This window comes from Zoogloea sp. LCSB751, assembly GCF_002028455.1.
Lineage (GTDB): Bacteria > Pseudomonadota > Gammaproteobacteria > Burkholderiales > Rhodocyclaceae > Zoogloea.
Genome location: NZ_MWUM01000030.1, coordinates 1 through 54,626 on the forward strand (window position 1 = coordinate 1; position 54,626 = coordinate 54,626).

At 62.0% G+C, this 54,626-nt stretch carries 57 protein-coding genes and 1 tRNA gene (1 of these 58 running past the window's edge); 19 read left to right on the forward strand and 39 right to left on the reverse strand.

Translation table 11 applies throughout. The features are described from left to right. The coding region (locus tag B4920_RS22475) for an NAD(P)(+) transhydrogenase (Re/Si-specific) subunit beta (RefSeq protein WP_139379511.1) at nucleotides 1–246 on the forward strand (246 nt) is incomplete at its 5' end. Between the two features lie 138 nt (nucleotides 247–384). Here the strand turns inward: B4920_RS22475 and B4920_RS22480 are convergent. The 5 genes from B4920_RS22480 to moaC all read right to left on the reverse strand — a co-directional run bounded on the left by B4920_RS22480 (nucleotide 385) and on the right by moaC (nucleotide 3,858). Next, complete coding sequence (locus tag B4920_RS22480; RefSeq protein ID WP_079436921.1) at nucleotides 385–837, reverse strand: histidine phosphatase family protein; 453 nt, start codon at nucleotides 835–837, stop codon at nucleotides 385–387. 71 nt (nucleotides 838–908) lie between these two features. Further along, nucleotides 909–2,414, reverse strand: a complete 1,506-nt coding sequence (locus B4920_RS22485; protein WP_079436922.1) for a CYTH and CHAD domain-containing protein — start codon at nucleotides 2,412–2,414, stop codon at nucleotides 909–911. Nucleotides 2,415–2,579: 165 nt separating this feature from the next. Continuing rightward, a complete protein-coding gene (gene soxZ / locus B4920_RS22490; protein WP_079436923.1) occupies nucleotides 2,580–2,897 on the reverse strand; it encodes a thiosulfate oxidation carrier complex protein SoxZ in 318 nt (105 codons plus the stop codon). A 13-nt stretch (nucleotides 2,898–2,910) separates the two neighbouring features. Beyond that, nucleotides 2,911–3,375: a thiosulfate oxidation carrier protein SoxY gene (soxY, locus tag B4920_RS22495; RefSeq protein ID WP_079436924.1), complete on the reverse strand. Its 465-nt coding sequence runs from the start codon at nucleotides 3,373–3,375 to the stop codon at nucleotides 2,911–2,913. Nucleotides 3,376–3,378: 3 nt separating this feature from the next. Then, a complete protein-coding gene (moaC, locus tag B4920_RS22500) occupies nucleotides 3,379–3,858 on the reverse strand; it encodes a cyclic pyranopterin monophosphate synthase MoaC (RefSeq protein ID WP_079436925.1) in 480 nt (159 codons plus the stop codon). A gap of 41 nt (nucleotides 3,859–3,899) precedes the next feature. Between moaC and B4920_RS22505 the strand changes: the two genes are divergently transcribed. After that, a complete protein-coding gene (locus B4920_RS22505; RefSeq protein ID WP_088179531.1) occupies nucleotides 3,900–5,339 on the forward strand; it encodes a M48 family metallopeptidase in 1,440 nt (479 codons plus the stop codon). Nucleotides 5,340–5,352: 13 nt separating this feature from the next. Here the strand turns inward: B4920_RS22505 and B4920_RS22510 are convergent, their stop codons facing one another. The 7 genes from B4920_RS22510 to B4920_RS22540 are packed head-to-tail and all read right to left on the reverse strand — an operon-like array spanning nucleotide 5,353 to nucleotide 9,771. Then, nucleotides 5,353–5,985: a hypothetical protein gene (locus tag B4920_RS22510; protein WP_079436927.1), complete on the reverse strand. Its 633-nt coding sequence runs from the start codon at nucleotides 5,983–5,985 to the stop codon at nucleotides 5,353–5,355. Further along, nucleotides 5,978–6,538, reverse strand: coding sequence for an ATP/GTP-binding protein (locus B4920_RS22515; protein ID WP_079436928.1), 561 nt, complete (start codon nucleotides 6,536–6,538; stop codon nucleotides 5,978–5,980). Before B4920_RS22515 ends, B4920_RS22510 begins: the two co-directional genes overlap by 8 nt. Next, nucleotides 6,528–7,661, reverse strand: coding sequence for a hypothetical protein (locus B4920_RS22520; protein ID WP_079436929.1), 1,134 nt, complete (start codon nucleotides 7,659–7,661; stop codon nucleotides 6,528–6,530). The genes B4920_RS22515 and B4920_RS22520 overlap by 11 nt, the downstream gene beginning before the upstream one ends. A gap of 32 nt (nucleotides 7,662–7,693) precedes the next feature. Then, entirely contained in the window at nucleotides 7,694–8,185 is a 492-nt protein-coding gene (locus tag B4920_RS22525) for a hypothetical protein (protein WP_079436930.1), read from the reverse strand. Further along, nucleotides 8,182–8,928: a phosphate/phosphite/phosphonate ABC transporter substrate-binding protein gene (locus tag B4920_RS22530; RefSeq protein ID WP_079436931.1), complete on the reverse strand. Its 747-nt coding sequence runs from the start codon at nucleotides 8,926–8,928 to the stop codon at nucleotides 8,182–8,184. Before B4920_RS22530 ends, B4920_RS22525 begins: the two co-directional genes overlap by 4 nt. Beyond that, complete coding sequence (locus B4920_RS22535) at nucleotides 8,925–9,404, reverse strand: PAS domain-containing protein (protein WP_079436932.1); 480 nt, start codon at nucleotides 9,402–9,404, stop codon at nucleotides 8,925–8,927. Before B4920_RS22535 ends, B4920_RS22530 begins: the two co-directional genes overlap by 4 nt. Before the next feature lie 13 nt (nucleotides 9,405–9,417). Further along, a complete protein-coding gene (locus B4920_RS22540; RefSeq protein WP_216819993.1) occupies nucleotides 9,418–9,771 on the reverse strand; it encodes a roadblock/LC7 domain-containing protein in 354 nt (117 codons plus the stop codon). A gap of 248 nt (nucleotides 9,772–10,019) precedes the next feature. On the opposite strand from B4920_RS22540, the gene B4920_RS22545 reads away from it, so the two are divergent. Further along, nucleotides 10,020–10,250: a sulfurtransferase TusA family protein gene (locus B4920_RS22545; RefSeq protein WP_079436934.1), complete on the forward strand. Its 231-nt coding sequence runs from the start codon at nucleotides 10,020–10,022 to the stop codon at nucleotides 10,248–10,250. Between the two features lie 76 nt (nucleotides 10,251–10,326). Here the strand turns inward: B4920_RS22545 and B4920_RS22550 are convergent, their stop codons facing one another. From B4920_RS22550 to B4920_RS22565, 4 genes are all read right to left on the reverse strand, one after another. Beyond that, nucleotides 10,327–13,173 carry a valine--tRNA ligase gene (locus tag B4920_RS22550; RefSeq protein WP_079436935.1) on the reverse strand — a complete coding sequence of 949 codons (2,847 nt, stop codon included), beginning with the start codon at nucleotides 13,171–13,173 and terminating at the stop codon, nucleotides 10,327–10,329. Nucleotides 13,174–13,262: 89 nt separating this feature from the next. Further along, nucleotides 13,263–13,706: a hypothetical protein gene (locus B4920_RS22555; protein WP_079436936.1), complete on the reverse strand. Its 444-nt coding sequence runs from the start codon at nucleotides 13,704–13,706 to the stop codon at nucleotides 13,263–13,265. Then, a complete protein-coding gene (locus tag B4920_RS22560) occupies nucleotides 13,703–14,137 on the reverse strand; it encodes a DNA polymerase III subunit chi (RefSeq protein ID WP_079436937.1) in 435 nt (144 codons plus the stop codon). Before B4920_RS22560 ends, B4920_RS22555 begins: the two co-directional genes overlap by 4 nt. Before the next feature lie 19 nt (nucleotides 14,138–14,156). Continuing rightward, nucleotides 14,157–15,644: a leucyl aminopeptidase gene (locus B4920_RS22565; protein ID WP_079436938.1), complete on the reverse strand. Its 1,488-nt coding sequence runs from the start codon at nucleotides 15,642–15,644 to the stop codon at nucleotides 14,157–14,159. Nucleotides 15,645–15,750: 106 nt separating this feature from the next. Between B4920_RS22565 and lptF the strand changes: the two genes are divergently transcribed. After that, nucleotides 15,751–16,827, forward strand: coding sequence for an LPS export ABC transporter permease LptF (gene lptF, locus B4920_RS22570; protein WP_079436939.1), 1,077 nt, complete (start codon nucleotides 15,751–15,753; stop codon nucleotides 16,825–16,827). Beyond that, nucleotides 16,827–17,903, forward strand: coding sequence for an LPS export ABC transporter permease LptG (gene lptG, locus B4920_RS22575; protein WP_079436940.1), 1,077 nt, complete (start codon nucleotides 16,827–16,829; stop codon nucleotides 17,901–17,903). Before lptF ends, lptG begins: the two co-directional genes overlap by 1 nt. Before the next feature lie 12 nt (nucleotides 17,904–17,915). Here lptG and B4920_RS22580 read toward each other — a convergent pair whose 3' ends face one another. The 4 genes from B4920_RS22580 to B4920_RS22595 are packed head-to-tail and all read right to left on the reverse strand — an operon-like array spanning nucleotide 17,916 to nucleotide 20,021. Beyond that, on the reverse strand, nucleotides 17,916–18,392 hold the full coding sequence (locus B4920_RS22580) for an RDD family protein (protein ID WP_079436941.1): 477 nt from the start codon (nucleotides 18,390–18,392) through the stop codon (nucleotides 17,916–17,918). An 8-nt stretch (nucleotides 18,393–18,400) separates the two neighbouring features. Next, nucleotides 18,401–19,030 carry a DUF3106 domain-containing protein gene (locus B4920_RS22585; RefSeq protein ID WP_161493374.1) on the reverse strand — a complete coding sequence of 210 codons (630 nt, stop codon included), beginning with the start codon at nucleotides 19,028–19,030 and terminating at the stop codon, nucleotides 18,401–18,403. Then, the gene (locus tag B4920_RS22590) at nucleotides 19,027–19,401 is read right to left on the reverse strand and encodes a DUF3619 family protein (protein WP_079436943.1); all 375 of its coding nucleotides are present in this window, start codon (nucleotides 19,399–19,401) and stop codon (nucleotides 19,027–19,029) included. Before B4920_RS22590 ends, B4920_RS22585 begins: the two co-directional genes overlap by 4 nt. Then, nucleotides 19,398–20,021, reverse strand: coding sequence for an RNA polymerase sigma factor (locus tag B4920_RS22595; RefSeq protein WP_254051024.1), 624 nt, complete (start codon nucleotides 20,019–20,021; stop codon nucleotides 19,398–19,400). The genes B4920_RS22590 and B4920_RS22595 overlap by 4 nt, the downstream gene beginning before the upstream one ends. 8 nt (nucleotides 20,022–20,029) lie before the next feature. Between B4920_RS22595 and B4920_RS22600 the strand changes: the two genes are divergently transcribed. From B4920_RS22600 to B4920_RS22620, 5 genes are all read left to right on the forward strand, one after another. Next, entirely contained in the window at nucleotides 20,030–21,847 is a 1,818-nt protein-coding gene (locus B4920_RS22600; protein ID WP_079436944.1) for an acetolactate synthase 3 catalytic subunit, read from the forward strand. Between the two features lie 110 nt (nucleotides 21,848–21,957). Next, nucleotides 21,958–22,449 (forward strand): acetolactate synthase small subunit, encoded by a 492-nt coding sequence (gene ilvN, locus B4920_RS22605; RefSeq protein WP_079436945.1) that lies wholly within the window; start codon nucleotides 21,958–21,960, stop codon nucleotides 22,447–22,449. 72 nt (nucleotides 22,450–22,521) lie between these two features. Then, nucleotides 22,522–23,538 carry a ketol-acid reductoisomerase gene (ilvC, locus tag B4920_RS22610; protein ID WP_079436946.1) on the forward strand — a complete coding sequence of 339 codons (1,017 nt, stop codon included), beginning with the start codon at nucleotides 22,522–22,524 and terminating at the stop codon, nucleotides 23,536–23,538. Nucleotides 23,539–23,648: 110 nt separating this feature from the next. Further along, entirely contained in the window at nucleotides 23,649–24,437 is a 789-nt protein-coding gene (gene pssA, locus B4920_RS22615; RefSeq protein ID WP_079436947.1) for a CDP-diacylglycerol--serine O-phosphatidyltransferase, read from the forward strand. A gap of 121 nt (nucleotides 24,438–24,558) precedes the next feature. Next, nucleotides 24,559–26,091 (forward strand): 2-isopropylmalate synthase, encoded by a 1,533-nt coding sequence (locus tag B4920_RS22620; protein WP_079436948.1) that lies wholly within the window; start codon nucleotides 24,559–24,561, stop codon nucleotides 26,089–26,091. 17 nt (nucleotides 26,092–26,108) lie between these two features. Here the strand turns inward: B4920_RS22620 and B4920_RS22625 are convergent, their stop codons facing one another. Continuing rightward, complete coding sequence (locus tag B4920_RS22625) at nucleotides 26,109–26,480, reverse strand: DUF2069 domain-containing protein (RefSeq protein WP_079436949.1); 372 nt, start codon at nucleotides 26,478–26,480, stop codon at nucleotides 26,109–26,111. Beyond that, nucleotides 26,477–27,073: an NAD(P)H:quinone oxidoreductase gene (wrbA, locus tag B4920_RS22630; RefSeq protein WP_079436950.1), complete on the reverse strand. Its 597-nt coding sequence runs from the start codon at nucleotides 27,071–27,073 to the stop codon at nucleotides 26,477–26,479. Before wrbA ends, B4920_RS22625 begins: the two co-directional genes overlap by 4 nt. A 37-nt stretch (nucleotides 27,074–27,110) precedes the next feature. Here wrbA and B4920_RS22635 point away from each other — a divergent pair, with 37 nt between their 5' ends. Next, nucleotides 27,111–28,346, forward strand: a complete 1,236-nt coding sequence (locus tag B4920_RS22635) for a YihY family inner membrane protein (protein WP_079436951.1) — start codon at nucleotides 27,111–27,113, stop codon at nucleotides 28,344–28,346. A gap of 6 nt (nucleotides 28,347–28,352) precedes the next feature. On the opposite strand, the gene B4920_RS22640 is transcribed toward B4920_RS22635, so the two are convergent. Next, nucleotides 28,353–29,957, reverse strand: a complete 1,605-nt coding sequence (locus B4920_RS22640; protein ID WP_139379599.1) for a hypothetical protein — start codon at nucleotides 29,955–29,957, stop codon at nucleotides 28,353–28,355. Nucleotides 29,958–30,030: 73 nt separating this feature from the next. Between B4920_RS22640 and rpsP the strand changes: the two genes are divergently transcribed. From rpsP to rplS, 4 genes are all read left to right on the forward strand, one after another. Further along, on the forward strand, nucleotides 30,031–30,282 hold the full coding sequence (gene rpsP / locus B4920_RS22645) for a 30S ribosomal protein S16 (RefSeq protein WP_079436953.1): 252 nt from the start codon (nucleotides 30,031–30,033) through the stop codon (nucleotides 30,280–30,282). Between the two features lie 40 nt (nucleotides 30,283–30,322). Next, complete coding sequence (rimM, locus tag B4920_RS22650; RefSeq protein WP_079436954.1) at nucleotides 30,323–30,829, forward strand: ribosome maturation factor RimM; 507 nt, start codon at nucleotides 30,323–30,325, stop codon at nucleotides 30,827–30,829. Next, complete coding sequence (trmD, locus tag B4920_RS22655; RefSeq protein WP_256376100.1) at nucleotides 30,826–31,608, forward strand: tRNA (guanosine(37)-N1)-methyltransferase TrmD; 783 nt, start codon at nucleotides 30,826–30,828, stop codon at nucleotides 31,606–31,608. The genes rimM and trmD overlap by 4 nt, the downstream gene beginning before the upstream one ends. Before the next feature lie 87 nt (nucleotides 31,609–31,695). Then, nucleotides 31,696–32,094 carry a 50S ribosomal protein L19 gene (rplS, locus tag B4920_RS22660; protein WP_079436956.1) on the forward strand — a complete coding sequence of 133 codons (399 nt, stop codon included), beginning with the start codon at nucleotides 31,696–31,698 and terminating at the stop codon, nucleotides 32,092–32,094. Between the two features lie 91 nt (nucleotides 32,095–32,185). Here rplS and folE2 read toward each other — a convergent pair whose 3' ends face one another. From folE2 to B4920_RS22680, 4 genes are all read right to left on the reverse strand, one after another. After that, nucleotides 32,186–32,995, reverse strand: a complete 810-nt coding sequence (gene folE2 / locus B4920_RS22665) for a GTP cyclohydrolase FolE2 (RefSeq protein ID WP_079436957.1) — start codon at nucleotides 32,993–32,995, stop codon at nucleotides 32,186–32,188. Between the two features lie 83 nt (nucleotides 32,996–33,078). Next, nucleotides 33,079–34,968 carry a 1-deoxy-D-xylulose-5-phosphate synthase gene (gene dxs, locus B4920_RS22670; RefSeq protein ID WP_079436958.1) on the reverse strand — a complete coding sequence of 630 codons (1,890 nt, stop codon included), beginning with the start codon at nucleotides 34,966–34,968 and terminating at the stop codon, nucleotides 33,079–33,081. 51 nt (nucleotides 34,969–35,019) lie between these two features. Then, a complete protein-coding gene (locus tag B4920_RS22675) occupies nucleotides 35,020–35,916 on the reverse strand; it encodes a polyprenyl synthetase family protein (RefSeq protein WP_079436959.1) in 897 nt (298 codons plus the stop codon). Next, nucleotides 35,913–36,146, reverse strand: a complete 234-nt coding sequence (locus B4920_RS22680; RefSeq protein ID WP_079436960.1) for an exodeoxyribonuclease VII small subunit — start codon at nucleotides 36,144–36,146, stop codon at nucleotides 35,913–35,915. Before B4920_RS22680 ends, B4920_RS22675 begins: the two co-directional genes overlap by 4 nt. Nucleotides 36,147–36,272: 126 nt before the next feature. Between B4920_RS22680 and B4920_RS22685 the strand changes: the two genes are divergently transcribed. Next, complete coding sequence (locus B4920_RS22685; protein ID WP_079436961.1) at nucleotides 36,273–37,376, forward strand: aromatic ring-hydroxylating dioxygenase subunit alpha; 1,104 nt, start codon at nucleotides 36,273–36,275, stop codon at nucleotides 37,374–37,376. Between the two features lie 170 nt (nucleotides 37,377–37,546). Here B4920_RS22685 and ispH read toward each other — a convergent pair whose 3' ends face one another. From ispH to queA, 7 genes are all read right to left on the reverse strand, one after another. Continuing rightward, complete coding sequence (ispH, locus tag B4920_RS22690; protein WP_079436962.1) at nucleotides 37,547–38,482, reverse strand: 4-hydroxy-3-methylbut-2-enyl diphosphate reductase; 936 nt, start codon at nucleotides 38,480–38,482, stop codon at nucleotides 37,547–37,549. Nucleotides 38,483–38,502: 20 nt separating this feature from the next. Next, nucleotides 38,503–38,934, reverse strand: coding sequence for a peptidylprolyl isomerase (locus B4920_RS22695; RefSeq protein WP_079436963.1), 432 nt, complete (start codon nucleotides 38,932–38,934; stop codon nucleotides 38,503–38,505). Then, nucleotides 38,931–39,425 carry a signal peptidase II gene (lspA, locus tag B4920_RS22700; protein ID WP_254051026.1) on the reverse strand — a complete coding sequence of 165 codons (495 nt, stop codon included), beginning with the start codon at nucleotides 39,423–39,425 and terminating at the stop codon, nucleotides 38,931–38,933. Before lspA ends, B4920_RS22695 begins: the two co-directional genes overlap by 4 nt. 31 nt (nucleotides 39,426–39,456) lie before the next feature. Beyond that, a complete protein-coding gene (ileS, locus tag B4920_RS22705; RefSeq protein WP_079436965.1) occupies nucleotides 39,457–42,261 on the reverse strand; it encodes an isoleucine--tRNA ligase in 2,805 nt (934 codons plus the stop codon). Between the two features lie 15 nt (nucleotides 42,262–42,276). Beyond that, the gene (locus B4920_RS22710; protein WP_079436966.1) at nucleotides 42,277–43,209 is read right to left on the reverse strand and encodes a bifunctional riboflavin kinase/FAD synthetase; all 933 of its coding nucleotides are present in this window, start codon (nucleotides 43,207–43,209) and stop codon (nucleotides 42,277–42,279) included. 75 nt (nucleotides 43,210–43,284) lie between these two features. After that, nucleotides 43,285–44,397, reverse strand: coding sequence for a tRNA guanosine(34) transglycosylase Tgt (tgt, locus tag B4920_RS22715; RefSeq protein ID WP_079436967.1), 1,113 nt, complete (start codon nucleotides 44,395–44,397; stop codon nucleotides 43,285–43,287). Next, nucleotides 44,394–45,422, reverse strand: a complete 1,029-nt coding sequence (gene queA, locus B4920_RS22720) for a tRNA preQ1(34) S-adenosylmethionine ribosyltransferase-isomerase QueA (protein WP_079436968.1) — start codon at nucleotides 45,420–45,422, stop codon at nucleotides 44,394–44,396. The genes tgt and queA overlap by 4 nt, the downstream gene beginning before the upstream one ends. Nucleotides 45,423–45,468: 46 nt before the next feature. On the opposite strand from queA, the gene B4920_RS22725 reads away from it, so the two are divergent. Continuing rightward, a tRNA-Leu gene (locus B4920_RS22725) sits at nucleotides 45,469–45,553 on the forward strand. Nucleotides 45,554–45,707: 154 nt separating this feature from the next. Continuing rightward, complete coding sequence (locus B4920_RS22730; RefSeq protein WP_079436969.1) at nucleotides 45,708–46,736, forward strand: site-specific integrase; 1,029 nt, start codon at nucleotides 45,708–45,710, stop codon at nucleotides 46,734–46,736. Nucleotides 46,737–47,293: 557 nt separating this feature from the next. Here B4920_RS22730 and B4920_RS22735 read toward each other — a convergent pair. After that, nucleotides 47,294–47,572: an H-NS family nucleoid-associated regulatory protein gene (locus B4920_RS22735; RefSeq protein ID WP_079436970.1), complete on the reverse strand. Its 279-nt coding sequence runs from the start codon at nucleotides 47,570–47,572 to the stop codon at nucleotides 47,294–47,296. 1,244 nt (nucleotides 47,573–48,816) lie between these two features. Between B4920_RS22735 and trfA the strand changes: the two genes are divergently transcribed. After that, entirely contained in the window at nucleotides 48,817–49,743 is a 927-nt protein-coding gene (gene trfA / locus B4920_RS28990; protein ID WP_161493375.1) for a plasmid replication initiator TrfA, read from the forward strand. Between the two features lie 169 nt (nucleotides 49,744–49,912). Here trfA and B4920_RS22750 read toward each other — a convergent pair whose 3' ends face one another. The 4 genes from B4920_RS22750 to B4920_RS22765 all read right to left on the reverse strand — a co-directional run. Next, the gene (locus tag B4920_RS22750; protein ID WP_079436973.1) at nucleotides 49,913–53,026 is read right to left on the reverse strand and encodes a type I restriction endonuclease subunit R; all 3,114 of its coding nucleotides are present in this window, start codon (nucleotides 53,024–53,026) and stop codon (nucleotides 49,913–49,915) included. Then, entirely contained in the window at nucleotides 53,026–53,643 is a 618-nt protein-coding gene (locus tag B4920_RS28995; RefSeq protein ID WP_079436974.1) for a hypothetical protein, read from the reverse strand. The genes B4920_RS22750 and B4920_RS28995 overlap by 1 nt, the downstream gene beginning before the upstream one ends. Continuing rightward, entirely contained in the window at nucleotides 53,634–54,473 is an 840-nt protein-coding gene (locus B4920_RS22760) for a hypothetical protein (RefSeq protein ID WP_079436975.1), read from the reverse strand. Before B4920_RS22760 ends, B4920_RS28995 begins: the two co-directional genes overlap by 10 nt. A gap of 127 nt (nucleotides 54,474–54,600) precedes the next feature. Further along, nucleotides 54,601–54,626: the final stretch of a hypothetical protein gene (locus B4920_RS22765; RefSeq protein ID WP_088179532.1), read on the reverse strand. It continues 424 nt past the right edge of the window; only the last 26 of its 450 coding nucleotides appear in the window; its start codon lies off the right edge, out of view; it ends in the stop codon at nucleotides 54,601–54,603.

The following is a 54,626-nucleotide window of genomic DNA, read 5'->3' on the forward strand; positions in this document are numbered from 1 at the left end:
GTGATCGGCGCCAACGACGTGGTCAATCCGTCGGCTCGCACCGACAAGTCCAGCCCGATCTTCGGCATGCCGATCCTCAACGCGGATCTCGCCCAGAACGTCATCGTCGTCAAGCGTGGCAAGGGCACCGGTTACTCGGGCATCGAGAACGCGCTGTTCTACAAGGACAACACCCGTCTGCTGTACGGCTCGGCCCAGCAGGCCATCGGTGAGGTCATCCAGCACGTCAAGGCGCTGTCGGTGTAGGGCGGCGCTGCACTTCCACGGGCGAATTCATTCGCCCATCCGGGCTTGCGCAACTCGGGGCGCACAGACCAGAGCCGTGCATCAAAAAAGGGCCACCGGATTTTCCGGTGGCCCTTTCAATTGCGTCTGGCCCGTCTTCTAAACCAGATCGGCTGGCATCACGGTGCGTAGCACGGTCTGGGTTTCACCTTCGCGGACGCGGTTGGTGAACCACCACAGGGCGCCTTTCTTGATCGTCCAGTCCGCTTCATGGCCGGACAGCAGCAGGGAGGCCAGGCGTCCGAGTTCCGGTTGGTGGCCGACGACCAGTACCGAGCCGCCGCCATCGGGCCAGCCGCAGGCGGCGAGAATGCCGGAAATGTCGTTTCCCGGTGCCAGGGCGGGGACGATCTCGAAGTCCTTGGTGAAGGCGCTAGCCGTCTGGCGGGTGCGCGTGGTCGGGCTGACCAGCACGCGCAGTTTCTTGGGGCGCCGGCTTTCCAGCCATTCGGCCACCTTGTGGGCCTGGCGCAGGCCACGCTCGGTCAGTTCGCGGGTGCTGTCCGGCAGGCCGTCCACGGCTTCTGCGTGGCGCCACAGCAGCAAATCCATTTTTGTTGTCTCCTCACTCCTCGAAAGAGGGCGGGAGTCTGCCGCCGGCAGGTTACCGGAAGATGAAATCATCATCGTCTCCACGGGGCCTTGCCCCACAGGATGGGCTCGAGGGCGGGCAGTACGCTCTTGCGCAGGCGGGCGATCCGCGGTGCGTGCCAGCCGGCGACGAAGGCGGCGCCGCTGCGCAGCTCCGGATCCTTGCCGGCCCAGCTCTTCAGGCGGCTGCGGGCAACCGCTTCATCGTTGAGATAACCGAGGGTTTCCTGGACCTCGGCGATCTCGTTGGCGTAACGCACGGTGGCCTTTTCCGGCAGCAGGGGCAGCAGGAACTCGATGGCGTAGCGCAGGCGCTTGAGGGACACCCGCAGCTCGTGGAGTTTTTCCGGGTGTAGTTCCGAGGCGGCGACGTAGCGCTTGCGGGCCCGTTTGCGCAGCTGGCTCAGTTGCAGGCGGGCGAAAGTGGTGAGATTGGCGGATTTGACCAGGGCGTCGCTTTCCAGCGCATAAAGGTCGGCCGCGAGTGCCAGCATCTGACGACCGTGGCTGGCTGCCAGTAGTTGTTCGCGGGCTGCGGTCTTCTCCCTGTCGCGGCGGTCCACGGCCATGGCGATGAGGCGCTGTGTCGCCTCGTCGGCGAGCCCGGATTCGGCCACCGGGCTGAGCACTTCGGCGAGCATCACGTCGAGGTCGCGGGCCGCGCCGAGCCCATCGGCTGCATCCTTGAGCCCGTCGGACCAGCGCTGCACGAAGTCGCCCGGCAGGGCCGGGCCAAACAGACGCAGGGCCGAGCGCAGGCGGCGCAGAGCCACCCGCAGCTGGTGGATGAACTCCGGGTCGTCGCTTTCCCGGGCGCCGGATTCGTTGGCCTGCCATAGGGCCAGACAGTCGAAGGCGATGATCCGGAAGGCGTCCACCGGAGACTGTTCGGCACTCAGCCGCGAAGGCTTGGCCTTGGCGGGGCGCAGTGCGTGATTGGAGTACAGGCGATAGCCGCGCTCGGCCTTGCTGACGTTCTCCGGCGTGAGGGGCAGGGTTTCGGCCAATTGCAGCGCGAGGGCATACAGTTCGCGCGGATCGCCTTCCACCAGTTCCAGTTCGAGCTCACACAGGGGCTTGCTGCGTTCGGCCGCCTCGATGTTGCCGCTGTCGATCATCGCCAGCACCTTGACGCCTTCGCGCGGTGTGAGAATGCAGGTCTCGCGCTTGAAGTGGGTGGTGAACACGGGGATCAGGCGCGGGTGGAGGGCCTCGAGGCGGGCACGGACGTCGTCACGATCGACGGCGGAAAAGTCGAAGCTGCCATTGGCATAAGGCTGTTCCCATTCCGGCCGGCTGGACAGGCCGCCGAGGGATTCAGCGGCACATTTCACCGTCTGCAGCCAGTGGTTGCCGGCCTTGCGGGTGCGGACCGCCATGCGGCGTTCGCGCAGCTCCAGTTCGGGGGTGTCGAAATAGGTGTTTTCGAGGGTGACGCTGCGGCCGTCGCGAGGGGCATCGGCGATCAGTGGATGGCGACGCAAGGCCGCCAGGGATTTTTGAGGGAAGGTGAGCTTGAGTTCGATTTCGTTGCTCATGGCGGGCCGTTGGCAAAAAGGAGCGTGCTGCGGGAAAGCACTTCAAGAGAGCGCTGAGCCGGTCTGAAATGCGCCGACTGGGATCCGGGGCATTCTAGCCCTGCGTCGTTGGCCTGTCTTGTGCGGGCAGATGACAGTGGGTGGTCCCACCGTCGGCTGGCGGCGTCAGCTGGCGTCGAACACGGCCTCGGCGCTACCGCGTTGTCCGCGGTTGTCGAGCCACGCGACCCCGACCTTGTCGCCGGCCCTGACATCCTGAAGCTGGAAGGCGAACAGGGGGTTGGCCGACACGGCGCTACCCAGCCCGCCTTCGAGCACCGGCCGGCCGTTGAGGCTCAGTGTGATGGCAGTGATGTAGTGGGCTGCAATGGTCTGTCCTGCCGGGTCGTGGCGCAGGCCTGATTCCATCGGATGGGGAATCAGCAGGCGGACTTCGCCGTCGTTGCCTTTCAGCGTCGCGCGGATCTTGATCGAATCTGCCATGGGGTGTCCTCGCTCATGCTCCGCAGCCGCCAACGGTGACCTTCACATCCCGGAAGACGGTGTAGAACCGGCCGCCGGCAGAGGCGACCAGGCGCAGGCGGGAGCTCTCGGCCATCTTGATACGGGTCTGGAGGCGCGGCATGACTTCCGGGCCAAAATTGAACTGGGCGACCAGCGGGAACGGGTTCTTGTCCACCAGCACGGCCAGCCGCGTGGTGCCTGGAATGGCACTGATGACTTCGATCGGGACGGCTGCGCCGTTTTCGGCAATTTCCGGCGCCTTGATCGTCAGCGCGGCATTCTGCTCCGCGCCACCCGCGCCGATGAGACGCAGGGCTTCGAGGGCTGCCCGGGCCTCGAAGGCGGCCCGTCCGCCTTCTGCAGCGAGTGCTCCACGGGGCTGTAACAGGCCTGTGCCGATGAGTGGCGCCAGCACCGTAGCGGAGCCGAAGGCCTGCAGAAATGCGCGCCGACGCATGGTTCAGTCTCCGGCCTTCCAGTGCCCCGACTTGCCGCCTTCCTTCTCCAGCAGGCGGATGCCCTCCATGGTCATACCCTTGTCCACGGCTTTGCACATGTCGTAAATGGTGAGCAGGCCGACTTGTACCGCGGTGAGGGCCTCCATTTCCACTCCGGTGCGGCCGACCGTTTCGGTAGTGACGGTGCAGCGGATGGTGTCCTGGCCTTCTGTCACGAAGTCGGCGGTGACGCGGGTCAGCGGAATGGGGTGGCACAGGGGAATCAGCTCGGCGGTGCGCTTGGCGCCCTGGATGGCCGCAATGCGTGCGATGCCGATTACGTCGCCCTTCTTGTTGTCGCCCGCGAGAACCCTGGTCAGCGTGGCGGGCTGCATCACGATTCGCCCTTCCGCACGGGCAACCCGGCGGGTTTCGGATTTGGCAGAGACATCCACCATATGGGCCTGGCCGTGGGCGTCGAAATGGGTGAAAGCGTCGCTCATGGGGCGGGGAACTGGTTGAGGTGGGCAGGTATCATAGCACCGTGAAAAATCGACTGATCGCTGCCCTCCTGTGCGTGGCCATGATGCCGCGCGGCTTTGCCCAGAACCTGCCGGAACTCGGCGACAGTTCCGCGAGTGACCTTTCACCCGTGGCGGAACAGCGTATCGGCGCGCAGATCATGCGCGAGATCCGCTGGCGGGATCCTGGCTACCTGCAGGACGCCGAGATCGAGGACTATCTTAACAATCTCGGTGACCGGCTGGTGGCCGCGGGGGCCGGGGCCGGCTTGCCTTTCGAGTTCTTCGGCGTGAATGACCCTTCGCTCAATGCGTTCGCCATGCCTGGCGGCAAGATCGGCGTGCATACCGGGCTGGTGGTGGCGGCGCAGAGCGAGTCCGAACTGGCTGGCGTGCTGTCCCACGAAATCGCCCACGTCACCCAGCACCATATCGCGCGCATGGTGGGCAAACAGAGCCAGACGGGCATCCTGATGCTGGCTTCCCTGCTGGTGGCGGTGCTGGCGGCCAAGTCCAGTTCCCAGGTCAGCCAGGCAGCGATCATGGCGGGCCAGGCGGCAGGGCTCAGCAGCCAGCTCTCGTATTCGCGGGATTTCGAAAGCGAGGCCGACCGGCTCGGCGTGCAGAACCTGGCGGCGGCTGGATTCGATGTACGGGGCATGCCGAGTTTCTTTGAACGCCTGCAGAAGAACAGCCGGCTTTACGAGAACAGTGCGCCGGCTTATCTGCGCACCCATCCCCTGACCTCCGACCGGATCACCGAGATGGAGGGGCGGGTGATGCAGATGCCGTATCGTCAGGTGCCGGATTCCCTCGATTTTCAACTGGTCCGGGCCAAACTGAAGATCGGTGGACAGGTACGCCGCGAGCACATCGAGGAACTGGAGCGGGCGGGGCGGGCGGCGTCCCTGTCAGTGCCGACCCAATATGAGCTGACGCGGGCCTACCTGGCGGCCAAGCGCCTGCAGGAAGCCGACAAGGCGATGGCCGAACTGCGCAAACGTCGCGCGGTGTCGCCGATGATCGATGGGCTGGAGGCCGATCTGCGCCTTGCTCATGGTGATCCGGCCGGGGCCGCGAGGATTTTCCGCGAGGCGCGCGCGCGTTTTCCCCAGTCGCTGCGCCTGCTCTATGGAGAGCTGGGCGCGCTGGTCGATAGCGGACGGAATGCGGAGGCTCTTGATCTGGCCAAGGCCGAGGTACAGACCCGCCCGAGCAATGCGACGTTGTGGGAGTTGCGTGCCCGCGCCGAGTCGGCGCTGGGCCGGCGTTTGGCCCAGCATCGTTCCCTCGGCGAAGTCTATGCGATCCAGGGCAACTATGCGGCGTCAGCCGAGCAGCTCACGATGGCCCAGGCGGCGACCGATGGTGATTTCTTTGAGCATTCGGCAGTGGACTCCCGCCTGCGCGAGGTGCGTGCGCTGCTGGCGGAGCAAATGAAAGAGCGACGCGAGCAACGCTGACGGGAGGCCGGCTTCAGATCTGACCGTAGCGCGTATACAGCGCCCACACCAGCTCGGCAAAGGCGCGCTGGTTGAAGCGCGGCCGTCCGCTGACTGCCAGTACCAGCCGCGTGCGGCCCACGTGCATCGGCCAGAAGCTGAGGCCGCTGACTCCTGCCGCATCCACGTTGCCCCAGCCGTCGAGCAGGTGGGCCCCCAACTGTGCCAGTGGTGCCGCTTGTCGTTCGGCGACCGAGAGGATGTCGGCACCGACGGCTGCCAGTGCGTCGCCGACGTCGGCCGTGTAGCCGGTGACCGCCATGCAGAAGCCTTGGTGGTCGGCCAGCAGGGCCTGGCCACTGTCGCTGAGGACGGCAAGATATTGGGGCAGGGTGGTCCCGAGTGCGCCGCCCGGCGCACTGCGCGGTGCAGGCCAAGCCTCCAGACTGGCGTCGTCCTGCAGTGACAGGAGGGCTTCCAGCGCTTTTTCCGGCGATGCTTCCCCGCTCCATGCGATGGCAGCTTCTGCGCTCAGCAGAGGGCTCTGGCTCTCCTGCAGGATCTTCCGCAGGATGCGCCGCCGGGCGTTGTCATCCGCTCGGGCAACGGCCTGCCAGGCGCCGTAGGGTGTGACGGCGAGATGGGAGTCAGGGATGATTTCAAGCATCGCTCAATCCGGGATTGAGCGTGAAGAGGAGCGCCTTCACCAGCATCGCCACGTCTTCCCGGCTGCGGGCGTCGACGCGGAAGACGGCCGGTACGGGGGCGTGACCGAGTTCGGCGAGTCGGCTCCGGTAGGCGTCCAGGCCGGGCGCTGGCGCCCGGTCCATGTGGGTGACGCCGATGGTGACGGCGGTGCCGGCGATGAAGTTCGAGAAAGCCGACAGGTAGTTCTCGAGGTCTGTCAGCGGTTCGGGCTGGGCATTGTTGATCAGCAGGATCAGGCCGATTCCGCCGTTGCTGAGGATCTCCCACATGAAGTTGAAGCGCTCCTGGCCCGGTGTCCCATACAGCATCACCTTCTCGCCGTCGGGCAGGTTGAGCACGCCGTAGTCCATGGCGACGGTGGTGGTCTTCTTGATGCCGGCAATGTCGTCGGTGGCCAGGGCCTCCGTGCTGACCGGCAGGATGTCGCTCAGGGCGTTGATGGCGGTGCTTTTGCCGGCGCCGACGGTGCCGGAGAAGATGATCTTGTTGTGGCGGACGCGTTCAGACAGCATCGAGAAGTTTCCTCAGAATGCGGGACAGGATGGATGGGCGTTGGGGAGGGAGGGACGGCGGCACGTCGCTGACCGGCACGATCATGGCCGGTAGAACCGCTGCAGGTTCCGCCTGGAACAGTCCGGCGAAATGGGCCGACGCATACACCGAGAACACGTAGCGCTGGGGAATGCCGAGCCGCCGGGCGATTTCAACCGGGCTGGCCCATTCGCGGGTCCATAGGGACACGATCCGCAGCGCGTGCGGCGCAGCCCAGGCCCGTGTGAAGTTGGGCCAGGCGCGAAGACGCGCCGGGCGGTAGGGGTCGATGCCGGCCGGCAGACGACCGCGCGCAGCCCAGGCCGCGGTGTTCCACAGAAAATCCTCCGCTGCATGAATGGAGTCGCCGCTGCCCGACGTGCTGAAGGTGAGCGCATTGACGACACGGGCCGTGGCATCGGGGAGCTGGGCCATAGAAAAGGGTCGCAACTGTGTGTCGCGGAAACCGGTGACGCAGATTGGCTGTGGCAGGGGATGGACGCCGATCAGGCGCGGCAGGCCTGAAACCACGTGGGGACGGCCCGTTTTCAGGGCTTCGTCCAGGGCTCGGGCCAGATGCCCAACCAGGTAGTGGGTGGGCTCGAAGAAGAGCTTGCCGGGGAGCGGTGGGCCGGGGACGAGGGGGATGTCCTCCTGGGTGCCACAGAGGTCCGGTTCCTCGTCCCCAGTCCGCGGGCGAAGTTCGCTGAGCTCGGGGATCACCACGTTCGCCGAGGCGACTGCCAGGGGCGCGCGGCTGAGTACGGCCGCCTGGCTCAGCGCGCCGGGCAGCACATCCAGGTTGAGCGGTTTGCCGAGGGTCAGGTGATGGGGAAAACGGGTTTGCAGGCCCTCGGGGCGGAAGGCATAGCCGACGACGCCGATCTGTGGCCGGCCGGCGAGTCGGCTCAGGGCTTCGTCGATACCCGGCCGATCATGATCGACGAGGGCGACATGCGCTTCATCGAGGGATGAGGTGAGGCGAATGCTCTGCTTCCAGTGCCGCTCGATGGACAGCCCGATCAGGCGGGTGTCCATGCTGCCGATATGCAGCAGGAAAACGGCGGTCGGGGCCGGAACTGGGACGGTCGAAGGGCGGCTCATGGCATTGATGCAGGGCAGGGATCCAGGAGAACTCAGGGTGCGTGGGATGTGCCGGGAGGTGTGAGGCGGTATGTTGCCGGGCGGAGGAAGGTACGGTTCCCTTCCACCGGTCTTGCCAGCACGACGCCGCGCAGGGCGAGTTGGGGATCGTGGCGATCGACGCCGCGGTGCAGGCGGGCGTGCAGGTAAATATCCAGGTTGTGTTGCTCCAGGGCCGTGTGATGCTGGCGGAGCATGCGAGTCCGCAGATCGAGCCCGCAGGCACCCAGGGCGATCCACAGATCCACGACCGCCGCGGCAGTCTGTGGGGAATTGTCCAGCGCGTGCCAGACGGAAATCCTCTGCATGTGGGCGTGCAGATTGCCCGGGTGGCGTCCGATCTCGGCGGCCAGCAGCGTGGCGGTCGCCGGTGAGCGCCAGACCGCCGCGATGTCCAGCGTGCGGACGGGCAGCCCGAAGTCCGCCGGCGGGCTTGGGGTGCGGATCCGTCCGGGGTCGTGGGGGGCGGTGATGAAGGTGCTCACTGGGTCAGGGTGGAAATGATGTCGATCATGAATTCGACGTCCTCCTGTTCCACGGCTTGCCAGCGGGTGGCGCCGAGGGCCGACAGGAGGTCTTGCCCTTTCTCCGTCTCGTGCATGGACAGCAGGATGCGCACGAAGTCGTCGGCCCGGGCGTGCAGGTCGCGGCCGAGCAGGAACACATGGTGGATGACCTGGATGTCGCTGGTCACCAGGACCTTCAGCTCCCGCCGGACGAGAGAGGACAGGCCCCGATAGGCGCCTACCGGCAGGAAGCCCACGTCAGCCTGGCCGCGCAGGACGTCCTTGGCGACCTGGATGTAGGTGCCCCTCTGCTGTTCGACGGTGTTGTCTGCGCCCAGATTGGCGGGTTCGAGCAGGATGCGGCCGATCGTGTTGACGCAGGGGTCGTTGGCGCAGGCGATGCGGGTGCCCGGCGGGAGGTCGTCGATGGCTAGGGCCGGGTGTCCCTGTGCGCTGACGATGACCATTTCGTCAGGGGCGCCGTCAGGCCGTGCAATGGCACGAAAGCCCTTCTCCCGGACCAGCAGGGAGGCGTCGAAGGGATTGGCATGGATCAGGTCCACCTGCCCGGCTTCGATTGCTGCCCGCTGTGCATCGAAACCGTCATGCAGTTCCAGATGAATCGGAATCGACAGGGAGCGCTGCAGCCAGGTGTTGAAGATATACCAGTCGGAGATGCGCTCGGCCGGAAAGCTGGGGCTGACGGTGAAATTGAAGCTCATGACCGGATCCACTCCTTGTAGGAGGCTTCTGCCTGGGCCACTCTTTCGCGGGACGGTTCCCGCCTGACCGAGGTGTAGCCGACGATGCGTCCGTCCCGAATATTGGGGACCACGGTGGCGAACACCCAGTAATGGCCGCCGTCCTTACGGAGATTCTTGACGTAACCATGCCACTGGCGCCCGGCCTGGACGGTCTCCCACAGATCGCGGAATGCCACAGAGGGCATGTCGGGGTGGCGTAGCAGGCAGTGGGGCTGGCCGATCAACTCGCCGCGTTCGTAACCCGACATGTCCACGAAGGACTGGTTGCATTGGGTGATGATGCCGCGGGTGTCCGTGCGTGACACGATCAGCCTGCCTTTGGGGTAAGGCGTTTCGATGTGGGTCACGAAGACCCGGCGGCGGTTGCCGTCGGCGTAGTCCAGGCGATGCTCGATGGCGCCGCCTGCGTTGGGGGGAGGAGGCATGTCGAGCATCGCGGGCTCCTTGTCAGCCGAGGATGCCGCCGATCGCGTCGGCCGCGCGGCGTACATCGAGGAATACCAGCCCCAGTTTGGCGCTGGGCTTGGCCATGACGGTCAGCACCGCGTCGGTGCCGGCCTGGACCATCAGTACGTACCCTTTTGCACCCTTGATCAGTACCTGTTCGAGGTTGCCGCGGGCGAGCTCTCTTGCGGTGCGATCTCCCAGGGACAGCATGGCTGCGCTCATGGCGCCGACCCGGTCCTCATCCACCGTGTTGGGCAGCAAGGCCGCCATCATCAGCCCGTCGGAGGAAATGATGGCCGAGGCCTCGATATCCGCTGAGCTTCCGTTCAGATCATTGAGTACGGTTTGAAGCATGTCGGATCGCATGTTGCATCACTTTCGAAGTCGATTGTCCTGTAGAACCCTGGCGGAACGTCAGATACCAGGTGGGTGTTCCCCATTTATTTCTGCGGCATTTTGTTTTGTTTGAATGTCATTATTCCATATGTTCTGAGGGTATTTAAGGGTGTCGTCACGGCAAGCTGTCGATATCGGGCTGGGAGGCGCGTGCCCTCGCGTTAAAATGCGGGCTTGATTGCCTCAGCAAGCGATGGAGCTAGACGATGGATTTCGATAAGGAAGTGGATGCCCGCGGGCTCAATTGCCCGTTGCCGATCCTGCGCGCCAAGAAGGGATTGGCCGAATTGCAGGCCGGGCAGGTGATGCGCGTGCTGGCGACCGACCCGGGGTCGGTCAAGGACTTCGCGGCCTTTGCCCGCCAGACGGGCAATGAACTGGTCGGGCAGCAGGAGTTGCCCGATGGAGCCTTTGAGTTCTTCCTTCGCCGCAAGTAGGAAGGAAAGGACAAAAAATGGCCACGCATCGCGTGGCCATTTTTTTGGCGGTGGCGCCGCGTGGGCGCCCGGACGGTCAGTGACCGGCCAGCTTGGCCAGCTGGGGCTTCAGCTTGTCGACGGTGGCGGTGAAGTTGGCCAGGCGTTCCTTCTCCTGGGCCACGACCGCAGCCGGGGCGCGGGCCACGAAGCTCTCGTTGGACAGCTTGGCGTTGGCCTTGGTGATCTCGCCTTCGAGGCGGGCGATCTCCTTGGACACGCGCTCACGCTCGGCGGCGATGTCGATTTCCACCTTGAGCATCAGGCGCTGTTCGCCCACCACTGCCACAGGGGCAAGCTCCTCGCTGCCGATCTCGTCCACCACCTGCACTTCCGACAGCTTGGCAAGGCCGGCGATGTAGGGGGCGAACTTGCTCAGACGCTCGGCATTGCCGGTGGCCACCAGCGGCAGGCGCTGTGCCGGGGAGATGTTCATCTCGCCACGCAGGTTGCGGCAGGCATAGATCAGGCCCTTGAGTTCGGCAACGTCGGCTTCGCTCTTCTCGTCGAGCTTGCCCAGGTCGGCCTCGGGGTAGCGGGCCAGGCACAGGCTGTCGCTGTCCTTGCGGCCGGCCAGCGGGGCAACGGTCTGCCACAGCTCTTCGGTGACGAAGGGGATCAGCGGGTGGGCTAGGCGCAGCACAGTCTCCAGAACGCGGATCAGTGTGCGGCGGGTGCCGCGCTGGGTGGCCTCGTCGCCGGTCTGGATCTGCACCTTGGCAAGTTCGAGGTACCAGTCGCAGTACTCGTCCCAGATGAACTCGTAGACAGCTTTGGAGACAAGGTCGAAGCGGTACTCACCGAAGTGGTTGGCGACTTCTTGCTCCAGGCGCTGCAGGCGGCTGACGATCCAGCGGTCCACGAACGAGAACGCCAGCGGGGCGCTGCCACCGCAGCTGGGGCCGTCCTGCTTGTGCTCGAGGCCGAGGTCGTGGCCCTGGACGTTCATCAGCACGAAGCGGGTGGCGTTCCACAGCTTGTTGCAGAAGTTGCGGTAGCCCTCGCAACGGCTCATGTCGAACTTGATGTCGCGGCCAGGGCTGGCGAGGCTGGCGAACGTAAAGCGCAGTGCGTCGGTGCCGAAGGCCGGAATGCCTTCCGGGAATTCCTTGCGAGTCTTCTTCTCTATGCTGGCGGCCTGCTTGGGGTTCATCAGGCCGGTGGTACGCTTGGCGACCAGCGCATCGATGCCGATGCCGTCGATCAGGTCGATCGGGTCGAGCACGTTGCCCTTCGACTTGGACATCTTCTGGCCTTCGCCATCGCGGATCAGGCCGTGCACGTACACGTGCTTGAACGGGATCTTGCCGGTGATGTGCTTGGTCATCATGACCATGCGTGCCACCCAGAAGAAGATGATGTCGAAGCCGGTGACGAGCACCGTGGACGGCAGGTAGAGGTCCAGCGCGTCGTTGGACTTGGCGGGCCACTCGGACGTCCAGTCGAGGGTCGAGAACGGCCACAGGGCGGACGAGTACCAGGTGTCGAGCACGTCCGGATCGCGGGTCAGCGGGCCGGGGTAGCCGGCCTTGTCGGCAAGCTGGCGGGCTTCTTCCTCGCTGTGGGCGACGAAGCATTCGCCGTCGATGCCGTACCACGCGGGAATCTGGTGGCCCCACCACAGCTGGCGGGAAATACACCAGTCCTGAATGTTGTTGAGCCACTGGTTGTAGGTGTTGACCCAGTTGCCGGGGACGAACTCGATCTCGCCGGAGCTGACGACTTCCAGCGCCTTCTCGGTGATCGACTTGCCGTCTTCGCCCGGCTTGGACATGGCGACGAACCACTGGTCGGTGAGCATCGGCTCGATGACCACGCCGGTACGGTCGCCGCGGGGAACCTGCAGCTTGTGGGGCTTGGTGTCCACCAGCACGCCGGCGGCGTCCAGGTCGGCCACGATGGCCTTGCGCGCGTCGAAGCGGTCGAGGCCCTGGTACTTGGCCGGGGCGTGCTCGTTGATCTTGGCGTCCAGCGTCAGGATGCTGATCTGGGCGAGCTTGTGGCGCTGGCCGACGGCATAGTCGTTGAAGTCGTGGGCCGGGGTGACCTTGACCACGCCGGTGCCGAACTCGCGGTCCACGTAGTCGTCGGCGATGATCGGGATGTCGCGCTCGCACAGGGGCAGGCGGACGGTCTTGCCGATCAGGTGGGCGTAGCGCTCGTCTTCAGGGTGCACCATGACGGCCACGTCGCCGAGCATGGTCTCGGGACGGGTGGTGGCGACGGTCAGGCCGGTGAGTTCGCCGATCTGGCCTTCGCTGAACGGGTAGTGGATGTGCCACATGAAGCCGTCTTCCTCTTCCTGGACCACTTCCAGGTCGGAGACGGCAGTGTGCAGCTTGGGATCCCAGTTGACCAGGCGCTTGCCGCGGTAGATCAGGCCTTCGTTGTAGAGGCGCACGAAGGTTTCGGTGACGACCTTGTTGAGGCCGGCATCCATCGTGAAGCGCTCACGGCTCCAGTCCGGGCTGGTGCCCAGGCGGCGCATCTGCTTGGTGATGGTGCCGCCGGAGTATTCCTTCCACTCCCAGACCTTCTCGAGGAACTTCTCGCGGCCGAGGTCGTGGCGGGAGATGCCCTGGGCATCGAGCTGGCGTTCGACGACGATCTGCGTGGCGATGCCGGCGTGGTCGGTGCCCGGCTGCCACAGGGTGTTCCAGCCGCGCATGCGGTGGTAGCGCGTCAGCGCATCCATGATCGTCTGGTTGAAGCCGTGACCCATGTGCAGGGTGCCGGTGACGTTGGGCGGCGGCAGCAGGATGCAGAAGGATTGTTCGGCAGGCTTGCTGCGATCGAGGCCGGCGGCGAAGTAGCCGCTGGCTTCCCAGTGTTCATACCAGCGGCGTTCAATCTCCGCCGGCTCGAAACTCTTGGCCAGTTCCATGGGGTCTGTCTTTTAAGGCAAAACGCGAATTATAGCGGATGCGCCGGGCTCGACCGCCGGCGACCGCAGATGTGCATGACGGCTCGGCCTTACTCGGCGTCGTCGAGGGTGTCGGCGATCTCGGCCGACAGGATGGGGAGGAGGGTTGCGCGAAGATGCGCGGCGGCGGCTTCGCGCAGCCGTTCGGCAAGATCGTCCAGCTCGCGGGAAACCAGTTGGGGCAGTTCGTTGTTGACCCATTCCTCGATGTGGCGGCTGATTGCCGTATCGAGGGCGACGAGGCGTTCGGCCAGATGATCCGTCGATTGCACCACCGGGGCTGACAGCACGGCGATCGACTCAGGGGTGAGTTCGTCGTTGATGGGTTCGAGAATGATCGGAGTCGAGGAATCGCCGATGTAGGGCTCGATGCGCTCTTCCACCACGTCGGTGAGAACGGGCAGGTCGTCGCCCTCATCCAGTTCGTCGAGCGGCGCAGTGACGTCTTCCTCGTCCAGGGAAATTTCCAAGTCTGGTTTGCGGGTCTGGTTCATTCGCCGCTCCGTTGGGCGAGGTCGTGGGCACTGAGGGTGTAGCCGCGATCCTTGTAGCTGCGGTAACGGCGGCGGGCGGCCTGTCGCTCTGGCTCGCTGGGGCCGACGATTTCAAGCACCAACTGGAAGCGGTCGAGTGCGGCGGGCAACTCGTCACCCAGGTTGACCAGCACTTCATCGTGCGGCAGCACGTCCAGTGTGTTGCCGATGACGACCGGCGTTTCCGCGGCGAGCGGCGAACCAGCCGCTACATGGGGCACGAAGGCGAGGGGCTGGAAGCCCCACAGCATCTGGTCGAAATGGCGTGCGGTACCGTTGTCCGGCGCGAAGACCGAGATCTTGTGCCCCCGTGCGCTGGCCTTGGCGGTCAGCACGCAGGCCACCCGCAGCCGGTCGGGGGCGTTGTGGTAAAAGCGGATCTCGTTGGTCACGCCGGGCTCTCGGGATGAATCAGCGATTGCCTGCACGGCCGATCAGGAACTCGGTGAGCAGCGGTACCGGGCGGCCGGTGGCGCCCTTGTCCGCGCCGGACTTCCAGGCGGTGCCGGCAATGTCCAGGTGCGCCCACTTGTAGGCCTTGGTGAAGCGCGACAGGAAGCAGGCCGCCGTGATGGTGCCGGCGCCCTTGCTGCCGATGTTGGGGATGTCGGCGAAGTTGCTCTTCAGCATGTCCTGGTATTCATCCCACAGGGGCAGCTGCCAGGCCTTGTCGCCGGCGGCCTGGCCGGAGGCCAGCAGTTCGGCGGCAAGTTCGTCGTCGTTGGCGAGCAGGCCGGACGTGGCATTGCCTAATGCGATGATGCAGGCACCGGTCAGCGTGGCGATGTCCACTACCGCGGCCGGCTCGTAGCGCTCGGCGTAGGTGAGGGCGTCACACAGGATCAGGCGGCCTTCTGCGTCGGTGTTGAGGATCTCGATCGTCTGGCCGGACATGGAGGTGACGATGTCGCCAGGCTTGATGGCCGAGCCGCCGGGCATGTTCTCGGTAGTGGGGACCAGGCCGACCACGTTGATCGGCAGCTCCATGCGGGCGATGGCCTTGAAGGTGCCGAGCACGCTGGCGGCACCGCACATGTCGTACTTCATCTCGTCCATGCCCTCGCCGGGCTTGAGGGAGATGCCGCCGGTGTCGAAGGTGATGCCCTTGCCGACCAGCACGACCGGCTTGTCCTTGGCTTTGCCGCCCTTGTAGTTGAGGATGATGAACTTGGGTGGCTCGTGGGAGCCGCGGGCCACCGACAGCAGGGAGCCCATGCCGAGCTTTTCCATGTCGGCGCGCTCGAGCACTTCGACCTTGATCTTGTGATCCTTGGCAAGCTTCCGGGCGGTTGTCGCCAGGTAGCCGGGCGTGCAGACGTTGCCCGGCAGGTTGCCGAGGTTCTTGGCGAGCGCGATGCCTTCGGCAACCGCTTCGCCGCGCAGCAGGGCCGTCTGAAGTTCCTCGCCGGTCTTGCCATGGACGATGAAGGCGAGTTTCCTGACGCCTTTTTTCGACTCTTCCTTTTTGGACTTCAGGGTGTCGCTGCGGTAGGTGCTGTCCTTGAGAATCTGCGCAGCCTGACTGAGGCGCCACGCGAGATCGCGTGGAGCATCGATGTCGGCCAGGAGGAAGGCTGCATCCTCGGCGGCGATCCCGCCCAGCTGTTTGGCTGTCGCGGCAACGGCGTCGCGGTAGGTCTTGTCGGAAAGCTCGGACGCTTTGCCCAGGCTGACCAGCAGGACGCGAGGAGTGGCAAGCCCAGGCAGGCTGTGGAGCAGGAGGGTGGCGCCCGCCTTGTCGTCCAGATCGCCATGGGCGAGAACGGCTGCCAGGGCTCCGTCGCTGGCTTTGTCGAGGGCCTGGGCTGCAGCGCTGAGTTCGCCGCCCGCGTACACGCCCACCACCACGCAGCCGTTCTTGAGTTTTTCCGGCGATCCGGCCTTTATGGTAAATTCCACCCGCTTCTCCTTGGAAATACGCGTCAATCGGACATCGCGCCACATTATGGCCGCCACCCCGACTCACGTCAAAACGGCCTGCTGTCGCCGCTAATACTATTCCCGCATGATTTTTCTTCGAGCTGCCCAGCGCGAATTTACGCAGAACGCCGTGGCGGTCTTCGTGGCGCTGTTTGCGATCCTGATTTCCACGGTTCTGATCCGTTTGTTGGGTCAGGCTGCGGGTGGCCGTGTGCCTGCCGATGCGGTGCTGGCCCTGATCGGTTTCGGAGCCATCGCCCAGATGCCGGTGGTGCTGTCTCTCACTGTGTTCATTGCCATCCTGATGTCACTGTCCCGCTGTTACCGGGATTCAGAGATGGTGGTCTGGTTTTCCAGCGGCCTGCCACTGACGGCGTGGGTGCGGCCGGTGCTGCGCTTTACCTTGCCGGTGGTTGTGCTGATCGCCTGTCTGTCCCTTTTCGTCGCGCCCTGGGCGCAGAAGAAAAGCGTGGAGTACAAGGAGCAATTGAACAACCGGGACGACGTCTCCCGTGTGGCGCCCGGCTTGTTCCGTGAGTCTTCGGGCGGCGAACGGGTGTTCTTCGTCGAGGCCCTGTCAGGCGAGGAGGGCCGGGTTCGCAACGTCTTTGCCAGCAGCATGCAGCACGGGCGGCTGGGGGTGATGGTGGCCGCACAAGGGCACGTCGAAAACGACGCAGCGGGCAACCGCTTTGTTGTGCTCGAGCATGGTCGCCGATACGAGGGCACGCCAGGAACGCCGAGCTACCGGGTGATGGAGTTCGAGAAGTACTCCATCCGGATGGAGTCGAAGGAGGCCAGTACGGCGGAAAGGCAGCCGAAGACGCTGGCACTGCCAGCCTTGCTGAAGAACCCCGATGCCCGCAACCAGGGCGAACTGCTGGCACGAATCAGCGCTCCTCTGCTGGCGACGATGCTGGCCTTGCTGGCCATTCCGCTGTCTTTCGTGAGTCCTCGGGCCGGGCGTGCCAACAACCTGGTGCTCGCGATTCTTGTCTATCTGATCTATAGCAACGCCCTGAGCGTCTGCCAGGCCTGGGTCGGCCAGGGACGGCTGCGTTTCGACGTGGGGTTGTGGGCGCCGCACCTGGTCATGCTGTGCGCGCTGGGTGCCTTGTTCTATCGACGTCTCAGCGTTTTTGCACGCTGGCGGAAGCGCTGATGATTCCCGTCTATATCCGTTATCTGAGCCGCGAGATCTATGCGGCGGTTGCGCTGGTGTTGCTGGCCTTTCTGGGGCTGTTTGCCTTTTTCGATCTGGTGAATGAACTGGACGACATCGGCAAGGGCGGTTACATGCTTCATCACGCGGCCATTTATGTCGCGATGATTATGCCGGGGCGGGTCTATGAACTGATGCCGATCGCAGTGTTGATCGGGACCCTGTATGCGTTGACCACCCTGGCGCGTCATTCCGAGATTACGGTGCTGCGTGCGTCGGGCTTGTCGACCCGCCGCCTGTTGTCGGGCTTGCTGGCGATCGGTAGCGTTTTTGTGGTGCTGACCTTTGTCTTCGGTGAGTACCTGGCGCCGCCAGCTGAGCGGGCGGCTCAGCAGTGGCGACTGGCGGCGACGCGTTCGATGGTGTCCCAGGAATTGCGGACCGGCCTGTGGGTGCGCGATGGCCGGCGTTTCGTCAATGTCAGCAGCGTGCTGCCGGATACCAGCCTGCAAGGCGTCCGCATCTATGAGTTCGACGAACGCGCAGCGCTGGTGTCGATCAGCGAAGCGGAGTCGGGTGCTTATGACGGCAGCGACGGCTGGCGTCTGCGCAAGGTTGCCCAGACGCGCTTTTCCGATGGAGGAACGTCCACGGTTTCACTTCCGGAGATGGTCTGGAATTCCGAGCTGACACCGGAGGTGTTGTCGGTGCTGATGGTTGTTCCGGAGCGCATGTCGGTGTCGACGCTGTATTCCTACATTCATCACCTGCGGGACAACAACCAGAAGACCACCCGCTATGAAATCGCCCTGTGGAAAAAACTGGCCTACCCGTTTGCTGCATTCGTCATGATGGGGTTGGCACTGCCCTTCGGCTACATGCAGACGCGGATGGGTGGCGTGAGTTTGAAAGTCTTTTCCGGGATCATGCTGGGGGTGGGCTTCCACCTGTTGAATGGCCTGTTTTCCAATCTCGGTGTGATCAACGGGTGGGTGCCTGCAGTGGCAGCGCTGACGCCCAGCGTCAGCTTCTTTCTGGCGGCGGCGTTCATGATGTGGTGGGTCGAGCGCCGTTAGTCCTGTTGCTGCTCAGTTTTTGAGCTTGTCGAGCAGCAGCACGATGCGGGTGCCGGCCAGGCGGTCGTGCAGGAACTGGCGTTCCTTGTCGAGCAGGGCCCACACAATTCCAATTCCGAACAGCAGTACGGAAGGCCAGGCCAGCATGTAGCGGATGCAGCCCTGGCGCACGGATATCCGTGCTCCTTCGGTGTTCACAATCCGCAGTTTCCAGGTCTGCATGGCAAGCGTTTGCCCGCCGGTTCGCCAGTACCACAGGAAATAGGCCCCCAGGACCAAGAAAACATATCCCCACAGGAAGCCGCCCGGTGGTGTGTAGTTCAAAGTGGCCCCCAGGATCAGCAACGGAACCATGAAGGCGAGGGCGAGGACGCCGAGCAGCAGTAGGATCTCGTAGAGCATGCTCGCCAGACGACGGCGCAGACCGGCGAGTTCGACGGCCTGCCGGACCGGCGTGGAGTTGCCGGCGGCAGGGAGTTTTTGGGGCATGGGTGCGCTTAGGGCTTGGTGGATGAGGTGGGAGGCGTTGTCGCCTCTACTGTGGCTGCAACAGCAGGGGGGGCGGATGCTTGCGATGCCGGGCCGCTGGCCTGTGTCGCCGGGCTGGCGGGCTGCTCGGGGACGGGAGGTGGCGTAACCTTGATCTTCGGGAAGGTCGGCCGTGGCGGTGGCGGTGCCGTCAGGGGTTTGATCGGAGGCGCGCCAGTCTTTGGAATGGCGGGTTTGGCCGGCTGTTTGGCGGCGGCTTCGGTGAAGCGCTTCTTCTCGTCGCTGGGCAGCTCCTGGTAGGCATTCCATTTTTCCCTGAGCGTTTCACGCTTTTCAGGAGAAATGCGCTGGAGGTTCCGGTACTGATCCCGGGCGATGGTGCGCTGCTCTGGCGTGAGGGAGATCCAGGTCTGCATGCGGTGCTGCAGGCGTTCCTGTTCTTCCGGCGTATATCCGGGGAAGCGGTCGGCGATTCCAACCCACTTCCGGCGGCGCTCGTCGGGCAGGTCGCGCCACTCCTTGGCCAGTGGGGTCAGGGTGCGTTGCTGCGCCGGCGTCAGATCATTCCACGCCGGTGCACTGATGGGCGGAGCTGGCAGGGCACAGGCCGACCAGCCCAGCATGAGCAAGAGGCTCACTCGGGAGAGTCGTTTTGCACCCATGCGTCGAATCCGCGGTCCAGGTAAGCGTCGATCGGAAGGTCGTCGGCGAGCAGGGCGCTGTCCACTTCCTCCAGGTCGGCGGTATGTTGCAATTGCCCAAGCAGGACGCTGCCCAGTGCAGCCAGGATGACTGCGATCATGGCGATGGTGGTCTTGCCTCGCGGCACTACGCGTTCGGTGAACATCTGGCCGACTCCGGCCAGGCTCAGGCCACGGATGGCGACCTTCTGGCGGCTCAACGCCTTCTGACGCGCCTCGTGCAGGCGCGCGGAAGCTGTCGGCGGGAGGTTCCACGCCGATGCGTTCAGGTGTTGCCGGACCCGGCGGTGAAATTCCTGATCGTTCATAGTGTGATGCCCTTTGCTGCAAGTGCTGCAGCCAAAGTGTGCGTCGCCCGGGAGCAGTGCGTCTTCACGCTTCCTTCGGAGCAACCCATTGCTGCAGCCGTTTCGGCTATGTCCATTTCCTCCCAGTAACGCATGAGGAAGGCTTCGCGTTGACGGGTTGGGAGTTTTTCGATTTCTTTTTCTATGACCGATAGCGTCTGATGTTGTTCAAGCTGGGCTTGAGGTGATTCGCTCTTGTGTTCGCTGTCCGCCGATTCGAGCATTTCAAGTGGGTCGTAGTCCTCGTCCTCCGAGTTGGAGGAGAAGGCTGACAGCAGCGTGGTCCACATGCTGCGCACTTTCTGCCGGCGATAATGGTCGCGGATCACGTTCTGCAGGATGCGCTGGAAAAGCATTGGCAGTTCTTCCAGCGGCTTGTCGCCGTACTTTTCGGCTAGCTTGAGCATGGCGTCCTGCACGATGTCGAGGGCCGACTCTTCATTGCGGACCGCGAACAAGGCCTGTTTGAATGCCCTTTTTTCGACGCTGGCGAGGAAGTCCGATAGTTCAAGACGGGAAGGCAGGGGGAGATCCTCAACTGGAGCGTGGCGCCCCTCTTTGTTGTGGGCGGGGGGCGCCAACTAAAACGATGCACCCGCGGCCTGGATCGGAATGCCGCCAGCGGCGCCTTGACCAATCGCCTGGGCGGCGGTATGGTTCAACGTTTCACATTGCCGAAACAGCTTCGGGTGCAGCGATGGTAATTACCGGTGCGGAAATTGTAATCAGGAGTCTCCAGGAAGAAAAGGTCGATTATCTTTTCGGCTATCCGGGTGGCGCGGTACTTTACATCTACGACGAACTGTTCAAGCAGGACAAGGTTCGCCATGTGCTCGTGCGTCACGAGCAGGCGGCCATTCACGCAGCGGATGGCTATGCGCGCTCGACCGAGAAGGTTGGCGTCGCGCTGGTGACTTCCGGTCCGGGTGCCACCAATGCAGTGACCGGCATCGCCACGGCCTATTGCGATTCGATTCCTATGGTCATCATCTCCGGTCAGGTGCCGTCATCGGCCATCGGTCAGGATGCTTTCCAGGAAGTGGACACCGTCGGCATCACCCGTCCTTGCGTGAAGCACAACTTCCTCGTGCGTGACGTGCGCGACATCGCGCCGACGATCAAGAAGGCTTTCTATCTCGCCAAGAGTGGCCGTCCCGGACCCGTGCTGGTTGATATCCCGAAGGACATCACTGCCCAGAAGTGCGAGTTCGAGTACCCGCAGGCGGTGGCTATGCGCTCCTACAGCCCTGTCGTCAAGGGGCATCACGGCCAGATCAAGAAAGCGCTGCAGCTTCTGCTCGAAGCCAAGCGCCCGATGGTTTACGCCGGCGGTGGCGTCGTGCTCGGCGATGCGGCGGACAAGCTGACCGCGCTGGTGCGCAAGCTTGGCTTCCCCTGTACCAACACTCTCATGGGTCTCGGTGGCTATCCGGCCAGCGACCGTCAGTTCGTCGGTATGCTGGGCATGCACGGCAATTACGAGGCCAACATGGGGATGCACTATTGCGACGTGCTGCTCGCGGTCGGTGCCCGCTTCGACGACCGTGTTATCGGTAGTCCAGCCCACTTCGCGTCCGAGCCGCGCAAGATCATCCATATCGACATCGACCCGTCTTCCATTTCGAAGCGGGTGAAGGTGGATGTGCCCATCGTCGGTGATGTGGCTGAAGTGCTCGGCGAACTGCTGGCGCTGCTCGATGGCACCACCGAGCGTTCCGATCAGGGGGCTCTCGGCGACTGGTGGAAGCAGATTGAGGAATGGCGTCGCCGTGATTGCCTGAAGTTCAATCAGGGGGTTGATGTCATCAAGCCGCAGTATGTGGTGCAGAAGCTGTGGGAGGTGACGGGTGGTGATGCCTTCGTTACCTCCGATGTGGGGCAGCACCAGATGTGGGCGGCCCAGTATTACAAGTTCGACAAGCCGCGTCGCTGGGTGAATTCCGGCGGTCTTGGCACCATGGGCTTCGGCCTGCCCGCAGCGATGGGCGTTCAGCTGGCCCATCCGGGCTCTCCGGTTGCCTGTATTACCGGCGAGGGGTCGGTGCAGATGAACATTCAGGAGCTGTCTACCTGCAAGCAGTTCCGACTCCCGATCAAGGTGATCCTGCTCAACAACGGTTATCTCGGCATGGTGCGCCAGTGGCAGGAGCTGTTCCACGGCAATCGTTACTCCGAGTCCTACATGGATGCCTTGCCGGACTTCACGAAGCTGGCCGAGGCGTACGGCCACGTGGCGCTGCGCGTGCAGAAGCCCGGTGACGTGGAGGATGCCCTGCGCGAGGCGTTCAAGCGCAAGAACGATCTGGTCTTCCTCGACTTCCAGGTCGATCCGACCGAGAACGTGTATCCCATGGTTCAGGGGGGCAAGGGTCTGACCGACATGATCCTGTCCGCCGAGGATCTCTGATTCGCCGGGAGCGTGCCGTGGGAAACCACAGGCGGCCCGCTCCCGAATCGTTACCAACGCTCGACGCCCACTGGTTGCGCGGGTTGATGGTCAGCAAGCAAAGCACGCATATGAGACACGTCATCTCCCTTCTCATCGAGAACGAATCCGGCGCGCTGTCGCGCGTCTCGGGGCTTTTTTCCGCCCGTGGCTACAATATCGAATCCCTGACCGTGGCGCCCACCGAGGACGCCTCGTTGTCGCGCATGACGATCGTGACGTCCGGGTCGGACGACATCGTCGAGCAGATCACCAAGCAGCTCAATAAGCTGGTGGAGGTGGTAAAGGTGGTGGATCTGTCCGAGTCCGCCCATATCGAACGCGAGCTGATGCTCGTGAAGGTGCGGGCAACCGGCAAGGATCGCGAGGAAATGAAGCGCATGGCGGAGATCTTCCGCGGGCGCATCATCGACGTAACCGATACCAGCTATGTGATCGAGCTCACGGGTACTCAAGCCAAGCTCGATTCCTTTGTCGGCGCCATCGACGCCGGCCTGATTCTCGAAACCGTGCGCTCCGGCATCTGCGGCGTTGGCCGCGGTGATCGGGTATTGAAAGTGTGATGCGGGGGTGGCGCGGGCTGCACGGCCGGCGTTCTCCCGCGATTTGCTCCTCTTGTGTCAGAAAGGCATGAAATGAAGGTTTATTACGATAAGGATGCGGATCTCTCCCTGATCAAGGGCAAGCAGGTCACGATCGTTGGTTACGGTTCCCAGGGCCATGCCCACGCCCAGAATCTGCGCGACTCCGGCGTCAATGTGACGGTCGGCCTGCGCAAGAGCGGCGCTTCCTGGGCCAAGGCTGAAGGTGCTGGTCTGAAGGTTGCCGAAGTGGCCGAGGCCGTTCGTGCTGCCGACGTGGTCATGATCCTGCTGCCGGACGAGAACATCCCCGACGTCTACAAGAACGACATCGAACCGAACATCAAGCAAGGCGGCGTGCTGGCTTTCGCCCATGGCTTCAACGTGCATTACAACCAGGTCGTGCCCCGTGCCGATCTGGATGTGATCATGGTTGCCCCGAAGGGCCCCGGCCACACCGTCCGTTCCGAGTACCTGAAGGGCGGCGGCGTGCCGTCCCTGATCGCCGTGTACCAGGACAAGTCCGGCAAGGCCCGCGACATCGCCCTGTCCTACGCTGCTGCCAACGGCGGTACCAAGGGTGGCGTGATCGAAACCAACTTCCGTGAAGAAACCGAAACCGACCTGTTCGGCGAACAGGCTGTGCTCTGTGGCGGCGCGGTCGAGCTGGTCAAGATGGGTTTCGAGACCCTGGTCGAAGCCGGCTACGCTCCGGAAATGGCCTACTTCGAGTGCCTGCACGAGCTTAAGCTGATCGTCGACCTGATGTACGAAGGCGGCATCGCCAACATGAACTACTCCATCTCCAACAACGCGGAGTATGGCGAGTACGTGACCGGCCCCGAGGTCATCAACGAAGAGTCCCGCTACGCCATGCGCGAAGCCCTCAAGCGCATCCAGACCGGTGAATACGCCAAGATGTTCATCCTGGAAGGCAAGACCAACTACCCGTCCATGACCGCCCGTCGTCGTCTGAACGCCGTGCATCCGATCGAAACCGTCGGTGCCCAGCTGCGTGACATGATGCCGTGGATCAAGGCCAACAAGCTGGTCGATCAGTCCAAGAACTAAGCGGGCTGGCAGGTAGGAAGAACGGGGGACGCAAGTCCCCCGAGTCGTTTTCGGACCTGCTGCATTGACCTGCGTTACAATCGTGTCCGACTCAACATATCGTCCCCTCCATGGCCGATCTGCAATCTCGTAAGCCCCTGCTCAACCCCGAACGGCGTCGCAGGGGGATCTACATTCTCCCCAATCTTTTCACGACCGCAGCACTCTTCGCTGGCTTCTATGCCATCGTGCAGGCGATGAACGGTCTGTTCGAGCAGGCGGCGGTGGCCATCTTCATTGCCATGGTGCTCGACGGGCTGGATGGTCGCGTGGCGCGGCTGACCCGCACCCAGAGCGCTTTCGGTGCCGAGTACGATTCGCTGTCCGACATGGTGTCCTTTGGTGCAGCACCGGCGCTGATCATGTACGAATGGGCGTTGAAGGGCATGGGCAAGCTCGGCTGGATGGCGGCCTTCATCTATTGTGCCGGTGCGGCTTTGCGGCTGGCGCGCTTCAACACCAACATCGACGTCATCGACAAGCGCTACTTCCAGGGGCTGCCCAGCCCGGCTGCGGCTGCGTTGGTGAGCGGCCTGGTGTGGGTGATGATGGATAACGGCATCGCTGGGCCGGACGTGCGCTGGTATGCCTGTGCGCTGACGATCTTTGCCGGCATCTCGATGGTCAGCAACGTGTTGTTCTACAGCGGCAAGGAAATCAATCTGCGCCGCAGCGTGCCGTTTATCGTGATTATCGCCTTCGTGCTGGGCTTCCTGCTGGTCTCTAGCTATCCGCCGGGGGTCCTGTTCGGGCTGTTCCTGTGTTACGCGGTTTCCGGTTATGTGACGAGCGCCTGGGCCTGGCTCAAGGGCACGCGGCGCAAGGCCGTGAAGGATCCCGCCGAGCCGGCGGATTCCTGATTCGCTGCGGTGGCAAGGTCTTCGGCAATGGGCCGTTCCATTTGCGCGGGCTTGGTTCGTCCAGACGGAACGGCCGACGCGTTGATCGATCAAAACATCAATAATTCGGCAGGAGCCAATCATGAGTGACCAGTTGATCATTTTCGACACCACCTTGCGTGACGGGGAGCAGAGTCCCGGTGCCTCGATGACGCGGGACGAGAAGCTGCGCATCGCGCGGCAACTCGAGCGGATGAAGGTCAACGTGATCGAGGCTGGCTTCGCGGCGGCGTCCAATGGCGATTTCGAGGCTGTCCGCGCGGTGGCGGAGGCCATCAAGGACTCGACGATCTGTTCGCTGGCCCGTGCCAACGAGAACGACATCCGCCGTGCCGGCGAGGCGATTCGTCCGGCGGCTTCCGGGCGTATCCACACCTTTATTGCGACCAGCCCGATCCACATGGAGAAGAAGCTGCGCATGAGCCCCGATCAGGTGGTCGAGCAGGCGGTGCGGGCGATCGGCTGGGCGCGGGAATACACCAGCGATATCGAGTTTTCGGCGGAGGATGCCGGTCGCTCCGAGATCGATTTCCTGTGCCGGATCTTCGAGGCCGTCATCAAGGCGGGTGCAACGACGATCAACGTCCCTGACACTGTCGGCTATAACGTGCCGGAGCAGTTCGCGGCGACGCTCCGGAGTCTGATCGAACGGGTGCCGAATTCCGACAAGGTGGTGTGGTCGGTGCATTGTCATAACGATCTTGGTCTGGCAGTGGCCAATTCGCTGGCCGCGGTGCGTGCCGGTGCGCGTCAGGTCGAGTGTACGGTCAACGGTCTGGGCGAGCGGGCAGGCAATGCGTCGCTGGAAGAGATCGTGATGGCGGTGAGAACGCGCAAGGACGTGTTCCAGTGCGATACGCGCATCGATACGACGCAGATCGTGCCCGCCTCCAAGCTTGTGTCCAGCATCACCGGTTTTCCGGTGCAGCCCAACAAGGCGATCGTCGGTGCGAACGCCTTTGCTCATGAGTCCGGCATTCATCAGGATGGCGTGCTCAAGCATCGCGAAACCTACGAAATCATGCGCGCCGAGGATGTTGGCTGGGTGGCCAATAAGCTGGTGATGGGCAAGCACTCCGGGCGCAATGCGTTCCGTTCGCGGCTCGTTGAGCTGGGGGTCGAGATCAAATCCGAGGAGCAGCTGAATCACGCCTTTGCGCGCTTCAAGGAGCTGGCCGACAAGAAGCACGAGATCTTTGATGAGGATCTGCAGGCGTTGATGAGCGATGAAAGCTCGGAGCCGCAGGAGCATTTCCGGCTCGTCGCTTCGTCCTTCCACTCGGAAACCGGTGAGACGCCCAGTGCACGCCTGACCCTGTCTATCGGTGGCAAGGAGGCCAAGGTCGAGTCCAGCGGTTCGGGGCCGGTGGATGCCGCTTTCAAGGCTATCGAAGCCGTGGCTGACAGCGGCGCCCAGCTACTGCTGTATTCGGTGAATGCGATTACCACTGGGACCGATGCCCAGGGCGAGGTGACTGTCCGTCTCTCCAAGGAGGATCGGGTGGTCAATGGGCAGGGAGCGGACACCGACATCATCGTCGCGTCGGCCAAGGCTTATCTCAATGCGCTCAACAAACTGCACGCCAAGCTTGAGCGTCTGAATCCCCAGGTCTGACCCCTCTACCCGGCGCTTCAGGGCTTGCCGCTGGCAGCCCTGGCCAGCCGCGACGGTGCGGTATTGCGGGCGTACAGCACGACCGCGATGAAGAAGATCACGCTCAGCACGGCTTCGGCCAGAGCGAGCGCGCTGCCAGGAGGTGCATCGTTGGTGCGGACCACGCCTTCGGTCAGATAGAGCAGAATCATCATCGAGCTCCACTGATAGGTGTAGCGCTTGCCGCGCAGAATGCCGAACAAGGCCACCATCAGCGGCAGGACTTTCAGTGTCATCCACGAGCCGCCGGGGCGTAGCGGCGCCAGGATGGCCTCCCAGGCCAGGCACAGGGCGATCAGGAGCAGCAGTGTGATGCTGGCGATGAGGGACAGGGTCTTGGGGGCGGTCATGGGGTCGAGAGCTTTCTGGCGGTTTCCGCGAGTCGTCGGCCAAGGGCGGTGGCGAGACGTTTTTCCTCGTCGGTGATCAGGGTGTTGTCATCCTTGCCAGCCCAGTGGGTGGCTCCGTAAGGGGAGCCGCCACTGCGCGTGCGGGTCAGGTCAGGTTCGGAGAAGGGCAGGCCGACAATCAGCATCCCGTGGTGCAGCAGCGGTGTCATCATCGAAAGCAGGGTGCTTTCCTGGCCGCCATGCTGGCTTGCCGACGACGTGAACACGCAGGCTGGCTTTCCGGCGAGGGCGCCGGACAGCCAGGGGCCGGCGGTGCCGTCAAGGAAGTACTTGACCGGCGCAGCCATGTTGCCGAAACGAGTCGGGCTGCCAAGGGCCAGGCCGACGCATTCTTCGAGGTCGTGGATGTCGGCATAAGGGGCTCCGCGGTCGGGTATGCCGTCTTCAACCGCTTCGCAGACGGCCGAAACCCGTGGAACGGTGCGCAGGCGGGCGGCCATGCCGGGAACGGATTCGATGCCGCGGGCGATCAACTCGGCGAGCGCCCGGACCGAGCCCCGATGGCTGTAGTAGAGGACGAGAATTTCTTGCATGGTAAAGCCGTGCAAAACGGAAGCGCATTATACGTAAATGAACCCGACCCCTGATTTTCCTCGATTGCATCGTCGGCTGCCGGTGGCGCATCTGGCATCGGCCGTAGTGCGGCGCTTCCAGGATGGACGTTGCGCACAGGTGGCCGGTAGTCTGGCTTTCACCACACTATTGTCTCTGGTACCGATGGTGACCCTGGTGGCGGTGGTGTTTAGCCGGCTACCCCAGTCGGCTCGTTTCGGCGATGCTCTGCGGGGTTTTCTGCTCGATAATCTGTTGCCCGACAGAGCTGGCAAGGTGATTGCGACCTATGCGCTGCAGTTCAGCGAGAAGGCTGCCAATCTGACCGTCGTTGGCGCCCTCGTGCTGATCGCCACGACCCTCATGCTGATGAAGACCATCGATCAGGTCATCAATCAGATCTGGATGATCAACAGCCGCCGTCCGTGGGCCACGCGTCTGGCGGCCTATTGGGCTGCGCTTTCCCTCGGCCCGCTGCTGCTGGCGGGGTGCGTGTTTGCCGCCAGTGCAATGCTGAGCATGTCTCTCGACATCATGAGTGAGCCGGCGTGGCTTGAAGGCCTCGGGCTGCGTCTCATTGCGGTCACCGTCCTGACCGGGGTTTTTGGCACTCTCTACCTCGTGGTGCCTCACTGCAGTGTGCGGGTTGGCGATGCGATGTTTGCCGGCTTGTGTGCGGCGACCGGCTTTCTGGTCATGCAGCGCCTGTTTGGCTTGTACCTGGTGCATTTCCCGAGCTACACGCTGGTCTATGGCACGTTTGCGGCCGTGCCCATCTTTCTGTTGTGGTTGTATTTGTCCTGGATCGTGATTCTTCTCGGTGCTGCGCTGGCTGCAGTGCTGCCTGAACGCAAGCTGGTGCACGCCATTTTGCCGGCGTTTCCTGGGCGAGAGCTCTTTGTGGCCATGCTGGCGCTCAGGGAACTGGTCGGTGCTCAGCGCGAGGGTTGCTCAAGGACGATGGCGGTGCTTGCCGAGCGGGGGGCGGTTGGGCATGACGATATGAGAAGGACGCTGGAGGCTCTTGAGTCGGCCGGTATCGCTGCACGCCTGGATGGAGGAGGGTGGTTGCTGGTCAAGGCTGCTGATGCGGTGCCCATGTCGGAGATCGGTGCCCTTTTCGGCTGGGGGCGGTTGCCGGACTCCTGGCGAACCCGGACTGATGGCACTGCCGATGTGTGTGAGTTGTGGGACGAAATGCTGGCTGCCTTTGCGCGTGAGACCGCGCAACCGATTGCGTCCTTGCACTCCTAGCGGGTGTTACAGGGGGTAGGGGTCGATTTCGTACTGGAAGAGTTCGACCGCAGCTGTCTGCATGTCCAGGCTGAGCAAGCGCCCCTGGGCAACGTAGAGACGATTGGTGTCGGAGACCAGCATGAAACGTCGTGCCGAATAAGTTCCGGCAGGCGCGAGAATGGCCTGCTGACGCCCCAGAGCTGCGATTGGAGGCAAGACCAGCGCCGGGCGCATCGGACGTGTCTGGTTTCCGCTCCGGAAGCCAACCGTCACGGGCTTGGCAGTGTTGGCGATGACTTGCAGGCCCAGTTCGACCTGTTCGGGCGTCTCCGTGCGTATCCAGCGCACGACGCACAGGGTCCACGGATCGTCGTCGTTGCGGCGCAGCGCCAGCGCCATGCCGGCGACGAGATCGGAGGCCGTTCCGGTGACTTGCATGATCGCGTATCCGGTAGGGCTTTCGTTGACCACCATCCATTCCGAAGTGTAGGGCTCCTGCCGTGCGGCGCCGTTCTCTCGGAGCATCTTCCAGATCGCGTCGAGGCCCGTGCATACGCGAACCGCATATTGGTTGCGGCGCCGGGAGTGCTCCCGTCGCGGTGGCGTGGCCCAGTATTCCCTGACGCGGCGCAGCAGGGTGGCTGCCTCGCTGGCTGGCAGCCCAGCGGGAAGTCCATTCAGGGGCTGCTCTTCGGTGTCGAGTGTTTCGATCCACGCTGTCGCCTTGCGGGCGAGTTCTTCCGCGGAGAAATAGATCAGGCCTTCGACAGGGGGGGGCGCGCGCCGGTTGTCCGAAATCGGCGGTGTGTCCTGGTCCGGGTCGATCCAGAACCACCCGAGGTCATGGTCCCCTGGTGGGGTGTAGCTGATGTTCGTATCGCCTGCCGCTACGTTCAGCAATTCGGCCAGCCAGCAGGTCTCCGGGCCGGTGAGGCCTTCGGGCTGGGCGGCGGAGAACGCAAGAAGGTACTTGTAGGCGGTATCTGCAGCGCCGGTGTTGTTGCTGTTGTCTGCGGCCTGGCTTCCCAGAAACAGGGTGTGTGCGCGCAGCCAGAAGCCATAGGGGGCACTGTTGCCTGCAAGGTGGGCAACAGTGAATTGCTCACCGAGAATCTCCAGCCCTTTCGCGCTGATGGCCTGGGGCGACAGGCGGCTGTTCTTGGCGATCCGGTGGCGTATTTCGTTCAGGTTGTCTTCGTAGCCCGTAGCGAGCTTTCCGAAGGCGGAAACCAAGCGGGTTGCGGACCGATGGAGGCTGGCATCGAGTGGCAGGGCTGTCGAGGCCAGTTTCTCCCGGAACATCCGACTGATCTGTACGCCCCGTGCCTGCAGTGAATCCAGGCAGCGCTGCAGCTGACCCCGGCCGACCTCGGGGCGCGTTAGATCCTCGATGTGACGTACGAAAGCTGCCAGCTCCAGCTCCGCATCCGAAGAAAGCTCGGTGGCGAGCCAGTCAAGGACGGGAGCGGTGCGGTCGGAAAGGGAGGAGTCGGCGGCGCTCATTGCCTGCTGTGTGTTTTGGCCAAGCGCATATTGTAAATAACTTCCCTGCAAACAGGTGCGGATATAGCCCGTTGCCGGCTTGGGGGCGATTCGGCGGATGCTCTCGACGGCTTGGAATCTAGCCATCTGTTTTCTTGCGGATTTCCCCGGCGTGATTTAATATCTAACGTTTTTCCATTCCATCGGATCAAGAACAGTCATGGTTGTTATTCGTCTCGCCCGCAGCGGCTCCAAGAAGCGCCCTTTTTACAACATCGTTGCCGCCGATTCCCGTAATCGTCGCGATGGCCGTTTTATCGAGCGCATCGGTTACTACAATCCGGTTGCCTCCGGCAGTGCCGTCGGCCTCGTCGTGAATACCGAGCGTCTGGCTCACTGGCAAGGCAACGGCGCTCAGCTGTCTGAGACCGTCGCCCGCCTGGTCAAGCAGGCAGCCAAGGCTGCTGCTTGAGTTGGCTGAGAAGCAGCCTGGTCTTCCGTCAGCCGTGCAGATGATCGTACTGGGGCGTATTGTCGCCCCGTTTGGTGTGGGAGGCTGGGTAAAGGTTCATCCTTTCGGGGATGATCCTTTGTCGTGGAAAAATATGCCGCAATGGTGGATCGGTCCCGATCCCGATGGCGACGACTGGACTCCCTATACGCTCAAGGGCTGCAAGGCCCACGGCAAGGCAGGAGCTCTGGTGGCCGCATTTGGAGAAGTTCCAGATCGCAATTCGGCTGAGGCCATCGAAGGTTTGTACATCGCCGCACCAAGGGATGCCTTGCCGAAGCCTGGTGAGGATGAATACTACTGGGCCGACCTGGTTGGTCTGGAGGTATTTAATGCGTCGGATGTGCACCTGGGAACAGTGAAGGGTCTGCTGTCTACGGGTGTCCATGATGTGCTCCAGGTACAGGATGGCGATGTCGAGCGGCTTATTCCCTTTGTCGCTAGTTATGTGACAGAGGTGGATGCTGTCGGTCGCCGCATTCGTGTGGATTGGGAGGCGGACTGGTGACGGTGGTCGGTGGCCGCAAGGCCTACGACGTCGTAAGTCTGTTTCCCCAGATGTTCTCCGCGCTGTCGGAGTTCGGCATTACGGGGCGTGCGCGCGAGCGTGGGCTGTACGAACTGAATTGTTGGAATCCGCGGGATTTTGCGGAGGATCGCTATCGAACCGTGGATGACCGTCCTTACGGGGGCGGGCCGGGAATGGTGATGTTGCCGGGGCCGTTGGAGAAATCCATCAAGGCTGCCCAGGCGCGTCAGGTGGAAAGCGCTGGCGTGGCGGGGAGAGTGATTTATCTGTCACCGCAGGGGCGTCCGCTGGAGCATGGACGCGTGCTGGAGCTTGTGTCGGAACCCGCGCTGGTGCTGCTTTGCGGCCGCTACGAAGGGGTCGATCAACGTTTGATCGAGCGCTGCGTGGATGAAGAAATATCGTTGGGTGATTTCGTCCTCTCGGGGGGGGAGTTGCCGGCGATGGTATTGCTCGATGCCATGATCCGGCAGTTGCCGGGCGCCCTGAATGACGAGGATTCGGCAGTAGAAGATTCTTTCGTCGACGGTCTGCTTGATTGCCCGCATTACACGCGGCCGGTCGAGTACGAGGGGGTGACTGTGCCGGGCGTGTTGATGTCCGGCAACCATGCCGAGATTCGGCGCTGGCGTCTGCAGCAATCCCTTGGGCGGACTGAGCTGCGAAGACCGGATCTGCTGGTCAACCGGAAGTTGAGCAAGGAAGAAATTCGTTTGCTGGAGGCATTCCGGCAAACTGAAGCGAAATCGGAAAGCTGATTTCCGGTTTCAATAACAAAGCCGTGTATCAGGTGGCGACCTGCTCTGCACGAAAGGCCACTGGCCCATATTTTTCAGGAGTTACGCATGAACCTCATTCAGCAGCTCGAGCAAGAAGAAATCACTCGCCTGACCCAAGGCAAGACGATCCCGCAATTCGCTCCTGGCGATACCGTTGTCGTGCAGGTCAAGGTCAAGGAAGGTAATCGCGAGCGTCTTCAGGCTTACGAAGGTGTCGTGATCGCCAAGCGCAATCGCGGTCTGAACTCTGCCTTCATCGTTCGCAAGATCTCTTCCGGCGAAGGTGTGGAGCGTACGTTCCAGACTTATTCCCCGCTGGTTGCCAGCATCGAAGTGAAGCGTCGCGGTGATGTGCGTCGTGCCAAGCTGTACTATCTGCGCAGCCGCTCCGGCAAGTCTGCGCGTATCAAGGAAAAGCTGGACTACAAGTCCTTTGCTGCCAAGGCTGCTGCCGCCAAGGCCTGATTTTCCGCGGTACAAAAAAACGGAACCTTCGGGTTCCGTTTTTTTTGCCCGTGCATTTGTATATGGCGCGGGTTGGGAGTGGATTGCTGGCTCAGGCGTGCTTGTTCCGTTCGATCAGTGCGTAGGCCGAGTGATTGTGGATCGACTCGAAGTTCTCGGATTCCACGACGTATGCGTCGATGCGGCTTTCCTGGTTGAGGGCTCCGGCAACGTCGCGCACCATGTCTTCGACGAACTTGGGGTTGTCGTAAGCGCGTTCGGTAACAAACTTCTCATCAGGACGCTTGAGTAGCCCGTAGAGCTCGCAGGATGCCTGTTCCTCGACCAGCTGGACGAGCTCCTCGATCCAAAGGTGATCGTTGGTCGTGGCCGTGACCGTGACGTGGGAGCGCTGGTTGTGGGCGCCGTATGCGGAGATCTTCTTGGAGCAGGGGCACAGGCTGGTCACTGGAACGACGACCTTCATCGTAAACTCGTAGTCTCCCCCTTCCCGGATTTCCCCGATGAATGTGACCTCATAGTCCATCAGGCTCTGCACGCCAGAAACCGGGGCGGCCTTGTTGATGAAGTAAGGGAAAGTCATTTCTACGTGGCCGGTTTCGGCCTCGAGCTTTCTGACCATCTCCCGAAGCATCGGCTCGAAGGATTCGACAGAGATTTCCCGCTCGTGACTGTTAAGGATTTCCACGAAGCGGGACATGTGCGTCCCCTTGAAATTGTGGGGCAGGCCCACGTACATATTGAATACTGCAATCGTGTGCTGGATGCCACCGCTCTTTTTGTCCTGAACCTTGATGGGGTGGCGGATTGCCTTGATGCCGACCTTGTTGATGGCCAGCTGGCGGGAGTCGGCGGAGTTCTGTACGTCGGGGATGGGGGTTGGGGCTTCGCAGGTGGTCATGGCTGTTCTCGATAAATCTCGTTGGGGAATAGGGATCTGGCGCCCCTCAATGGATTCGATCCTATCATTCCCGACAAAAGCGCTCAACTATTCGTCCGGTAGCTTGCTTCTATGTGCTTGAGGATGCCCGCGGCGTCGAGTTCGACCTCAGCCATCAACTGTTGCTGGTCGCCATGGTCGATGAAACGGTCGGGCAGACCCAGTTGCAGCACCCTGATGGCTTTGCCGGCCTCCTGCAGTATGCGGACAACTTCCGATCCAGCGCCGCCGATGATGGCGTTCTCCTCGAGCGTGACGAGAATCTCGTGGCTGTCAGCCAGCTCGAGAACGAGCTCCCGGTCGATCGGCTTTGCAAAGCGCATGTTGGCTACGGTGGCATCGAGCGTGTCTGCGACCTCCAGTGCTGGGCCAAGCAGGCTGCCGAAGGCGAGGAGGGCGTAACGGGTTCCGCTGCGGCGGACCTCGCCCTTGCCGATCGGTAGGGGGTGCATGCGCTTTTCCGGCTGGATTCCCAGGCCGCTGCCACGCGGGTAGCGGACGGCAGTCGGGCCGTCGTGCTGGTAAGCCGTGTAGAGCATCTGGCGGCATTCGTTTTCGTCTGCCGGACAGAAGATCGTCAGATTGGGAATGCAGGCCAGATAGGAGATGTCGAAAGCACCGTGATGGGTGGCGCCGTCGGCGCCAACCAGGCCGGCCCGGTCGATGGCCAGCATGACCGGCAGGTTCTGCAGGGCGATGTCATGAATCAGCTGATCGTAGGCGCGTTGCAGGAAGGTGGAATAGATGGCCACCACCGGCTTGAAGCCCTCACAGGCCAGGCCGGCACCGAAGGTCAGGGCGTGCTGTTCGGCGATCCCGACGTCGTAATAGCGATCCGGGTATTCGTGGGCGAAACGGACCATGCCCGACCCTTCGCGCATGGCAGGGGTGATCGCCACGAGGCGCTTGTCGACCGCAGCCATGTCACACAGCCAGTCGCCAAACACCTGAGTGTAGGTGAGCTTGCCGCCGCCCTTTCCGGTCGTGATGCCCGCTGCATGGTCGAATTTGGAGACGCCGTGATAGAGGATGGGATCAGCTTCCGCGAGCTTGTAGCCCTGTCCCTTGCGGGTGATGACGTGCAGGAATTGCGGTCCCTTCAGGGTACGCAGATTCTGTAGCGTCGGTAGCAAGGCTTCAAGGTCGTGACCATCGATAGGGCCAATGTAATTGAAGCCGAATTCCTCGAACATCGTGCCGGGCATCACCATGCCTTTCACGTGTTCTTCGGTGCGCTTGGCGAATTCGAAAACGGGAGGGGGCAGGTTCTCGAGGAAGCGCTTGCCGATGGTGCGTGCGCCGTTATAAAGGCGCCCGGATAGCAGGCGGGACAGATGCTTGTTGAGTGCACCCACGGGCGGCGAGATGGACATCTCGTTGTCGTTGAGAATGACCAGCAGATTGGTGTCGCTGATGTCCCCGGCGTTGTTCAACGCTTCAAAGGCCATGCCGGCCGACATTGCGCCGTCACCGATGACGGCAATCGCGCGCCGATCTTCTCCGCGCAGGCGGGCGGCTTCGGCCATGCCGAGGGCTGCGGAGATCGAGGTGGACGAATGGGCGGTGCCGAAGGTGTCGTAAGGGCTCTCGCTGCGGCGTGGAAAGCCTGAGATGCCATGGTATTGACGCAGGCCAGCCATGGCCTCGCGACGGCCCGTCAGGATCTTGTGGGCGTAGGTTTGGTGGCCCACGTCCCAGACGATGCGGTCGTCAGGTGTGCTGAACACATAGTGCAGCGCAATGGTCAGTTCCACGGTTCCCAGGTTCGACGACAGGTGTCCGCCGGTATGGGAAACCGAGTCGATCAGGAAGTTGCGCAGCTCGTCGGCCAGCTTGGGGAGTTCGCCGGGGTCGAGCTGGCGCAGGTCCGCGGGAGAGGTGATGCTGTCCAGCAGGCTGGCGCGAGGTTTGGCGGGCTGCGTTGCGAAGGGCATTCCGGGATACCGGGTCGTTAATGGATATTCTGTGTTGTCGATCTGCCGGCCTCAGAACTGGCGACGAACGATGAAGCGCGTCAGTTCGGATAGGCGCTGGGCGTTGTTGCCGAAGGTGGCGAGGCTGTCCAGGGCGCTCTGGCACATTTCCTCAGCCAGTTCGCGGGCACGGCTGGTGCCGAGCAGGCTGACGTAAGTGGGCTTGTCGTTGGCGGCATCCTTACCGGCCGTCTTGCCAAGGGTGGCAGTGTCCGCTTCTGCGTCGAGGATATCGTCCACAATCTGAAAGAGGAGTCCGATCACCTTGCCGACGTGATCGAGGGAGGCCATGGCTTCGTCTCCCAGCGGGTGGCCGCACTGGGCACCAAGCGCGATCGACGCCCGTATCAGGGCGCCGGTCTTGTGAATGTGCATGAACTCCAGTTCAGTCAGGCTGAGTTCGAGGCCGACGGATGCCAGATCAATAGCCTGCCCGCCAGCCATGCCGCGGGAGCCGGAGGCTACGGCGAGCTGGCGGATCATGGCGACCTGTTGTGCGGGGTCGTCGCAGACGGTGTCGTCGGCGATGTGCTGGAACGCCAGCGTCTGCAGGGCGTCACCGACCAGGAGGGCGGTGGCCTCGTCGTATTCCACGTGAACAGTCGGTTTGCCGCGTCGCAGTGCGTCGTCATCCATGCAGGGCATGTCGTCATGCACCAGCGAGTAGGCGTGGATCAGTTCCAGCGCACAGGCGATCCGATCGAGGCGGGCGGCATCTGCTTGCGCCAGCTGCCCGGCGGCATGCACGAGTAATGGACGAACGCGTTTGCCGCCTCCGAGTACCGCGTAGCGCATGGCCTGATGCAGGCGTTCGGGGGCAATGTCGGCCGAGGGCAGGGCCTGATCGAGGGCGATCTCCGTGCGTTGCTGGATGTCGCCCATCCACTGGCTGAAACTGCGAGGGCTCATGGCTGGGGCTGCTCCGGGTTGGCCGCACTGTTTTCCACGATGCGAATGCTTTGCTCCGCCTTGTTCAGCACGTCCTGGCAGTGACGAAGGAGGGCTGTGCCGCGTTCGTAGGCGGAGAGGGACTGCTCGAGGGACAGCGAGCCATTTTCCATTTCCTGAACGATGGACTCGAGTTCGGAAATGCTTGACTCGAAGCTGTTGGACGTTTTGGTGGAGGCAGATTTGACCATGGGCGGCCGGTTGGGCAGGGGCAAAGCGTAAAAATAGCCTATGGCCGGGCTACAGGTCAAACGCGTAATACTATATAATAACGAGCTTTACGTTTCGGGCTTTCGCTTTGAATCAGGGGGTTCGGGATGTCTGACATCGCTTCTCAGGCACAGCTTTCTCCGGCGGTTTCCCAATTGCCGGTTTCGTGGTATTTCGACGAACAGGTCTTCGAATTGGAGAAGCGCCTCCTCTTCGATGTCGGGCCCGGCTACGTCGGCCACGAGCTGATGGTGCCAGAAGTCAATCAATACCGGTCGCTGGAATGGCTCGACCATTCGAATCTGCTGATCAATCGGGAAGATGGCTTCTATCAGATGTCCAACGTCTGCCGCCATCGTCAGGCGATCATGCTGCAGGGGTCCGGCATTGCCGACCGCAACATCGTTTGCCCGATCCATCGCTGGACGTATAACCCTGACGGTCTGCTGATCGGTGCGCCGCACTTCGCTGAAAATCCGTGCCTCAACCTGCAGCGCCAGAAGCTGGATAATTGGAATGGCCTCCTGTTCAAGGGGCCTCGCTCGGCATCGGCGGATCTGGCCGGCATGCATGTGGCCAGTGAGCTCAATTTTGCGGGCTACAAGCTCGACAAGGTCGAGATCCACGAGTGCAACTACAACTGGAAGACCTTTATCGAGGTTTACCTCGAGGATTACCACGTCGAGCCCTACCACCCGGGGCTGGGCCAGTTCGTGACCTGCGACGACCTCACCTGGCAGTTCGGTGAGTGGTATTCCGTACAGCGCGTTGGCATCACGTCGCTTAAGAAGCCGGGATCGTCTACCTACAAACGCTGGCACGAGGCCGTGCTCAGTTACCACGGTGGCGAGATGCCCAAGCATGGCGCCATCTGGTTGACCTATTTCCCCAACATCATGGTGGAGTGGTATCCCCATGTGCTGGTGGTCAGCACCCTGATTCCGACGGACGTGAACAAGACCACGAATGTGGTCGAGTTCTACTATCCGGAAGAGATCCTTGAGTTCGAGCGCGATTTCGTCGAGGCTGAGCAGGCTGCTTACATGGAAACCGCCGTTGAGGACGATGACATCGGCGAGCGCATGGATCGCGGCCGTCTTGCCCTGCTGAAGGCGGGCCGGAATGAGGTGGGGCCTTACCAGTCGCCGTACGAGGACGGGATGCAGCATTTCCATGAGTTTTATCGACGGATCATGCAGCCGCATCTTTGATGCGAATCGATGGAAGCTGCGATGGCGCGATGCACTCCAGCTCCTGGAGGTCCGGAAAAGACGAAGCCCCCGCAGGTCGGGGGCTTCGTCTTTTTCAAATGCAGGAAACTGCTGTAGGTCTGAGTCTCGCTGTCTCTATATATTTCCATAGACAGCGGCTCGTATGGGCGTTAAGGCTGGCTGGCGCCCTGGAGTTCCTTCGGCAGCGGGAAGGTCACCTTTTCCGGCACGCCTTCCAGTTGGCGAACCGATGCCGCGCCCAGTTCCTTGAGGCGGGCAATCACGGAGTTGACCAGTACTTCCGGCGCCGATGCTCCCGCTGTCACGCCGATACGCTGTTTCCCCGCAATCCAGGCCGGATCGATGGCTTCGGCGTTATCGACGAGATAGGCCGGCACGTTCAACAGTTCGGCGACTTCACGCAGGCGGTTGGAATTGGAGCTGTTGGTCGACCCCACCACCAGCACTAGGTCCGACTGAGGCGCCATGAATTTCACCGCATCCTGCCGATTCTGGGTGGCGTAGCAGATATCGTCCTTCTTGGGGCCGACAATGCTCGGAAAGCGCGCCCGCAGCGCCGTGACGATGGCGCCGGCATCGTCTACCGACAGCGTGGTCTGCGTGACGTAGGCCAGCATGTCGGGCTTGGTGACCTGCAGGTTCGCCACGTCATCGACGGATTCGACCAAGTAGATCCCGTCCCGGACCTGGCCCATCGTACCTTCCACCTCGGGATGCCCCTTGTGGCCGATCATGATCAGTTCGCGCCCCTGATCGCGCATGCGGGCGACCTCGAGGTGCACCTTGGTGACGAGCGGGCAGGTGGCGTCGAAGACCCGCAGCCCTCGGGCCTCGGCTTCGGTGCGTACGGCCTGGGACACGCCATGGGCGCTGAAAATCACCGTATTGCCGGCGGGTACGTCGGCGAGCTCTTCGATGAATACCGCACCCTTGGCGCGCAGGCCTTCCACCACGAAGCGGTTGTGCACGACCTCGTGGCGCACATAGATGGGGGCGCCGAACTGGGTGAGGGCGCGCTCGACGATCTCGATTGCGCGTTCGACACCGGCACAGAAGCCGCGGGGTGTGGCGAGCAATACTTCCATCGGGATACCTCCTGCGGACATCAGTTGATGCCGATCACTTCAACTTCAAAGCGGATCGACTTGCCGGCCAGCGGGTGATTGAAGTCGATCACTGCATGGGTGTCGAGAACTTCGCGGATCAGGCCCGGGTAGCGGGTACCGTCGGGTGCAGTGAATTCCATGATGACCATCGGGGCCACTTCGGCATCTGCAGGAAAGTCCTCCAGGCGGACCTTCTCGATCAGGTCTTCGCGATGGGCGCCAAAGGCATTCTCCGGCTCGAGCAGGAAGGTGTGATGCTCACCAACGGTGATTCCCGCCAGACAGCGCTCCAGGGCCGGGGCGATATCCCCGTGGCCCAGCTGCATGGTGGCCGGCTGGGACTCGAAGGTGCTGATGAGCGGCTGGCCGTTGTCGAGGGAGATCCGGTAGTGGAGGGTCAGCAGGCTGTCGGGCTGGACGATCTGGGTCATGAGAGTTTCTCTTGGGCGGGGGCGTGGCGATGTTCGCGTAGCTGGGCGACGATCATCAGGACCACGCCTACCGTGATGGCGGAGTCCGCCACGTTGAAGGCCGGCCAGCCGTAGCGGCCGATGTGGAAATACAGGAAGTCGACCACCGCGCCGAAGACGAAGCGGTCGATGACGTTGCCGATGGCGCCACCGATGATCAGCGAGAAGGCCAGTGGCTGCAGCAGTTCGTGCTGGTGACGGGCCAGCAGGCGCAGCAGCCAGCCACAGATGACGGCGGCCAGGGCCACGAAGAACCAGCGCTGCCAGCCGGCCTGGTCGGCCAGGAAGCTGAAAGCGGCACCCGGGTTGAAGGCGAGCACCAGATCGAAGAAGTCGGTGACGCGGATGACTTCGCCGTTGCGCAAGGCGCCGCGGACGAGGTGCTTGGTCCATTGGTCGGCCAGCACGATGATGGCCGCGAGACCGATCCAGTTGCCTAGGCGTAGTTTCAAGGGCAGGACTCCTGCTGTTTTACAAGGAGGCTCAGGCGACCGAGCGGGCTTCGCCGGCGCCGTGCAGGTTGGACGTGCAGCGGCCGCAAAGTTCCGGATGATTTGCGTCGTGCCCCACGTCTTCCCGGTAGTGCCAGCAGCGATCGCACTTCTTTTGTTCCGACGGGATAACGAGGATGGCTTCGTCGGCTTCGTTACCCACCTTAACGAGCGTGGTCTTGGAGCAGATCAGCACGAAGCGCAGGTCATCGGCGAGGCTGGCTAGCGTGTCGTATTTGGCGCCGGCCGCGCGGATTTCCACTTCGGCCTGCAGCGACGAGCCGACCTTGCCTTCAGTGCGGACCGATTCGATGACTTTCAGGACGTCGGCACGGGCGGCGCGGATTGTGTTCCAGCGCTCGAGCAAAGCCTCCTCGCCGTCCTGTGCCGGCAGCTGGTGGAAGGTGTGGAGCATCACGCTGTCCTCCCCGTCCTGGTTCAGCAATTGCCAGATTTCTTCGGCGGTGAAGGACAGGATCGGCGCCATCAGCTTCACGACGGCCTGCAGAACGTGCCACAGGGCGCTCTGGGCGGAGCGGCGGGCCAGGGAGTCGGGCTTGGTGGTGTAGAGGCGGTCCTTCAGGATGTCCAGCCAGAAGCCGCCGAGATCCTCGGAGCAGAAGGTCTGGAGGGCCTGGACCACGCGGTGGAACTCGTAGCGGTCGTAGTCGGCCTGGGCCTGGGCCTGCAGCTGGCGGGTGAAGGCCAGGGCATAGCGGTCGATCTCGAACCATTGCTCCACCGGCAGCATGTCCGTGCCGGCATCGAAGTCGGCGATGTTGGCCATCAGGAAGCGCAGGGTGTTGCGGATGCGGCGGTAGGATTCGACGACGCGGGCCAGGATCTCCTTCGACATGGCCAGCTCGCCCGAATAATCGGTGGCGGCGACCCACAGGCGCAGGATTTCGGCGCCCATCTTGTCGGTGACTTCTTGGGGCAGGATCGTGTTGCCCAGGGATTTGCTCATCTTGCGGCCTTGCTGGTCCACGGTGAAACCGTGGGTGAGCAGGGCCTTGTAGGGCGGGTGGCCGTCGATGGCGGCGCCGGTGAGCAGGGACGAATGGAACCAGCCGCGGTGCTGGTCCGAGCCTTCCAGGTAGAGGTCGGCGCGGGGGCCGGTCGCGTGGCCGTCGTTGTGGGAGCCGCGCAGAACGTGCCAGTGGGTCGTGCCGGAATCGAACCAGACGTCGAGGGTGTCGCTGATCTTGTCGTACTGGGCGGCTTCGGTGCCGAGCAGCTCGGCGGCGTCCAGCTTGAACCAGGCTTCGATGCCTTCCTTCTCGACGCGCTGGGCAACCTGTTCCATCAGTTCGACGGTACGGGGATGCAGCTCGCCGGTTTCCTTGTGCAGGAAGAAGGGGATGGGCACGCCCCAGTTGCGCTGGCGGGAGATGCACCAGTCGGGCCGGTTGGCGATCATGGACTGCAGGCGGGGCTTGCCCCAGGCCGGGTAGAAGGCAGTGGCCTCGACGCCAGCCAGAGCTTTTTCGCGCAGGGACTTGCCGTCCGTGGGCAGGCGGTCCATGCCGACGAACCACTGGGCCGTGGCCCGGTAGATCACCGGGGTCTTGTGGCGCCAGCAGTGCATGTAGCTGTGCATGACGCTGCCGTGGGAGAGCAGGTTGCCGACTTCGGTGAGTTTGTCGCAGATGGCCTGGTTGGCTTTCCAGATCGACATGGCGCCAAAGAGGGGCAGGTCATCCACGTAAACGCCGTCGCCCTTGACGATGGAGATGATCTCGTCGTTGCCACGACCGTAGGTGCGCCAGGCGTTGAAGTCGTCCACGCCGTGGGCCGGCGCGCAGTGCACGATGCCGGTGCCGGCGTCCAGGCCCACGTAGTCGGCCAGATAGACCGGGGCGACGCGATCGTAGAGGGGGTGGCGGAACTGCAGGCCTTCCAGAGCCTTGCCCTGGGCCGTCGCCAGGATGCTGCCTTCGCGACCCTGGCGCTTGAGGCTTTCCTCCACCAGGTCCTTGGCGAGGACCAGCAGGCGGTCACCCGCGTCCACGAGCGCGTATTCGTGCTCGGGGTGGATGTTGAGGGCCTGGTTGGCCGGGATGGTCCATGGGGTAGTGGTCCAGATCACTGCGTAGGCGGTCTTGGGCAGGCTGGCAAGGCCGAAGGCCGCTGCCAGCTTGGGGGCGTCGGTTTCGCTGATCGGGAAGGCCACATCGACGGTCGGCGATTTCTTGTCGGCGTACTCGACTTCGGCTTCGGCCAAGGCGGAGCCACAGTCGAAACACCAATTCACCGGCTTCAAGCCCTTGAATACATAGTTCTTCTTGACCATTTCGGCCAGGGCGCGGATCTCGCCGGCCTCGTTGGCGAAGTTCATGGTCAGGTAGGGATTGTCCCAATCACCGAGGACGCCCAGACGGATGAATTCCTTCTTCTGCACTTCCACCTGTTCGGCGGCGTAGGCGCGGCACAGTTCGCGGACCTTGTCGGCGGGCAGGTTCTTGCCGTGGGTGACTTCGATCTTGTGTTCGATCGGTAGACCGTGGCAGTCCCAGCCAGGTACGTAGGGTGCGTCAAAACCGGCCAGGGTCTTGGAGCGGACGATGATGTCCTTGAGGATCTTGTTCAGCGCATGACCCAGGTGGAGGTTGCCGTTGGCGTATGGGGGGCCGTCGTGCAACACGAACTTCGGCCGTCCAGCGGATGCCTTGCGGATCTTCTGGTAGAGCTTGCGCTGCTGCCAGTCGGCGATCCAGGCGGGCTCGCGCTTGGCGAGGTCGCCGCGCATCGGGAAGGGCGTGTCGGGCAGGTTCAGGGTCTTGCGATTGTCGGACATGGTCGGTGCGTGAATTCAGAGGGGATTCTGGACGAAGTAGGCGCGGGCCTCTTCGGCGTCGCGGGCAATCTGGGCGGTGAGGGCTTCGAGGCTGTCGTAGCGCTCCTCGTCCCGTTGCTTGCGCAGGAAATTGATCCGTAGATGGGCGTCGTAACAGTCGGCGCTCCAGTCGAAGAGATTGACTTCGAGGGTCGCGCGGCCGGCGTCGTTGATGGTGGGCCGCACGCCGATGCTCGCCACGCCGGGCCAGGGCTTGTCGGCCAGGCCGTCGACGCTGACGGTGTAGATGCCCATCAGAGGCGGGCTGCGGTGCTTGAGCTGGATGTTGGCGGTGGGGAAGCCGATCGTGCGGCCGATCTTGTCGCCGTGCATGACGCGGCCGCTGATGCTGTACGGGCGGCCGAGCAGGCGGGCGGCGTGGGGCATGTCGCCGTCGGAAAGTGCCTCGCGGATTGCCGAGCTGGAAACGCGTTCGCCGTCATGGACCAGGGTGTGCATGGCCTCGACCGTGAAGCCGGCGGTCTGGCCGGCATGCTGCAGCATTGCGAAATCACCCTTGCGGCCTTTGCCGAAGCGGAAGTCGTCGCCGATCATCAGGTCGCGCACGCCGAGTCCGCGGATCAGGATGTCCTCGATGAACTGTTCGGCGGTGAGCGACGCGAAGCGGGCATTGAAGCGGCCGATGTAGAGGCGGTCAACGCCCTGAGCAGCGAGGAGCTGGATCTTTTCGCGAAGGGAGGTGAGCCGGCGCGGCCGGTTCTCGTGGGCGAAATACTCGCGCGGATGGGGCTCGAAGGTGAGCACCGAAGCGGGCAGGCCGGTGGCGCGCGCCTTCGCGGTGAGCTTCGCCAGCAGCGCCTGGTGGCCGCGGTGCACGCCATCGAAGTTGCCGATGGTGAGCACGCAGCCGTGTTCGGTGCGTTCGGGAATTCCGCGGAAAACCTGCATGGAAGGATGCTGGTAAAAGGCGGGATTATAGCGGCAAGGGCCGGGCGGGCGAAGCGGTCCGGCCTTACAGGCGCCTTACTCCCCCTGGCCGGCTCGTTCCCGGTGGAAGCGGGCGACGTAATCTGTCAGTGTGCCGCTGGCGATGGCGTCGCGCAGATCGCGCATCAGTTGCTGGTAGTAGTGCAGGTTGTGGATGGTGGCCAGTCGTGCGCCGAGGATCTCGTTGAGGCGGTTGAGGTGGTGCAGGTAGCCACGGGAGAAGTTGCGGCAGGTGTAGCAGTCACAGGATTCGTCCAGCGGCCGGGTGTCGGACTTGTGGCGGGCGTTGCGGATCTTGATGTCGCCGTGGCGGGTGAACAGCCAGCCGTTGCGCGCGTTGCGAGTGGGCATCACGCAGTCGAACATGTCGATGCCGGCCTGTACCGCGAAGACGATGTCTTCAGGCGTGCCGACGCCCATCAGGTAGCGCGGCTTGTTCTGGGGCAGGCGCGGCGCGGTGTGGTGCAGGATGCGCTGCATGTCGTCCTTGGGCTCTCCGACCGACAGCCCGCCGATGGCGTAGCCGTGGAAACCGATTTCCTCCAGGCCGGCGAGGGATTCGTCACGCAGGTTTTCGTACATGCCGCCCTGGACGATGCCGAACAGCGCGTTGTCGTTCTCGAGCCGGTTGAACTCGTCCTTGGAGCGCTGCGCCCAGCGCAGGGACATGCGCATGGAGTCGGCAGCCTCGGTCACCGTGGCCGGGTAGGGCGTGCATTCGTCGAAGATCATCACCACATCGGAATTGAGCACCTTCTGGATGCGCATCGATTCCTCGGGGGTGAGGAACAGCTTGTCGCCATTCACCGGCGAGCTGAAGCGCACGCCTTCCTCACTGATCTTGCGCAAGGCGCCGAGGGAGAAGACCTGGAAGCCGCCGGAGTCCGTGAGGATCGGGCCGTCCCAGGCCATGAACTGGTGCAGGCCGCCGAAGGCTTCCATCACCTCCAGGCCGGGGCGCAGCCACAGGTGGAAGGTGTTGCCAAGGCAGATCTGGGCACCGATGTCGCGTAGGTCCTGCGGCGAGATGCCCTTGACGGAGCCATAGGTGCCGACCGGCATGAAGGCCGGGGTGTCCACGGTGCCGTGGTTGAGGGTCAGGCGGCCGCGGCGGGCGTCGCCGTCGGTGGCGAGGAGTTCGTATTTCATTGGGAATTCCGGGTCAGGAACATGGCGTCGCCGTAGCTGAAGAAGCGGTAGCGCTGCTCGATGGCATGGGCGTAGGCGCGGCGGATGGTGTCCATGCCGGCAAAGGCGGACACGAGCATCAGCAGGGTGGATTTGGGTAGGTGGAAGTTGGTGATGAGGCCGTCGGCCACCTGGAATTCATAGCCGGGCAGGATGAACAGGTCGCTCTCCGCTTCGCCTGCCTGCAGGGTGCCGCTGCGCGCGGCCGATTCCAGGGCGCGCATGCTGGTGGTGCCGACGCAGACCACACGCTTGCCGGCCGCCTTGGTGGCGGCGATGGCATCCACCGTGGCCTCGGGGACGAAGTAGGCTTCGGTGTGCATCTGGTGTTCGGACAAGTCCTGGACACGCACCGGTTGGAACGTACCTGCGCCGACGTTGAGGGTGACGTAGGCGCTATTCACGCCCTGCTCTGCGAGGCGGGCGAGGAGAGGCTCGTCGAAGTGCAGACCGGCGGTCGGCGCGGCGACCGAACCCGGGTTCCGTGCATAGACAGTCTGGTAGCGGGATTCGTCGGTATTGCCCGCGGCTCGCTCGATGTAGGGGGGCAGCGGCAGGCGGCCGTGGCGTTCGAGCAGTTCGATCAGGTCTTCAGTCGCGGGAAAGCGCAGATGGAAAAACTCGCCGGCGCGGCCCAGTACTTCGACCTCCAGCGCACCTTCCAGGTGCAGGCGGGTGCCTGGCTTGGGCGACTTGCTGGCGCGTATCTGGGCGAGGGCTTCATGAGCGCCGAGGGGGCGTTCGATCATCACTTCCACTTGGCCGCCGGTGTCCTTGGTGCCGAACAGGCGGGCGTGCAGCACGCGGGTGTCGTTGAAGACCAGCAGGTCGCCGGGGGCCATGAGACTGGGCAGGTCGGAGAAATGCAGGTCGTTCAGCGCCGGTGAAACCTGGAGCAGGCGGCTGTCGGTACGGCGTTCGAGAGGGGCTTGGGCAATCAGCTCCGGGGGGAGCGAATAGTCGAAATCGTCGAGGGTCAAAACCATGGGTTGATACGGGTAACAGTTTCGTAGATAATGCGCGGCTTCCCATGCCGGGATGGCGGAATCGGTAGACGCAGCGGATTCAAAATCCGCCGCCGCAAGGTGTGAGGGTTCGAGTCCCTCTCCCGGCACCAGCAGTAAAATCAAGCAGTTAGAGTGGCCTAAGTACCGCGAAAGGTCGCCATTCTAGAGTTTTTGCAGCATTTTTGCAGCACTAACTTTCCTGCTGGCCGGTATCCTCCCCCGACAGCGCTATACCTAGCTCCATCAAAAAGGAGTTAGATACGTATGGCAAGCATCACCAAGCGCGGCGACTACCAGTACCAGGCCATTATTCGCCGCAAAGGCTACCCCAAGCAGTGCGCCACCTTCGAGTCTTATGAAGACGCGGAGAGATGGGCTTTGGACATTGAGTCCAAGATGCTCCAGAGGGTTTTCACTGACCGCAGCGAACTTGAACGTACGACCCTAGGCGAACTGCTCGACCGCTATCAGAACGCGGTTGTAGTGAACAATATTGGGGCGAGGCAGGAACTGAGTCGTGTCAAGCGGTGGAAGGCGCATCCTCTGGCACTCAGGACACTAGATACACTGCGCGCTGTCGATTTCTCCCAATATCGAGATGCTCGTCTTAAGGAGGTAGGGCCAAATACCGTTCGTCTTGAGCTTGCACTCATTAGTGCGATGTTCAACTACGCGCGAAAGAACTGGTCGATACCGGTGGAAAACCCCATTGAGGGAATCCGTGGCCCCAAGATTCCTGGTGGTCGTGAGCGTCGCCTTCGTGGAGATGAAGAGGTTCGGCTACTTGAGGCTGCGTCTGAGGCCCGCTCGAATCCTGTGCAGTTGAAGGCCGCAATCCAACTAGCGATTGAAACCGGCTTACGTGAAGGGCGGCTTGCCAGTTTGCGCTGGGACCAGGTCGACCTTGAGGCTGAGGACGAGGAGGTGATATGGGTTCTCACGAAGGCCGAAAGTCATAAGCAACGCTGGAGACCGGTGCCGCTTACCGAGAAGGCCGTTGAAGTGCTTAAGGGGCTTCCTCGTGATGAGAGCGGGTTTGTGTTCGGCCAGGCCTTCCCTACCGTTCAGGCTCTCGGAAGTGCGTTTCGGCGCGCGAGAGACCGAGCGGGGCTGGAGAATTTCAGGTTCCATGATTTGCGTCATGAGGCAGCCAGCCGTATGGCACCAATCATGGCTGGCGGAACTTTGGCCAAAATCATGACCTGGGATACGCTCGAATTGACAATGCGATACTACAACCCGACTGCCCGAGAATTGGTTGCGGCTGTACGGGGAAAAAGAACTGCCCCATAAGCAGTTCAGTCCGAGTTGCATGTGTCCTGTTAGGTCACTTTGTCCTGAGTGTTGGAGCGCTGACTAGCATGTGGTGTTGCTACGTACTGAGTCTCGACAGGCGGGCTCAAGTGACGCCGACTTGCGTTGGCTTAGAATTCACCCGCGTTACTACTGCCCCCTGTCGTTTGAAGTCCTAAACGGCAGGGGGGCCATCTTCCCGTGCATGGTTTGTGTGCGTCCATAGAATTACCTTGAGCGTTGTCAATCACAGCGCTTCTTCGGTGGCTCGAAGTCGCCGGATGCGTTAATGACCGCACGTTCTTAACAGTTCGAGCATACTTGCGAAACAGTCAGGACCACTCGTGTGAACTCCGTAGATGGTTGTAGATGTAGTCGTCTGTCGTCAGTTCATGGTTCGAGTCGCAGCCGTCTGCCTTGTGTGGGACCCGGGCACACGTCTATAGAACACTTGTCCAAGACTCGCGCTTCCGGCCTGTCATGCCATTTTTCTTCCCAGAGTGTGTGTGGGCGAGTCAACCCATTCTAGGATGGCTTGACTCTAGCGGGTGAGGCTTTCAGATACTGAAGTCTTCCCTGTTCTTGCCCTCAAGCCATTGAGGCGCACGCCCCTTACCTGACCAAGTCTTTCCAGTGGCTGGGTCAAGATACTTTGCCGGCAGGGAGGCCTTTGCAGCCTTCTGCTTTTTGCCGAACAGCTCATCTACGCTCAACTCAAACACCTCGATAAGGCTGCGAGCCTGTGCAATCGCATTGGTGCGTTCTTCTTTGCGAACCTCAGCGATACGGCGCTCGAGCTCTTCTTTTTGTGCAATCAGTTCAGCAAGGGAGGTCATGGGTTTTGGTCCGAGTTAATGTTGAGACCGGATTCTAGGTACTGTGTGCTGTTGCGTCAAAGGCTATAGACATGACCATCAATGCCTTTCTTGCATTGAAATGGCTTAGCTCCTTCATTCACGAATGGAGGAAGCAGTCTGTAACCTTTGAATTTTCGTGGACCTCTGGGTTTAGGCTTAACCGGTACCTCGTTGTTTCATTTACTTCAAGGTTAAGCCTCATGGTGTGAAACCGTGGTGGTGTCATGTAGTCCTCGTTGCTTGGTGGGGCAGTGAAGGCATGCAGCGCATCCACGACTCCACCCTTGGTTGGTAGAAAAGCAGAGTCCGACGTGTGATGTGTCTTATGGTATGTCATTCCTTGCCAGGACGGCCGGTACGCCGGCCGTTACGTCGTGCTCTTTCGGAGCTGTAAGTTGGACGCGAAGCGCGCCTATGCTTCTTGGTGCTGTAGTGATGGTATGCAATGAACACGCCGTGCCAGGTTGGTGAATGAGAGGCTGACGTGAGGTTTCTTACTGGATGCCATTCCCTACCAGAACGGCCGGTGTGTCGGCCATCACGTCGTGCTTTTGCCGGACTGCAAGTCAGCGATGAAGCGATTTATGCTGCCTAGTGGTGCAGAGGATGGAGCCGGATTCTGTACAGTGCGGGTGAAGTGTACGCGGTGGCATTAGTAGGCTCGCGGCGACGAGGGCAGGATGTAGGTGCGTGTCGAGGGCTGGCTAGCACGTTTAAAGACTATCTCAATGACTATGGTTATGGAGAGCTTTTCGCGTTTGAATTCCCGCCTTATTTGCTGGCTGTTTTGCGAATTTTCCTCATCTTCTACATGTTTTGACGTCAAGCGTTTCATGTGAGCAAGTCAAGTCGTCAATGTTTTAAGGTCAAGTGTTTTATGTCTTGAGGTCAAACAAACTATGTTTTGACGTCAGTTCTTCGCATTGTGCTCTTTGTGCTCGTTCATGCACTGCCTCTTCGCCTATACCTCCGAGTTAGTTTTTTCTACTGAGGAGGTCTTGTGCTGCTTGGGCGTAGTCGTATTCCGTTTTGTGAGGGGGGTGTCTTCAGCTCATCCGTAGATGTTTGTCTAGAAGGAGGCAGGCTCAATGGCCAGGATGCATGAGGTGGATGATACTCAGTCGTGCCGGGAGGAGGCTGCGGCTATCCGAGAGGGGGCTCTGTCCTGTCCATCCGAAGCCGTCAGGCTCCGAGCGAATAAGGGCGCAGATAGGCTCGTAGCCTTGGCCGAAAGCGACGAGCGTAAGAAGCGTCAGGCGAATGCAGGTGGTGTTTTTGTTCTCGCTGAGGATGCTACGAACCATGCCGTGAGCCTTGAGCGTCGTCGCAGGGCCGTTCGTCGGGGGAGTGACGTCTATCTACCTACTGGGCATGAGGGGGCTGTTTTACTTCCGAACATTTTTCTGCGCTCTGCACTCTTTTCTGCGAACAACAACGTAGGGGAGTCACTTGTGGACGAGCTGATTGCGTCTCTGGGGGCTACTACTGAGCTGACGCTTACTGGAGTAAGGCTCGGTGATTACGACCGACGAGTTTTGGCGGCTTGCCTTCAATACTATGGTGCTGGAGTGCCACTATGCACTGAAGGCGGGGAAGGTCAGTGGATAAAAGTGACGTATTGGGAGTTCTCGCAGTCCATAAGGTCTTCCTACGGGAAAAATGTGCACATCGCGATTCGGGATAGCTTGAGCCGTTTGAACAAAGCGCAATTGCGAGTGCGTTTCGAGCACTGGGATATTCCACAGCTGCGGCTTCTGGAAGTGGACGTTGATGATGGTGGCGCTGGGGCCGAGAATTCTACACTCAACCCGAAAGGCAGTGATGTAGTGGCCTTTCGCATAGAGGCTTCCATGGCGAAGCTCTTTGGGCTGAACGCTTGGACCGCAGTGAATGTCTCGGCGGCTCACGACTATTCAGGACTGACATCGTGGCTGGCTAACTTTTACAGCACTCATGCAAAGCCCTACCCGCTGACCTTGAGTTACTTGTATGAGCTCTGTGGGGCCGTGTGTTTCTTGCCAGAGTTCAGGCGACGCCTTAAGAACTCCCTTACGCGTTTACAGAAGGACGATGTCCATGAAGACTGTCGAGTGGGGTGTTTCGAGATGGACAAGACGTCAGTTACGGTAGAGCTGGTTCGTTGGGGGTAGTAACGGACTATCTGAATTTTCGATTTTTCGTTAGGTGGGAAGGCTTGTGGTATTCCTAGGGACTGACCTAACCGTTCTTCGATGCCCTATGAAGATTTCGAGTGACGTGTTTTCTTCATAGGGCAGGAGTAAGGATAGGATTACGTTTTATCCGACTGCTGCCGAAACCCTATTCCGCCTGATGTAGTTGCGGGGGGAGGCTACGGGCACGCAGCGCCTCATAGAGCTGCGCCGGCCCCAGCAGTGTCTCTTTCAGACCCTCCCGTACTCGCTCTGAACCCAGCGCCTGGGTGCTCATCGTCGTGTGGGCCTCGAAGGCCTCCATGATGGCATTCATCAGCGCGTCGGCCAGGTCCGGTGAATTGGCGAACTGCTCCTTGCTGTTGGTGGCCGCTTGTTGCACCAGGAGTTCGTTCTCGAGCAGCTTGCCCTTCAGCACGCCGTTCACATAGACCAACTGGTCGTTGTCCGACAGCTCGCCTTCGAAGAGGCCATTTACCTTCTCGATGATTTCGGCGAGGTAGGCCTTTTCCTTCTCCTGGACACTGCCGCTACCGGTCTCGGTCATCGGCGGAAGTTTCGGCGTGTCGCCGGCCGAGAGGTTCAGTGACTGCTGGCCCTTGTTCTTCAGCGTGTGGTGCGTCAGAACCACCTTGGAAAGGTCCACCGTGTCCCGCTCACGGCCGAAGTCGAGCAGCGGAATGAGGCGCTTGTAGAAAATGAAGCGCTTTTCGATGTCCGTGTTGCCATAGTCGAAAATCTGCGACAGGAAGGCATACAGACGTGTGAAGGCCCCCATGTCGCCCTTGAAGAGGACGAGCACATCCATCGCGTCCTTCGCTGCCTGGGCGGCAGCGGCATCCTGGCCAGCCTCGGCGGCCGCCTTCTGGGCCTGGAGTGCCTTGTAGCGTTTTAGCAATCGGTCGGCCACTGGGGCAAGCGCGGCGCTGAGCTGGGCTTGGGTACCCTTCGGGTTCGTCTCGACCTCGGCAACGCGGTCCACCTCAAAGCTGTCGTAAAAGCCGGCGGCATCGAGCTTGGCACGGAGGTCGAAGACCAGATGGGGGTCGGTGTTCGCTTCGAGCTGGGCGGTCTCATAGTACGTCTTGAAGGCGGCCAGCACTTCTTCGGCGTCATTCACGAAGTCGAGGATGTAGGTCGTGTCCTTGCCCGGATGGGCACGGTTCAGGCGCGACAGGGTCTGCACCGCCTGGATGCCCGCGAGGCGCTTATCTACGTACATCCCGCACAGCAGGGGCTGGTCGAAGCCAGTCTGAAACTTGTTCGCCACCAGCAGCAAGTGATAGTCGGGTGCCTTGAAGGCTTCCCGGATGTCGCCTTTCAGGCTTGGATTGAGCGCCTTGCTGTGCTCGCTAACGGGCTCCGGGTAGCTCTCCGGGTCGTCGATTTCGCCGGAGAACGCCACCAGCACGCCAAGGGGGTAGTTTCGCTTCTGGATATAGCTGGTGATGGCTTTCTGCCAGCGCACCGCTTCCTTGCGGCTGCTCACCACAATCATCGCCTTGGCCTTGCCATCCAGGAGCTGCTGCACGTTTTCTCGGAAGTGCTCCACCACCACCTGAACCTTCTGGGCGATGTTGTAGGGATGAAGGCGCACCCACTGCATGATGCCCTTCAGCGCCTCGGACTTCTCGACCGCCTTCTCGTCGTACTCCTTGCCATTGTTGGCGAGCTTGAAGGCGAGCTTGTAAGTCGTGTAGTTCTTTAGCACGTCGAGGATGAAACCCTCCTCGATGGCCTGGCGCATCGAATACACATGGAAGGGCTGCGGCAGGCCGTCGGCATCCTTGCGGCCGAAGAGTTCCAGCGTCTTCTGTTTTGGGGTGGCGGTGAAGGCGATATAGGTCAGCCCCTTGTCTTGGGCAGCCTTGGCGGACATCTGGGCGGCAAGCACCGTTTCGGTGTCGATTTCGCCGCCGTCCTGCAGTTCAGCCAGTTCCTCGGCTGACAGCACCTGCTTGAGCTTGGCCGCCGCCTCACCGGTCTGGGAGCTGTGAGCTTCGTCGGCGATGACTGCGAAGCGCTTGCCCTCGGTTGCCGCCAGTTCCTGCACGGCCTTCAGCGCAAAGGGGAAGGTCTGGATGGTGCAGACGATGACCTTCTTGCCGTCCTTGAGTGCCTGGGAGAGCTGGGCACTCTTGCTGCCGTGCTCGTCGCTGATGGTCGCTACCACGCCCGTGGTGCGCTGGAAGTCGAATATGGCTTCCTGGAGCTGGGCATCGAGCACATTACGGTCGGATACCACCAGTACGCTGTCGAACAGTTTGTTGTGCTGGGCATCGTGCAGGTCGGCGAGGAAGTGGGCCGTCCACGCGATGGAATTGGTCTTGCCGGAACCAGCAGAGTGCTGAATCAGGTAACGCTCGCCGGCACCGTGTTCCAACACGTCGGCAACGAGTTTGCGGGTCGCGTCGAGCTGGTGGTAGCGGGGGAAGATAACGCTGGTGAGTTGCTTCTTGTCGTTACGCTTGCCAATGAGGTAGCGGCCGAGGATTTCGAGCCAACTATCCCGTTGCCACACTTCCTGCCACAGGTACCAAGTAGCAAAGCCGAAGGGGTTCGGCGGGTTGCCGGCGCCGCCGCCGTTGCCGCGGTTGAAGGGCAGAAAGTTGGTCGCCGTACCGGCGAGCCGGGTGCTCATCCTCACCTCGGACTGGCTCACCGCAAAATGCACCAGTGCTCCGCCAGGGAAGGCCAGCAGGGGCTCCACGAGCCCACCCTTCGGGGTTGGGTCACGGTCGAAGCGGTACTGGTCCACCGCGTCGCCGACGCTCTGGGTGAAGTCGGATTTCAGCTCTGCAGTGGCCACCGCAATGCCGTTCACAAACAGCACCAGGTCCACCGCGTCCTTCGGGTTGTTGAGCGAGTGGTGTACCTGTCTCACGACGCGCAGCCGGTTCGCGGCGTAGGCTTGCTGGGTGGCCGGGTTCATGCCCAGGGCGGGCTTGAACTGCACCAGCGACAGCGGCTTCTTCAGGCCGACCATCTCCACGCCGCGCCGCAGCACTTCCAGCGTGCCTTGCTCGTTGAGGCACTTGCGCACCCGCTCGGCCAGCACCTTGGGCAGGCTGGCGCCGTGGGTTTTGGAGAGCGTCTGCCAGCTCTCGGGCTGGGTCGTTTCCACCCAGGCCAGCAGGTCGGGCAAAAACAGGGCGTTCTGACGGTCGTAGTGGGCGGCGTCGCCTTCAGCGTAGAACCAGCCGTGCCGGCCGAGGTGCTCGCAGATGGCGGATTCGAAGTGGTGTTCTTGGTGCAGACCCATCAGGCGGCCTCGGGGATGTCTTCCAACAAGGCATTCCGTATGTCGGTGACGATACTGTCCGGGTCGGTGATGAACGACGCGAGGTCGCGGGTTAGGAGGCGGGCGCTCGTCTGTGGGCCGGCCTGCTCCCAGCCTGGATTGTCGCCTGACGGATATTCCAACGTTCCCCACCGTTTCTCGAAGGAGTCGCCGTTCTCTCCATCGCAACGGTAAAGGTACATCTCCACGGTTGCTTTGCCGATGGGGAGCGTCAGGGGGTCGGGTTGGCCCTTTTGGCCAAGCGCCTTGCGCTTTTCAGGCTTGAAGTTATCGTCCAAGTAGACATTGAAGATTAACGCCACGTCACCCGCTTGGGCCAACTCACCCACGACCCTGCGATACACATGACGTGATGCGAACATTGGCGCCAAGTCCCATGCCCACTTATTGCCCGGTGCCGTCGTGCTCCGGCTGGGCAGGTTGGTATGGCAGGGTTCCCAATACCAGAAACCCATCTCCAGTTCGCTGGCGATGCGAGTGAGCAGTGGCAGCAGCCGTTGATAGAAGCCTACCGACAAACGGTGGGCAGTTTGCAATTGGCCAACCAGCTCGGTTGCTTCGGGAAGCATCATTTCCATGTCGTGAGTTCCAGCGGATGGGCGCGGGCAAAGCCCAGAAGAGTGCGCCATGACAAAGGAGTTTTGTTTGTAACAGGCTCCATAGTCAAGGCGGCAGATAGCTGGCTTTTCGGTAGCGACCATGCTGCGAGTGCCGACAGAGACAAGCGAGACCGCGGGAGCCATGCAACTAGTTCCTTCCAGTTGCGCTCGACCTCCACATGCAGGTCAAACAGCTCAAATGCCGTCTGCCAGTCATTGAATACCGCAGCATCGGTGCGTGGGCAGTCGTCCATCCATTCCGACAATGCCATCGCGACGGGGTCCCACTCGCGGGTATGGACGAAGAGTTCAAAGCAACCCTTGGTGTCGAATTCCGAGGTCGGCTGCTCCCCGTGCGACCGCTTGTTGCGGCCTAACGCGAGGAAATGGAGCGTTTCCGGTGCCGTTCGCTTATCCCCCAAACACTCGGCGACAAAAGCATGAATTTCGGCTTGCCATTGGGCTAGCCCCTGGTCACCGCCGAAGGGTGGCTTGACCTCAACGATGAGCGTTGCGTTCTCGAAATGCAGCAGTACATCCGGCTCGACCCAGGAACGTTGCTCCAACCCGACTAGATGGGGCCAGAATTCGATTTCGTCGAGGGCACCCAGACGGTCGGCGGCTTCCTGGCCAATCAACAGACCGAGCACGCGCGCGAGACTGGCATCCGACAGGTAGCGTAGGCGGCTGAAGAAAGCAGCCGTCAGCAAATCTTCACTACGCCGGAAGACCTCACGCCAGCTGAAGCTGAGCTCACTTCCCTCGAAGCGGACGCGGCCAGCCTTGTTGCTGGCAATGGCGGTCAGCATGGCGTAGCTCCGCGGATGTGGATTCTTCCGGTTCCGATTGCGGATATCAGGACGGCGCGGTGTTCCATGAGGAGGCTAGTGCCACGGTTGGCAGATTCGAAGTGGTGTTCCTGATGCTGGCTACGCATTACAGGCCAATGGTTTTCTTAGCGA

What these genes read in the sequence shown, in the direction of transcription:
- B4920_RS22480 (WP_079436921.1), bottom strand. Translation starts at nt 837, where the DNA reads ATGGATTTGCTGCTGTGGCGCCACGCAGAAGCCGTGGACGGCCTGCCG.
- B4920_RS22485 (WP_079436922.1), bottom strand. Translation starts at nt 2,414, where the DNA reads ATGAGCAACGAAATCGAACTCAAGCTCACCTTCCCTCAAAAATCCCTG.
- soxZ (WP_079436923.1), bottom strand. Translation starts at nt 2,897, where the DNA reads ATGGCAGATTCGATCAAGATCCGCGCGACGCTGAAAGGCAACGACGGC.
- soxY (WP_079436924.1), bottom strand. Translation starts at nt 3,375, where the DNA reads ATGCGTCGGCGCGCATTTCTGCAGGCCTTCGGCTCCGCTACGGTGCTG.
- moaC (WP_079436925.1), bottom strand. Translation starts at nt 3,858, where the DNA reads ATGAGCGACGCTTTCACCCATTTCGACGCCCACGGCCAGGCCCATATG.
- B4920_RS22510 (WP_079436927.1), bottom strand. Translation starts at nt 5,985, where the DNA reads ATGCTTGAAATCATCCCTGACTCCCATCTCGCCGTCACACCCTACGGC.
- B4920_RS22515 (WP_079436928.1), bottom strand. Translation starts at nt 6,538, where the DNA reads ATGCTGTCTGAACGCGTCCGCCACAACAAGATCATCTTCTCCGGCACC.
- B4920_RS22520 (WP_079436929.1), bottom strand. Translation starts at nt 7,661, where the DNA reads ATGAGCCGCCCTTCGACCGTCCCAGTTCCGGCCCCGACCGCCGTTTTC.
- B4920_RS22530 (WP_079436931.1), bottom strand. Translation starts at nt 8,928, where the DNA reads ATGAGCTTCAATTTCACCGTCAGCCCCAGCTTTCCGGCCGAGCGCATC.
- B4920_RS22535 (WP_079436932.1), bottom strand. Translation starts at nt 9,404, where the DNA reads ATGCTCGACATGCCTCCTCCCCCCAACGCAGGCGGCGCCATCGAGCAT.
- B4920_RS22540 (WP_216819993.1), bottom strand. Translation starts at nt 9,771, where the DNA reads ATGCTTCAAACCGTACTCAATGATCTGAACGGAAGCTCAGCGGATATC.
- B4920_RS22545 (WP_079436934.1), top strand. Translation starts at nt 10,020, where the DNA reads ATGGATTTCGATAAGGAAGTGGATGCCCGCGGGCTCAATTGCCCGTTG.
- B4920_RS22550 (WP_079436935.1), bottom strand. Translation starts at nt 13,173, where the DNA reads ATGGAACTGGCCAAGAGTTTCGAGCCGGCGGAGATTGAACGCCGCTGG.
- B4920_RS22555 (WP_079436936.1), bottom strand. Translation starts at nt 13,706, where the DNA reads ATGAACCAGACCCGCAAACCAGACTTGGAAATTTCCCTGGACGAGGAA.
- lptF (WP_079436939.1), top strand. Translation starts at nt 15,751, where the DNA reads ATGATTTTTCTTCGAGCTGCCCAGCGCGAATTTACGCAGAACGCCGTG.
- lptG (WP_079436940.1), top strand. Translation starts at nt 16,827, where the DNA reads ATGATTCCCGTCTATATCCGTTATCTGAGCCGCGAGATCTATGCGGCG.
- B4920_RS22580 (WP_079436941.1), bottom strand. Translation starts at nt 18,392, where the DNA reads ATGCCCCAAAAACTCCCTGCCGCCGGCAACTCCACGCCGGTCCGGCAG.
- B4920_RS22590 (WP_079436943.1), bottom strand. Translation starts at nt 19,401, where the DNA reads ATGAACGATCAGGAATTTCACCGCCGGGTCCGGCAACACCTGAACGCA.
- B4920_RS22600 (WP_079436944.1), top strand. Translation starts at nt 20,030, where the DNA reads ATGCACCCGCGGCCTGGATCGGAATGCCGCCAGCGGCGCCTTGACCAA.
- ilvN (WP_079436945.1), top strand. Translation starts at nt 21,958, where the DNA reads ATGAGACACGTCATCTCCCTTCTCATCGAGAACGAATCCGGCGCGCTG.
- ilvC (WP_079436946.1), top strand. Translation starts at nt 22,522, where the DNA reads ATGAAGGTTTATTACGATAAGGATGCGGATCTCTCCCTGATCAAGGGC.
- pssA (WP_079436947.1), top strand. Translation starts at nt 23,649, where the DNA reads ATGGCCGATCTGCAATCTCGTAAGCCCCTGCTCAACCCCGAACGGCGT.
- B4920_RS22620 (WP_079436948.1), top strand. Translation starts at nt 24,559, where the DNA reads ATGAGTGACCAGTTGATCATTTTCGACACCACCTTGCGTGACGGGGAG.
- B4920_RS22625 (WP_079436949.1), bottom strand. Translation starts at nt 26,480, where the DNA reads ATGACCGCCCCCAAGACCCTGTCCCTCATCGCCAGCATCACACTGCTG.
- wrbA (WP_079436950.1), bottom strand. Translation starts at nt 27,073, where the DNA reads ATGCAAGAAATTCTCGTCCTCTACTACAGCCATCGGGGCTCGGTCCGG.
- B4920_RS22635 (WP_079436951.1), top strand. Translation starts at nt 27,111, where the DNA reads ATGAACCCGACCCCTGATTTTCCTCGATTGCATCGTCGGCTGCCGGTG.
- B4920_RS22640 (WP_139379599.1), bottom strand. Translation starts at nt 29,957, where the DNA reads ATGGCTAGATTCCAAGCCGTCGAGAGCATCCGCCGAATCGCCCCCAAG.
- rpsP (WP_079436953.1), top strand. Translation starts at nt 30,031, where the DNA reads ATGGTTGTTATTCGTCTCGCCCGCAGCGGCTCCAAGAAGCGCCCTTTT.
- rimM (WP_079436954.1), top strand. Translation starts at nt 30,323, where the DNA reads ATGATCGTACTGGGGCGTATTGTCGCCCCGTTTGGTGTGGGAGGCTGG.
- rplS (WP_079436956.1), top strand. Translation starts at nt 31,696, where the DNA reads ATGAACCTCATTCAGCAGCTCGAGCAAGAAGAAATCACTCGCCTGACC.
- folE2 (WP_079436957.1), bottom strand. Translation starts at nt 32,995, where the DNA reads ATGACCACCTGCGAAGCCCCAACCCCCATCCCCGACGTACAGAACTCC.
- dxs (WP_079436958.1), bottom strand. Translation starts at nt 34,968, where the DNA reads ATGCCCTTCGCAACGCAGCCCGCCAAACCTCGCGCCAGCCTGCTGGAC.
- B4920_RS22675 (WP_079436959.1), bottom strand. Translation starts at nt 35,916, where the DNA reads ATGAGCCCTCGCAGTTTCAGCCAGTGGATGGGCGACATCCAGCAACGC.
- B4920_RS22680 (WP_079436960.1), bottom strand. Translation starts at nt 36,146, where the DNA reads ATGGTCAAATCTGCCTCCACCAAAACGTCCAACAGCTTCGAGTCAAGC.
- B4920_RS22685 (WP_079436961.1), top strand. Translation starts at nt 36,273, where the DNA reads ATGTCTGACATCGCTTCTCAGGCACAGCTTTCTCCGGCGGTTTCCCAA.
- ispH (WP_079436962.1), bottom strand. Translation starts at nt 38,482, where the DNA reads ATGGAAGTATTGCTCGCCACACCCCGCGGCTTCTGTGCCGGTGTCGAA.
- B4920_RS22695 (WP_079436963.1), bottom strand. Translation starts at nt 38,934, where the DNA reads ATGACCCAGATCGTCCAGCCCGACAGCCTGCTGACCCTCCACTACCGG.
- ileS (WP_079436965.1), bottom strand. Translation starts at nt 42,261, where the DNA reads ATGTCCGACAATCGCAAGACCCTGAACCTGCCCGACACGCCCTTCCCG.
- B4920_RS22710 (WP_079436966.1), bottom strand. Translation starts at nt 43,209, where the DNA reads ATGCAGGTTTTCCGCGGAATTCCCGAACGCACCGAACACGGCTGCGTG.
- tgt (WP_079436967.1), bottom strand. Translation starts at nt 44,397, where the DNA reads ATGAAATACGAACTCCTCGCCACCGACGGCGACGCCCGCCGCGGCCGC.
- queA (WP_079436968.1), bottom strand. Translation starts at nt 45,422, where the DNA reads ATGGTTTTGACCCTCGACGATTTCGACTATTCGCTCCCCCCGGAGCTG.
- B4920_RS22730 (WP_079436969.1), top strand. Translation starts at nt 45,708, where the DNA reads ATGGCAAGCATCACCAAGCGCGGCGACTACCAGTACCAGGCCATTATT.
- B4920_RS22735 (WP_079436970.1), bottom strand. Translation starts at nt 47,572, where the DNA reads ATGACCTCCCTTGCTGAACTGATTGCACAAAAAGAAGAGCTCGAGCGC.
- B4920_RS22750 (WP_079436973.1), bottom strand. Translation starts at nt 53,026, where the DNA reads ATGGGTCTGCACCAAGAACACCACTTCGAATCCGCCATCTGCGAGCAC.
- B4920_RS28995 (WP_079436974.1), bottom strand. Translation starts at nt 53,643, where the DNA reads ATGGAAATGATGCTTCCCGAAGCAACCGAGCTGGTTGGCCAATTGCAA.
- B4920_RS22760 (WP_079436975.1), bottom strand. Translation starts at nt 54,473, where the DNA reads ATGCTGACCGCCATTGCCAGCAACAAGGCTGGCCGCGTCCGCTTCGAG.